General features: G+C 68.3%; 52 protein-coding genes and 2 pseudogenes (1 of these 54 running past the window's edge). 34 read left to right on the top strand and 20 right to left on the bottom strand.

Annotated features, from left to right (window positions below; genetic code table 11):
- The 3 genes from Q0066_RS09130 to Q0066_RS09120 form a co-directional block, all read left to right on the top strand.
- Positions 1–568 carry the final stretch of a transglutaminase family protein gene (locus Q0066_RS09130; RefSeq protein WP_298132198.1) on the top strand. It extends 2885 nt beyond the left edge of the window, so only the last 568 of its 3453 coding nucleotides appear in the window; its start codon lies off the left edge, out of view; the stop codon is at positions 566–568.
- A 105-nt stretch (positions 569–673) separates the two neighbouring features.
- Positions 674–3184, top strand: coding sequence for a circularly permuted type 2 ATP-grasp protein (locus Q0066_RS09125; protein WP_298132197.1), 2511 nt, complete (start codon positions 674–676; stop codon positions 3182–3184).
- Positions 3177–4118 (top strand): transglutaminase family protein, encoded by a 942-nt coding sequence (locus Q0066_RS09120; RefSeq protein ID WP_298132196.1) that lies wholly within the window; start codon positions 3177–3179, stop codon positions 4116–4118. The genes Q0066_RS09125 and Q0066_RS09120 overlap by 8 nt, the downstream gene beginning before the upstream one ends.
- 131 nt (positions 4119–4249) lie before the next feature.
- Here the strand turns inward: Q0066_RS09120 and Q0066_RS09115 are convergent, their stop codons facing one another.
- Complete coding sequence (locus Q0066_RS09115; protein ID WP_298132194.1) at positions 4250–5113, bottom strand: DUF559 domain-containing protein; 864 nt, start codon at positions 5111–5113, stop codon at positions 4250–4252.
- An 88-nt stretch (positions 5114–5201) separates the two neighbouring features.
- Here Q0066_RS09115 and ligD point away from each other — a divergent pair, with 88 nt between their 5' ends.
- Positions 5202–6164, top strand: coding sequence for a non-homologous end-joining DNA ligase (gene ligD / locus Q0066_RS09110; RefSeq protein ID WP_298132193.1), 963 nt, complete (start codon positions 5202–5204; stop codon positions 6162–6164).
- Between the two features lies 1 nt (position 6165).
- Here ligD and Q0066_RS09105 read toward each other — a convergent pair whose 3' ends face one another.
- Positions 6166–7620 (bottom strand): CCA tRNA nucleotidyltransferase, encoded by a 1455-nt coding sequence (locus tag Q0066_RS09105; RefSeq protein WP_298132204.1) that lies wholly within the window; start codon positions 7618–7620, stop codon positions 6166–6168.
- A gap of 107 nt (positions 7621–7727) precedes the next feature.
- Here Q0066_RS09105 and Q0066_RS09100 point away from each other — a divergent pair, with 107 nt between their 5' ends.
- Positions 7728–9683 (top strand): DUF6049 family protein, encoded by a 1956-nt coding sequence (locus Q0066_RS09100; RefSeq protein ID WP_298132191.1) that lies wholly within the window; start codon positions 7728–7730, stop codon positions 9681–9683.
- Entirely contained in the window at positions 9680–13222 is a 3543-nt protein-coding gene (gene murJ / locus Q0066_RS09095) for a murein biosynthesis integral membrane protein MurJ (protein ID WP_298132189.1), read from the top strand. Before Q0066_RS09100 ends, murJ begins: the two co-directional genes overlap by 4 nt.
- A 2-nt stretch (positions 13223–13224) precedes the next feature.
- Here murJ and Q0066_RS09090 read toward each other — a convergent pair whose 3' ends face one another.
- Both Q0066_RS09090 and Q0066_RS09085 read right to left on the bottom strand, forming a co-directional pair.
- Positions 13225–14496 (bottom strand): DUF6596 domain-containing protein, encoded by a 1272-nt coding sequence (locus Q0066_RS09090; protein ID WP_298132187.1) that lies wholly within the window; start codon positions 14494–14496, stop codon positions 13225–13227.
- A 5-nt stretch (positions 14497–14501) separates the two neighbouring features.
- Positions 14502–14846, bottom strand: a complete 345-nt coding sequence (locus tag Q0066_RS09085) for a YciI family protein (RefSeq protein WP_298132185.1) — start codon at positions 14844–14846, stop codon at positions 14502–14504.
- Between the two features lie 266 nt (positions 14847–15112).
- On the opposite strand from Q0066_RS09085, the pseudogene Q0066_RS17555 reads away from it, so the two are divergent.
- The 4 genes and pseudogenes from Q0066_RS17555 to Q0066_RS09070 all read left to right on the top strand — a co-directional run.
- Positions 15113–15856: pseudogene (locus Q0066_RS17555) on the top strand (DUF222 domain-containing protein); the annotation flags it as partial.
- Between the two features lie 46 nt (positions 15857–15902).
- Entirely contained in the window at positions 15903–16400 is a 498-nt protein-coding gene (locus Q0066_RS09080) for an HNH endonuclease signature motif containing protein (RefSeq protein ID WP_298132183.1), read from the top strand.
- 68 nt (positions 16401–16468) lie between these two features.
- Positions 16469–17038, top strand: a complete 570-nt coding sequence (gene sigM, locus Q0066_RS09075; RefSeq protein WP_298132181.1) for an RNA polymerase sigma factor SigM — start codon at positions 16469–16471, stop codon at positions 17036–17038.
- A gap of 61 nt (positions 17039–17099) precedes the next feature.
- On the top strand, positions 17100–17303 hold the full coding sequence (locus tag Q0066_RS09070; RefSeq protein ID WP_298132179.1) for a hypothetical protein: 204 nt from the start codon (positions 17100–17102) through the stop codon (positions 17301–17303).
- 1 nt (position 17304) lies between these two features.
- On the opposite strand, the gene dhaK is transcribed toward Q0066_RS09070, so the two are convergent.
- The 4 genes from dhaK to Q0066_RS09050 form a co-directional block, all read right to left on the bottom strand.
- Positions 17305–18300 carry a dihydroxyacetone kinase subunit DhaK gene (gene dhaK / locus Q0066_RS09065; protein WP_298132177.1) on the bottom strand — a complete coding sequence of 332 codons (996 nt, stop codon included), beginning with the start codon at positions 18298–18300 and terminating at the stop codon, positions 17305–17307.
- Positions 18301–18319: 19 nt separating this feature from the next.
- On the bottom strand, positions 18320–18955 hold the full coding sequence (gene dhaL / locus Q0066_RS09060) for a dihydroxyacetone kinase subunit DhaL (protein ID WP_298132175.1): 636 nt from the start codon (positions 18953–18955) through the stop codon (positions 18320–18322).
- Positions 18956–19062: 107 nt separating this feature from the next.
- A complete protein-coding gene (gene glpK, locus Q0066_RS09055; RefSeq protein WP_298132173.1) occupies positions 19063–20577 on the bottom strand; it encodes a glycerol kinase GlpK in 1515 nt (504 codons plus the stop codon).
- A 114-nt stretch (positions 20578–20691) separates the two neighbouring features.
- Complete coding sequence (locus Q0066_RS09050) at positions 20692–21456, bottom strand: MIP/aquaporin family protein (protein WP_298132171.1); 765 nt, start codon at positions 21454–21456, stop codon at positions 20692–20694.
- Positions 21457–21697: 241 nt separating this feature from the next.
- Here Q0066_RS09050 and Q0066_RS09045 point away from each other — a divergent pair, with 241 nt between their 5' ends.
- From Q0066_RS09045 to Q0066_RS09025, 5 genes are all read left to right on the top strand, one after another.
- The gene (locus tag Q0066_RS09045; protein ID WP_298132169.1) at positions 21698–22648 is read left to right on the top strand and encodes a sugar-binding domain-containing protein; all 951 of its coding nucleotides are present in this window, start codon (positions 21698–21700) and stop codon (positions 22646–22648) included.
- 6 nt (positions 22649–22654) lie between these two features.
- Positions 22655–24415, top strand: coding sequence for a DUF4185 domain-containing protein (locus Q0066_RS09040; protein ID WP_298132168.1), 1761 nt, complete (start codon positions 22655–22657; stop codon positions 24413–24415).
- A gap of 207 nt (positions 24416–24622) precedes the next feature.
- Positions 24623–26200 (top strand): anaerobic glycerol-3-phosphate dehydrogenase subunit GlpA, encoded by a 1578-nt coding sequence (gene glpA, locus Q0066_RS09035; protein ID WP_298132166.1) that lies wholly within the window; start codon positions 24623–24625, stop codon positions 26198–26200.
- On the top strand, positions 26200–27480 hold the full coding sequence (glpB, locus tag Q0066_RS09030) for a glycerol-3-phosphate dehydrogenase subunit GlpB (RefSeq protein ID WP_298132164.1): 1281 nt from the start codon (positions 26200–26202) through the stop codon (positions 27478–27480). The genes glpA and glpB overlap by 1 nt, the downstream gene beginning before the upstream one ends.
- On the top strand, positions 27477–28712 hold the full coding sequence (locus Q0066_RS09025) for an anaerobic glycerol-3-phosphate dehydrogenase subunit C (protein ID WP_298132162.1): 1236 nt from the start codon (positions 27477–27479) through the stop codon (positions 28710–28712). The genes glpB and Q0066_RS09025 overlap by 4 nt, the downstream gene beginning before the upstream one ends.
- A gap of 86 nt (positions 28713–28798) precedes the next feature.
- On the opposite strand, the gene Q0066_RS09020 is transcribed toward Q0066_RS09025, so the two are convergent.
- The gene (locus tag Q0066_RS09020) at positions 28799–29866 is read right to left on the bottom strand and encodes a glycerol-3-phosphate dehydrogenase (RefSeq protein ID WP_298132161.1); all 1068 of its coding nucleotides are present in this window, start codon (positions 29864–29866) and stop codon (positions 28799–28801) included.
- A 252-nt stretch (positions 29867–30118) separates the two neighbouring features.
- On the opposite strand from Q0066_RS09020, the gene Q0066_RS09015 reads away from it, so the two are divergent.
- From Q0066_RS09015 to Q0066_RS08985, 7 genes are all read left to right on the top strand, one after another.
- The gene (locus Q0066_RS09015; protein ID WP_298132159.1) at positions 30119–30913 is read left to right on the top strand and encodes a DeoR/GlpR family DNA-binding transcription regulator; all 795 of its coding nucleotides are present in this window, start codon (positions 30119–30121) and stop codon (positions 30911–30913) included.
- Between the two features lie 223 nt (positions 30914–31136).
- A complete protein-coding gene (locus Q0066_RS09010) occupies positions 31137–32159 on the top strand; it encodes a hypothetical protein (RefSeq protein WP_298132157.1) in 1023 nt (340 codons plus the stop codon).
- Positions 32160–32334: 175 nt separating this feature from the next.
- The gene (locus Q0066_RS09005; RefSeq protein WP_298132155.1) at positions 32335–32565 is read left to right on the top strand and encodes a hypothetical protein; all 231 of its coding nucleotides are present in this window, start codon (positions 32335–32337) and stop codon (positions 32563–32565) included.
- Positions 32566–32696: 131 nt separating this feature from the next.
- Complete coding sequence (locus tag Q0066_RS09000; RefSeq protein ID WP_298132202.1) at positions 32697–33554, top strand: HAD hydrolase-like protein; 858 nt, start codon at positions 32697–32699, stop codon at positions 33552–33554.
- 3 nt (positions 33555–33557) lie between these two features.
- Positions 33558–34907: a sn-glycerol-1-phosphate dehydrogenase gene (locus tag Q0066_RS08995; RefSeq protein ID WP_298132153.1), complete on the top strand. Its 1350-nt coding sequence runs from the start codon at positions 33558–33560 to the stop codon at positions 34905–34907.
- A 148-nt stretch (positions 34908–35055) separates the two neighbouring features.
- Positions 35056–36054 (top strand): thioredoxin-disulfide reductase, encoded by a 999-nt coding sequence (trxB, locus tag Q0066_RS08990; RefSeq protein ID WP_298132151.1) that lies wholly within the window; start codon positions 35056–35058, stop codon positions 36052–36054.
- A gap of 39 nt (positions 36055–36093) precedes the next feature.
- Positions 36094–36417 (top strand): thioredoxin domain-containing protein, encoded by a 324-nt coding sequence (locus Q0066_RS08985; RefSeq protein ID WP_298132150.1) that lies wholly within the window; start codon positions 36094–36096, stop codon positions 36415–36417.
- Here the strand turns inward: Q0066_RS08985 and Q0066_RS08980 are convergent.
- Entirely contained in the window at positions 36410–36973 is a 564-nt protein-coding gene (locus Q0066_RS08980; RefSeq protein WP_298132149.1) for a hypothetical protein, read from the bottom strand. The two genes, Q0066_RS08985 and Q0066_RS08980, sit on opposite strands and share 8 nt — an antisense overlap.
- A gap of 49 nt (positions 36974–37022) precedes the next feature.
- Between Q0066_RS08980 and Q0066_RS08975 the strand changes: the two genes are divergently transcribed.
- The 3 genes from Q0066_RS08975 to Q0066_RS08965 are packed head-to-tail and all read left to right on the top strand — an operon-like array spanning position 37023 to position 40031.
- A complete protein-coding gene (locus Q0066_RS08975; protein WP_298132147.1) occupies positions 37023–38342 on the top strand; it encodes a PLP-dependent aminotransferase family protein in 1320 nt (439 codons plus the stop codon).
- Positions 38343–38351: 9 nt separating this feature from the next.
- Entirely contained in the window at positions 38352–39311 is a 960-nt protein-coding gene (locus Q0066_RS08970) for a D-alanine--D-alanine ligase (protein WP_298132145.1), read from the top strand.
- A 3-nt stretch (positions 39312–39314) separates the two neighbouring features.
- On the top strand, positions 39315–40031 hold the full coding sequence (locus Q0066_RS08965; RefSeq protein WP_298132144.1) for an SURF1 family protein: 717 nt from the start codon (positions 39315–39317) through the stop codon (positions 40029–40031).
- On the opposite strand, the gene Q0066_RS08960 is transcribed toward Q0066_RS08965, so the two are convergent.
- The 9 genes and pseudogenes from Q0066_RS08960 to rpmH all read right to left on the bottom strand — a co-directional run bounded on the left by Q0066_RS08960 (position 40028) and on the right by rpmH (position 45978).
- Positions 40028–40417, bottom strand: a complete 390-nt coding sequence (locus Q0066_RS08960; RefSeq protein ID WP_298132142.1) for a DUF3817 domain-containing protein — start codon at positions 40415–40417, stop codon at positions 40028–40030. The genes Q0066_RS08965 and Q0066_RS08960 overlap by 4 nt on opposite strands.
- Positions 40418–40664: 247 nt before the next feature.
- Entirely contained in the window at positions 40665–41570 is a 906-nt protein-coding gene (locus Q0066_RS08955) for a ParB/RepB/Spo0J family partition protein (RefSeq protein ID WP_298132141.1), read from the bottom strand.
- Between the two features lie 37 nt (positions 41571–41607).
- On the bottom strand, positions 41608–42441 hold the full coding sequence (locus Q0066_RS08950; protein ID WP_366521508.1) for an AAA family ATPase: 834 nt from the start codon (positions 42439–42441) through the stop codon (positions 41608–41610).
- Positions 42442–42726: 285 nt separating this feature from the next.
- A complete protein-coding gene (gene rsmG, locus Q0066_RS08945; protein ID WP_298132139.1) occupies positions 42727–43323 on the bottom strand; it encodes a 16S rRNA (guanine(527)-N(7))-methyltransferase RsmG in 597 nt (198 codons plus the stop codon).
- Between the two features lie 191 nt (positions 43324–43514).
- Complete coding sequence (locus tag Q0066_RS08940) at positions 43515–44042, bottom strand: R3H domain-containing nucleic acid-binding protein (RefSeq protein WP_298132136.1); 528 nt, start codon at positions 44040–44042, stop codon at positions 43515–43517.
- Positions 44043–44070: 28 nt separating this feature from the next.
- Positions 44071–45162 (bottom strand): membrane protein insertase YidC, encoded by a 1092-nt coding sequence (gene yidC / locus Q0066_RS08935; protein ID WP_298132200.1) that lies wholly within the window; start codon positions 45160–45162, stop codon positions 44071–44073.
- Positions 45163–45257: 95 nt separating this feature from the next.
- Positions 45258–45521, bottom strand: a pseudogene (gene yidD, locus Q0066_RS08930) (membrane protein insertion efficiency factor YidD); the annotation flags it as partial.
- Positions 45485–45817 (bottom strand): ribonuclease P protein component, encoded by a 333-nt coding sequence (gene rnpA / locus Q0066_RS08925; protein ID WP_298132132.1) that lies wholly within the window; start codon positions 45815–45817, stop codon positions 45485–45487. The gene rnpA and the pseudogene yidD, both read right to left, overlap by 37 nt.
- Positions 45818–45840: 23 nt before the next feature.
- Positions 45841–45978 (bottom strand): 50S ribosomal protein L34, encoded by a 138-nt coding sequence (gene rpmH / locus Q0066_RS08920; protein WP_105186735.1) that lies wholly within the window; start codon positions 45976–45978, stop codon positions 45841–45843.
- A gap of 356 nt (positions 45979–46334) precedes the next feature.
- On the opposite strand from rpmH, the gene dnaA reads away from it, so the two are divergent.
- The 8 genes from dnaA to Q0066_RS08880 all read left to right on the top strand — a co-directional run bounded on the left by dnaA (position 46335) and on the right by Q0066_RS08880 (position 54602).
- On the top strand, positions 46335–47729 hold the full coding sequence (gene dnaA, locus Q0066_RS08915; RefSeq protein WP_298132128.1) for a chromosomal replication initiator protein DnaA: 1395 nt from the start codon (positions 46335–46337) through the stop codon (positions 47727–47729).
- A 538-nt stretch (positions 47730–48267) separates the two neighbouring features.
- Positions 48268–49428 (top strand): DNA polymerase III subunit beta, encoded by a 1161-nt coding sequence (dnaN, locus tag Q0066_RS08910; protein ID WP_298132126.1) that lies wholly within the window; start codon positions 48268–48270, stop codon positions 49426–49428.
- A gap of 91 nt (positions 49429–49519) precedes the next feature.
- Complete coding sequence (gene gnd / locus Q0066_RS08905; RefSeq protein ID WP_298132124.1) at positions 49520–50401, top strand: phosphogluconate dehydrogenase (NAD(+)-dependent, decarboxylating); 882 nt, start codon at positions 49520–49522, stop codon at positions 50399–50401.
- A gap of 32 nt (positions 50402–50433) precedes the next feature.
- The gene (recF, locus tag Q0066_RS08900; protein WP_298132122.1) at positions 50434–51597 is read left to right on the top strand and encodes a DNA replication/repair protein RecF; all 1164 of its coding nucleotides are present in this window, start codon (positions 50434–50436) and stop codon (positions 51595–51597) included.
- Positions 51584–52066, top strand: a complete 483-nt coding sequence (locus Q0066_RS08895) for a DciA family protein (RefSeq protein WP_298132120.1) — start codon at positions 51584–51586, stop codon at positions 52064–52066. The genes recF and Q0066_RS08895 overlap by 14 nt, the downstream gene beginning before the upstream one ends.
- 141 nt (positions 52067–52207) lie before the next feature.
- Positions 52208–53518 (top strand): hypothetical protein, encoded by a 1311-nt coding sequence (locus Q0066_RS08890; protein WP_298132119.1) that lies wholly within the window; start codon positions 52208–52210, stop codon positions 53516–53518.
- Positions 53515–54072 carry a hypothetical protein gene (locus tag Q0066_RS08885; protein ID WP_298132117.1) on the top strand — a complete coding sequence of 186 codons (558 nt, stop codon included), beginning with the start codon at positions 53515–53517 and terminating at the stop codon, positions 54070–54072. Before Q0066_RS08890 ends, Q0066_RS08885 begins: the two co-directional genes overlap by 4 nt.
- Positions 54069–54602, top strand: coding sequence for a hypothetical protein (locus Q0066_RS08880; RefSeq protein WP_298132115.1), 534 nt, complete (start codon positions 54069–54071; stop codon positions 54600–54602). The genes Q0066_RS08885 and Q0066_RS08880 overlap by 4 nt, the downstream gene beginning before the upstream one ends.
- Here Q0066_RS08880 and Q0066_RS08875 read toward each other — a convergent pair.
- Positions 54586–55191 (bottom strand): hypothetical protein, encoded by a 606-nt coding sequence (locus Q0066_RS08875; protein WP_298132113.1) that lies wholly within the window; start codon positions 55189–55191, stop codon positions 54586–54588. The two genes, Q0066_RS08880 and Q0066_RS08875, sit on opposite strands and share 17 nt — an antisense overlap.
- 349 nt (positions 55192–55540) lie before the next feature.
- On the opposite strand from Q0066_RS08875, the gene gyrB reads away from it, so the two are divergent.
- Positions 55541–57550, top strand: coding sequence for a DNA topoisomerase (ATP-hydrolyzing) subunit B (gyrB, locus tag Q0066_RS08870; protein ID WP_298132111.1), 2010 nt, complete (start codon positions 55541–55543; stop codon positions 57548–57550).
- The last annotated feature ends 121 nt before the right edge of the window (positions 57551–57671 follow it).

Here is a 57671-nt window from a genome sequence, read left to right as displayed (position 1 = left end):
GATCGAGCCCTGGCACGTGCTCGGTGAGGAGGCCACCGGCACCGGCACCGCCCGCTACGTGGATTCGTCGGTCGAGCGGGTGCAGCTGGCGGCGTCCGGCTTCATCGAGGGACGGCACGTGGTCACCTGCAACGGCGTCCCGGTGCCGCTGACGCCGATCGCCAACGGCGGTTGGGGCACCGCGCTGGGCGGCGACGACGAGCCGTCCACGGTCGGCATGTTCGCCGGCGGCGTCCGCTACCGGGCCTGGGCGCCGTGGTCGGCGCTGCACCCGACGATGGGAGTGCATTCGCCGCTGGTCTTCGACCTGGTCGACACCTGGAACGACCGATCGCTGGGCGGCTTCACCTATCACGTGGTGCACCCGGGTGGCCGCAACTACGACACCTACCCGGTCAACGCGGTCGAGGCGGAGTCACGCCGAGCCGCCCGGTTCCAGCCCCACGGGCACACCGCCGGTTCGGTCGACACGTCCTCCTGGCCGGCGGCCGAGGCGCTGTCGGGTCCGATGGGCACCGAATACCCCTGCACGCTCGACCTGCGCCGCTACTCCCCCGGCAACCACTGAGCCATCCGTCATCCCGGCGAACGCCGGGATCCCCGCACCGGTCCGACGTAGCCACGGATTGGCGCGACCGCACCGGCGGGTGGCCGTCCCCCTAAGGTGAGCCCCATGTCCGCAGCCGTTTCGGTCGAATCGGGCGTGCTCGACGACTACCGGGCACGCCTGCGTCCCGGCGTGATCGACGAACTGGTCACCTCGACCGGCCTGCGCGCCGACCAGGCCGCGCTCGGCGCCGCCGTCGACGCGATGGGCATGGCCGGGCTGCAGGCGGCCCGCGCCGAGGCCCGCACCTTCGCCGCCGACGAGGGCGTCACCTACGGCACCGGCTTGACCGGCAGCCGGAACTGGGCGATCGACCCGATCCCGGTGCTGCTCGGCGCCACCGAGTGGGCCGACCTGGAGGCAGGGCTGCGGCAGCGGGCCCGGCTGCTCGACCTGGTCCTGGGCGACCTGTACGGCGAACAGCAGCTGCTCCGGCGCCGGGTGCTCCCGCCCGAGGTGATCCTCGCCCACGACGGCTACATCCGGCAGACCGAGGGCATCAGCGCACCCGGACGCCGCCAGCTGGTGATCGCCGCCACCGATCTGGGCCGCGACCCCGAGGGCCGCTGGACGGTGATCTCGAACCGCACCCAGGCGCCGTCCGGCCCCGGCTATGCGATGGCGACCCGGCGGATCATCTCTCGGGTGATGGCCGGTGTGCACCGGTCGATGCCGCTGGCCCGGCTGCGCGGCTTCTTCCAGACCTTCACCGCCGCCCTGCAGGACGCCTCGCCGTCCGCCACCGAACCGCCGCGGGTGGTGCTGCTCACCCCCGGGCCGAACAGCGAGACCGCGTTCGAACAGGCCTACCTGGCGACCCTGCTCGGCTTTCCGCTGGTCGAGGCCGACGACCTGGTGATGCACCGGGGCAAGGTGTGGCTGCGGGCCGGCGACCGGCTGGAGCAGGTCGACGTGGTGCTGCGCCGGGTGGACGCCGCCTTCGCCGACCCGCTGGAACTGCGCGGTGACTCACAACTCGGCATTCCCGGCCTGATCGAGGCCACCCGGAACCGGACCGTCGCCGTGGTAAACCCGATCGGCGCCGGCGTCCTGGAGAACCCGGGGCTGTCCGCCCACCTCAACGCTGCCGCGGAGGCCCTGCTCGGCGAGGAACTGCGGCTGCCGATGCCGGCCACCTGGTGGTGCGGACGCGACGCCGACCGCTCCCACGTGCTGGCCAACCTGGAGAACCTGGTGATCAAGCCGATCTCGCGGGCGTCGGGTGCGCTGCGCTACGGCTGGCAGCTGACGGCGCAGGAACGCGACGAACTGGCGTCCCGGATCGCCGCCGAACCCTGGGCCTGGTGCGGCCAGGAACGGATGCACCTCTCCACCGCTCCGGTGGTGACCCGCGCCGGCCTGGAGCCGCGCCGGTTCGTGCTGCGTGCCTTCGGCGTCGCCCATGACGACGACTACCGCTTCCTGCCCGGCGGCCTGGGCCGGGTGGCCGCCCGGGTCGGCGAACACACGGTCTCCAACTACAGCGGCGCGCTGGCCAAGGACGTCTGGGTGATCTCCAGCGAGGCCGACCAGCTGACCCCGACCTCCCGCGACCGGGTGGTGGCGCCGGTGCTGCTCGCCCGGTCCGCCGGGCTGTCGCCCCGGGTGGTGGACAACCTGTACTGGCTGGGTCGCTACGCCGAACGCGCCGAGGGCACCGCGCGGCTACTGACGGTGGTCGACGACTTCGCCGAGGACAACTCCAGCCGCACCCGGACGCCGGGCGCCCGCGCCACCGAAGCGCTGCTGCAGACGCTGGCCCAGGTGAGCGGAACCGAGTCGCTGCGGCAGGACGGCTCGCCGCTGGGCTACCTGCGTCAGGTGGTGCTCGACGGTTCGCGCACCGGCACCGTCCGGCATTGCGCGACCCAGGTGATCAACGCCGCCCAGCACGTCCGGGATCTGCTCAGCGTCGACACCTGGTCGGTGCTCGGACGCCTGCAGCAGACCCTTGACGACACCCCGGACGACGACGACCAGCTGCAGCCGCTGCTGGCCGACGTACTGGAGTCGTTGCTGGCGTTCGCCGGCATCGTCGCCCACAGCATGGTGCGCGACGAGTCCTGGGCGTTCCTGGACGCCGGCTGCCGGATGGAGCGGGCTCAGCTGACCCTGTCGGTGCTGACCAGCGCTTTCGCTGAGGCGAAAGACCGGCAGGTCGAGGATCTGGTGGTCGAAGGCGTGTTGCGGGCCGGTGAGTCGATCATCACCCACCGCCGCCGGGCGGCCGCCGGAACCGGTCCGACGCTGGCGCTGGAGTCGGCGATCGAGCTGCTGCTGCTCGACCGGGCGAATCCGCGGTCGGTGCTGTACCAGGCCGAATCGCTGGCGGCCGACCTGGCCCTGCTCGGCGACGAGGCGTCCGCGGCCAAGGCGCTCGCGCTGGTCAAGGCACTGGACGCCGTCCGGCCCGAGGAGCTGCTGGAGACGGCAGCCCTGACCACCCGGTTGCGTGAACTGGAGCAGGATTTCCGCCGGCTGTCCGACGACCTGACCTCGCTGCACTTCTCCCGGCAGGCGCCGCGGCGTCCGCAGACCGCCGGTTGGGCGAGCCCTTGGCAGGTGGCCGATGACTGAGCCGATCACCGAGGCGGCACCGCCCGATCACTACGCGCCGCGGCGGTACCGCGTCCGGCACTCGACGATCTACCGCTACGACGACGACGTCGAGGCCTGCTACGAGCGCGGCTTCCTGCGTCCGCTCCAGACCTGGTCGCAGCAGGTGCTGTCCAACGAGGTGGCGGTCTCGCCCGACCCCGACGTGCTCACCGAACACGTCGATCACTTCGGCAATCACAGCTTCTACGTGGAGATCCGGACGCCGCACCGCGAGCTGGTGGTGGCCAAGACCGCGTTCGTGGACGTCGCCTGGCCGCGGCCCAGCATGGAGTCGCTCAACGCCTTCACGGTCGCGGACGCCACAGCGCGGGTCGCCGAAGAAGCCGACCCGATGGAGCGCGCCGAGTACCTGCTGCCGTCCGACCTGGTCGAGCTGGGCCCGGAGGTGCGGGCCTACGCCGACAGCATCCTGTGGGCCGATCGTCCGCTCGGCGACGCGCTGCAGTCGCTGTACGCGACCATCTATCGCGACTTCAAGTACGAGCTCGGAGCGACGTCGGTACGCACCACGCTGCCCGAGTTGCTGAAGCTGCGCAAAGGGGTCTGCCAGGACTTCGCCCACCTGGCGGCGGGCTGCCTGCGCAGCATCGGCCTGCCCGCCCGGTACGTCTCGGGCTATGTCGAGACCTCGCCGCCACCGGGGCAGCCGAAGTTGGAGGGGTCGGACGCCTCGCACGCCTGGACCTCGGTGCTGGTGCCCGGCGGCGAGTGGATCGACCTCGACCCGACCAACGACCATTTCGCCGACTCCCGCTACATCGTCACCGCCTGGGGGCGTGACTTCCGCGACGTCTCCCCGCTGAAGGGCGTGGTGTTCACCGAAGCGAAGAACTCCACCCTCGAGGTGAAGGTGGACGTATTCCGGGTGAATCCCGACGGCTCACTGAGTTGAACGAGGCTCCGAACGGAATTCGGCTATTGATGAATACAGATCCGCACACTCGATAAGATGCTCAACCGATTCATCATGCCTCGGGGATGGGACGAGTGTGCGAATCTGTATTCACCGGTTGATGAACTCTCTCAGAACCGCTCGAGTGCAGCCTGAATTTCGGCCACAATGCCGGCCGGATCATCTTGCAGGCGCCGCCAGGTGTACCGCAGCACCCGGTAACCGGCGAGCACCAGGTGATTCTGCCGGATCCGATCGGACTCGAAGGCCTGCCGGGTCCCGTGTACCGCGAAACCATCGAATTCGACGATCAGCATGGCCGTTTCGAACAACAGGTCGGGGTAGTAGGTGAAGCCACCCACGCGCAGCACAACATTGGCGACCCACCCGGTGAGGCCGGCTGCCCGCAGCACGTTTTGAAGTTCACGCTCGCCGCCCGACCACGGATTGTCGGCATAGCTCACCATGATCCGACGGCGGGTCTGCTGATCCCGCCCGTTGTCGAATTCCGGCAGGGCCTCCATCAGTTCGCCCGGAGTGACCAAGCCCTCACGCACGAATAGGTCGGCGGCACGGCCGTTGTCCCGCGGTGCCACTTCGACTGCCACCAGCGCCGCGGACGGACAGCGCAGTCCGTTGAATCGCCTGATCGTCGTGATCCGCCTGCGGTGGATGGAGACTCCCGAGGGCGGGCGACCAGCCTCGGCCTGGGCGATCCGGATCTTCTCACGCGGGCCGAACGGGCTCTGGTCGGCTGTGATCGCGGCCACCGCCGACTCTCCCCAGAGCACCGAGGCCGGGCGTGCCTCCAGTGCCGCGGCGTATCGGGTCAACCGACTGGTGAGCAACTCGGCATCGACGAACACGCCCGGGTGGACCCGCACGATCGACTCGGCGGCGAGGAGTGTGTTGATGGTTGCCCGGGCATGCCTCCGGAAGCTGAGCACTCCGTCGTTGACGCGCAGCACTTCTAGCGCGCGACGGTGCGGGTCCATCCTGCTATCCAGCCACAGTTCGCACCGACCTCTGCCGGCCGAACGACAATCTGTGGATAACTCATCGCTGCACCGCTACCGTCGAGGCATGCCCAGTCCCGCTGTCGAGATCGAGGTGGATGACCGGGTCGTCCGGGTCACCAATCCCGACCGGGTCTACTTCCCCGAGACGGGCTGGACCAAGCACGACCTGGTCGACTACTACCTCGCGGTCGGCGACGGCATCGTCCGGGCGCTGCGCGAGCGGCCCTGCATGCTGCACCGCTTCCCGGACGGCCTGGCCGGCCCGAAGGTGCACCAGAAGCGGCTGCCCGGCGGCGCACCGGAGTGGGTGCAGACCGTCGAGCTGTGGTTCCCCCGGTTCGGCCGCACCGCCGACGAGTTGTGCGTCACAGAGCTGGCCCAGGTGATCTGGGCGGTGCAGATGTCGACGGTCGAGTTCCACCCGTGGAACAGCCGGCGCGGCCACGTCGAGCAGCCGGACGAGTGGCGGATCGACCTCGATCCGATGCCGGACGCCGACTTCGCAGGCGTTCGCCGGGTGGCCCACGTCGCCCACCAGGTGCTGGACGAGCTGGGCATCACCGGCTACCCGAAAACCTCCGGTGGCAAGGGCTTTCACATCTACGTCCGGATCGAACCGGAGTGGGGGTTCGGCGAGGTGCGACGGGCCGCACTGGCCTTCGCCCGCGAGGTGGAGCGGCGCTGCGACGACGCCACCACCGTCTGGTGGCGCAAGGACCGCGATCCGAAGAAGATCTTCGTCGACTTCAACCAGAACGCCCGCGATCACACCATCGCGTGCGCCTACTCGGTCCGTGGCACCCCGACCGGAACGGTGTCCACCCCGGTGTTCTGGGACGAGATCGACGACCTCGACCCGCGCGACTTCACCCTGGCGTCCGTGCCGGCCCGGTTCGCCGACCTGGGCGACCTGCACGCCGGCATCGACGACGAATCGTTCCGGATCGACCAGCTGCTCCAGTGGGCCGATCGCGACGGCATCGAACCGGCCAAGGCCGACGTCAACCGCGACGGCGGGCACCCCTGAGTCAGTCGGACGCCTGCCGCTGCGCCCACCAGGCCAGCAGCGCCTCACGCGCCTTCTCCTCGCCGAGCGGGCCCTCGTCGATCCGCTTCTCCAGCAGGTACTTGTACGCCTGTCCGACGTCACGGCCGGGCGGAATGCCGAGGATCGCCATGATCTGGGTGCCGTCCAGATCGGGGCGCATCGAGTCCAGTTGCTCCTGCTTGGCCAGCTCGTCGATCCGCCACTCCAGCTGCTCGTAGGCGGTGCGCAGCCGGGCCGCCTTGCGGGCGTTGCGGGTGGTGCAGTCCGACCGGGTCAGCACGTGCAGCCGCTCCAGCTCGTCGCCGGCGTCCCGCACGTAGCGGCGCACCGCCGAGTCGGTCCAGTCGGCGTCGGCATAGCCGTGGAACCGCAGGTGCAGCTCGACCAGCTTGGCCACCGCCTTGATCTGGTCGGTGGGAAACCGCAGCGCCTGCATCCGCTTGGTGGCCATCTTGGCGCCCACCACGTCATGGTGGTGGAAGGACACCTTGCCGCCCGGCTCGAACCGGCGCGTCCGCGGCTTGCCGATGTCGTGCAGCAGCGCCGCCAGCCGGGCGATCAGGTCGGGGCCGCCGAGCCGCGGCTCCAAGTCGATGGTCTGCTCCAGCACGGTCAACGTGTGCTCGTAGACGTCCTTGTGCCGGTTGTGCTCGTCACGCTCCATCCGCAGCGCCGGCAACTCGGGCAGCACGTGGGCGGCCAGCCCGGTCACCACCAGCAGGTTCAGCCCCACCCGCGGATTCGGCGCCATGATCGTCTTGACCAGCTCGTCACGGACCCGTTCGGCCGACACGATCGCGATCCGGTCGGCCATCGCGGTCATCGCCGCCACCACGCCCGGCGCCGGACGGAACCCCAGCTGGGCCGCGAACCGGGCTGCCCGCATCATCCGCAACGGATCGTCGCTGAACGACAACTCCGGGGTCGACGGCGTCATCAGCACCCCCTGCTCGGCATCGGCCAAGCCACCGAACGGGTCCAGCAGCTCGCCGGTCACCATGTCCAACGCCATCGCGTTCACCGTGAAGTCGCGGCGCACCAGATCGCCGCCGAGATGATCGCCGAACACCACGGACGGCTTGCGCGAGTCGGCCTGGTAGGCGTCGGAGCGGAAGGTGGTCACCTCGAGCACCAGCCTGCGGGCTTCGGCAGCCTCGACCGGTGCGGACCCGCTCGACGGGGCTCGGTCGTCGGGCACCGCGCAGCCGATAGTGCCGAAATCCCGGCCCATGTCCCAGACCGCGTTGGTCAGCCGCCGCAGCAGCCGTTCGATCTCGTCCGGACGCGCCGAGGTGGTGAAGTCCAGGTCGTTGCCGGTCCGGCCGAGCAGTGCGTCACGTACCGGCCCGCCGACCAGGTAGAGCTCGTGGCCGGCGTCGGCGAACAGCGTCGCCAGCCTCGTCACCGTGGCCGACGAGGTACGCAATTGCTCCAGGGCGGCGCGCTGGGCAGAAGTCGGCTCGGACACGTCGCGACACTCTACCGGGAGGGCCCGCTCGCCTCCTGCCGGATCGGGCGCGACCCGCACCCTACGATGGGACGGTGACCCGCACCCTCCCGGCCAAGCTCGCGCTCGTGCTGGCCTGGATGATCACCGTCGCCGTGGTGCTGGTCGCTCCTGCTACCCCCGCCCGGGCAGCCGTGCCGCAGCTGAAGGTGGAACTCACCAGCCTGCGCACCACCGGTTCTGGCAAGAAGGCCACCGCCGTGCTGCGCGGGACGGTGACCAACATCGGCGCCCAGCCCGCGTTCGGCGTCCGGGCCATCCTGTGGCGTTCGCTCGATCCGATCACCGAACCGGCCGCGTTCGACTCGGTGCTCAGCGGCCAGACCCAGACCTGGGGCGTGCGGCTCTACCGCACCTCGGACCACTACTTCTCCGTCACCGCTCCCGACCAGGCCTTCGACCCCGGAGCGCGAGCCGAGTTCACCGTGCGCGGCAAGCTCAGCGACCTGGGCTTCATCAACCCGGGCAACGTCTACCTGTTGGGCGTGCAGGTCCGCGGCACAGCGGACGCCTCCAGCAACTTCCAGGTGCTCAGCCAGGCCCGCACCTTCTACGTGACCAAACCCAAGCAGCGGCTGCCGCTGGCGTCGGTGGTGCTGCTCTCGGCCGCCCCGTCCAAGGTGCGGCCCAACGTGTTCGCCGACGAACGACTGCTCGGTGAACTGAACGGCCGGCTCAATACCCTGCTCGGCGTCGCGGGCCGCTCGGGCATGTCCTGGCTGGTCGACCCGGCGCTGATCGACGAGGTCATCGACATGGCCGACGGCTACAGCGTCGTCGACGGCAAGGAGACCAAGCCCGGCACCGGGCAGGCGGTCGCCCAGGCCTGGCTGCAACGGTTCCGCGCGCTGCCGAAGGATCGCGGCGCCCGCACCCTGTTCGCCAACCCCGATGTGCTCGGCGCCGAGAAGAACCGGGCGACCGGCGTGCTGCAACGTTCCATGGCTGCGGCCGCCACGGTGCCCGAGCTGAGCAGCCTGCCCCTGGTCGCCCTGCCCTACAACGGAGTCGCCGGACCATCCACCCCGGCCTGGCTGCACGACGCGGACGCCGACGCGATCGCGGTCAGCACCGCCGGACGCGGCCCGGTGGTCGCGCCCGGGCCGTCCGGTTCCACCCTGCTGCGACTCGCCCCACCATCGACGGCGGGCGGCCCTGGCGCCGACGACGGGCCGGTGCAACGCGCCCAGCGGCAGTACGCCGAGGCCATTCTGGGTGGCGGGCTGGTCCGGTTGATCGACACCGCGGACGCCGCCGCCGCGGACGCCGCCAGCAGCCCGAACTGGCTGACCCGCACCGCACTGGGCAGCCTGCTCGACGACGCGGCCGACGTTCCGGCGGCGGCGCTGGTGCTGCCCGCCAAGCCGACCACCCTGCCCGCTTCGCGGTTCCGGCAGCTCAACACGCTCGCCGGCGATTTCGCCGACTACCGCGACCTGGTGCCGGACTCCGAACTTGCCGTTGACGAACCGTCCACCCTGAGCCGACTGGTGTCCACCGCGTGGATCGGCGGCAGCGGCGCCGGCCCCTGGCTGGCCGCGGTCAACAGCACCGTCGGATCGGACGCGCTCGCCGACAACGTCCGGCTCTCGGCCAGTCCGCGGGTGTTGATGTCGTCGCGCAGCAACGAGTTCCCGGTCACCGTGGTCAACGAACTCACCGAGCCGATCGTCGTCCGGGTCGTCTTCGCCTCGGACAACCCACAACGGATCAGCATCGCCGACACGGCTCCGATCACCGTCGGCCCCAGGCAGAGCCAAACCATCAACGTCCGTCCGGAAGCCAGTTCGAACGGCCTGGTCAACGTGACCGCGAGCCTGCGGACGACCTCGGGCAAACCGATCGGCGAAAGCACCCGGATCGCGGTCGAGGTCACCGACCTGGGCGTGATCGGGTGGATCATTGTCATCGTCTCCGGTGTCGTGCTGGTGGCGACGACTGCGCTGCGCATCCGTCAGGTGCGCCGCAAGCAACGCGAGGAGGAGCTTTGAGCGACGAGGGCCGGGAAGCCCCCGCCACGACCGGACGGCGGTTGCTGACCGCTACCGCCGTGATGGCCTCGGGCACCATGGTGTCGCGCATCCTCGGCTTCGGACGGGCGATCCTGCTCGCCTTCGCGTTGGGCAACAGCACCCGGCAGGTCGAGATGTTCGGCCTGGCCACACTGATCCCCAATACGCTGTACATGCTCTTCGCCGGCGGCGCGCTGAACACCGTGCTGGTACCGCAGATCGTCCGGGCCATCAAGAACGATTCCGACGGCGGGCAGACCTACGTCAACCGGGTGATGACCGCCTTCCTGGCGGGACTGGCCGTGGTCACCATGCTGATGGTGGCGGCGGTGCCGTGGCTGCTGACGCTGTGGACCGATCCGGCCTGGCAGAGCCTGCCGCACTGGCAGTCGCTGGTCTTCATCACCTACCTGACCATGCCGCAGCTGTTCTTCTACGGCGCGTTCTTCCTGATCGGCCAGGTGCTCAACGCCAGGGACTCGTTCGGCCCGATGATGTGGGCGCCGATCGCCAACAACGTGGTGCAGATCGGTGTGCTCGGTCTCTACGCGGTGCTCTGGGGCGGCCTCGACACGTCGGCTCCGTTCAGCACCCAGCAGGCGTTGCTGCTGGGTGGCGGTTCCACTCTCGGCATCGTCGCCCAGACGCTGATCCTGATCCCGTTCTACCGGCGCACCGGCTTCCGCTACCGGCCCCGCTGGGATCTCAAGGGAACCGGCCTGGGCCACACGTTCCACCTTGCCAAGTGGATGATGGGCTACGTCGCGCTGACTCTGGTCGCGCAGGCCGTGGTGACTCGGCTGGCCACCTCGGCGGTGGTCGGCGGCTCCGGTGCCGGCAGCAACGTCTACAACCAGGCCTATCTGATCTGGGTGCTGCCGCATTCGCTGTTGACGGTCTCGCTGGCCACCGCGATGCTGCCGCACGCGTCCCGGCTGGCGGCCGTGAAGGACATGATCGGTGTCGCCGCCGAGGTGCAACGGGCGAGCCGGTTGGCGGTCACCTTCCTGGTGCCGGCGGCGATCGGAATGATCGTTCTCGCCGAACCCATCGCCCGGGTCGCGTTCGGCCTCGGACAGGGCGCCACCGACTTCCACTACGTGGCCTGGACGCTGATGGCGTTCGGCATCGGCCTGGTGCCGTACACCATTCAGTACCTGTACCTGCGCGGCTTCTACGCACTCGAGGACACCCGGACGCCGTTCCTGCTGCAAGTGGTGATCTCGGGCGTCAACACCGCTTTGGCTGTCGGCTTCATGCTGGCCTGGCACGACGTGAATACGGTGGCGCCGCGGCTCGCGCTGGCCTACAGCCTGTCCTACATACTGGGCGCCTGGCTCTCGCATCTGGCGTTGCGCAAACGCCTGGTGGGCCTGGACGGCGGCGACCTGATCCGCCATCTCGCCAAGCTGGCCGTGGCGGCTGTGCCCAGCGGCGTGCTGGCCTGGGCGATCACCTGGTACTTCACCCGTTTCGAGTCGGCGCTGCTGACCCTGGTCGGCCTCGGCTTGGCCGCACTCGTGGCCGTGCTGGCCTTCTTCTTCGCCGCCAAGCGGCTACGGATCAGTGAAGCCACCCAGGTGCTGGGCGTGCTGCGGCGCCGCCGCAATCCGCATCCGGTGGTGACCGGGCAGCCGGACGAGGTCGCCGAGGAGGTCGAGCCGTTTCGTTCCGAGGCTTCGCCGTCCGACAAGGAGGACGACCCCGAGCCGGAACCTGAACCCGAGCAGATCAACACCGACCCGGACGGTGCCGGTCAGTTCATCGTCATCGAACCCGAGGGCGATCAGGCCGTGCTGCACTACCCCGATCCGGACGACCCCACTGCCCAAGCCGATGACGCCGCGGCCGCCGAACTGGTCGGCCAGGTGCTCGGCGAGCGGTACCGGTTGGACGAGTTGCTCGCCCGGCGTGGCCGTGCCCTTACCTGGCGCGCCTTCGATCAGCGGCTCTCGCGTGCCGTCCTGATGCATCTGCTGTCCGCGGAGGATCCGCGCGGCGAGGAGATGATCGGCGTTGCCAAGCGTGCCTCGGGCGCGCCCGATTCGGCCTTTCTGCGGGTTTTGGACGCCGGCGCCTTCGACAGCGGCGAGCACTACATCGTCTTCGAGTACGCCCCCGGCACCTCGCTCGAGCAGGTTCTCGCCGGTGGACCACTGTCCCCCGTCGAGGCGGCGTGGATCGTCAAGGAGCTGGCGCAGGCGCTCGCCGCGCTGCACACCCGCGGCCTCTACCACGAACGGATCAACCCCGACACGGTGGTGATCACCGCCGCCGGCAACGTCCGGATCGTCGGCCTGCTGGTCGAGGCTGCCCTCGACCCCGACGATCGGGCGCTGACCGGCGAGCCCGCCGACGTCCGAGCGCTCGGTTCAGTGCTCTACGCCTGCCTGGTCAACCGCTGGCCGGACGGCGACGGCTTCGGCCTGCGCGCCGCGCCGCGCGACGGCGTCCGTACCCTCACGCCGGCCCAGGTGAAGGCCGGCGTCCCGCGGATGCTGGACACGCTGTGCGACCGCATCCTCAATCCGAACCCGCGCAATCGGCAGACCAGCATCACCACCGCCCGGGCGGTCGCTCAGCAACTGAGTGCGGTGCTGGGGCAGGCCAGTGCCGCCCCCGATCTGGAGCGCCGGTTGCGGCTGCCGGTGGCGATGATCAAGACGTCCGGGACGTCGGTGTTCACCGTGCCCGTGCCCAGCCCGGAAGCGGAGCCCGCCGCACCTCCGGCGTCTCCAGCCTCGTTGGTCGATGATCCGGACGCCGGCGACGAGGGCGAGTCGACCGAGCCGTGGCAGTTCCCCGGACTCAAGGCGGACGATCCCAGCACCGAGCCGTTCACCCCGATCCCGCCGCCGGCGCGGACCGGAACGCAGCAGCTGATGCAGCCGTCCCCGCAGCGTGGCGGCATGGGACGTCCGCCGCGCCGGTTCCTGGCGCTGCTCATCGGTCTGCTCGGCCTGGTTCTGGCCGGCTCGCTGGTCTGGGTCGCGGTCAGCCAGCTGAGCGCTCGGCGCACCCCGGCGACGTCCAGCCCGAGCGTGGCGGCGGTGATCCCGATCGTGTCGGCCACCGACTTCGACCCGATCGCGGACCGGGGCAGCGGCAACGAGAACGCACGTCTCGCGCCCCGCGCCATCGACAACGATCCCGACAGCGCCTGGCTGTCCGAGCGGTACCGCGGGGACGCCCGGCTGGGCCGGCTCAAGCCCGGTGTCGGGCTGGTCCTCGACCTGGGCAGCACCAAGACCGTGAGCCAGGTCAGCGTGAGCGTGATCGGCAAGGGCACCGCGGTGGAGCTGCGCATTCCCGCCGACGCGACCGTCACCGCCGCACCGATGCGTTCGCAAGCCGACTGGGCCACGATCGCCACGGTTGGCAAAGCGAGCGGGACCGCGGTGATGAAACTGGACAAGCCGGTCAAGACCCGCTTCCTGCTGGTCTACCTGACCTCGCTGCCGCCCGAGTCCGGCAACTACTTCCAGGGTGGGATCACGAACATCGAGGTGCGCGGCTGAGCTCAGCCTCCGCGAGGGCGAAGCGAATTGCGCAGCCGGGTCAGATACGCCCGCTCCCCGGCGTTGTCGGCGGTCTCGATCGCTCGGTCGTATTCCTTCACCGCCGGTGCCGTCCGGCCGAGCCGGCGCAGCAGATCGGCTCGGGTCGCATGGAAGGCGTGGTAGCCATCCAACCGGTCGGCGAGGGCGTCCACCAGCTCCAATGCGGGGAGCGGACCGGCGATCTCAGCCACCGCCACGGCCCGGTTCAGCCGGACGACCGGCGTGTCCAGCCTTGTCAGCAGCTGGTCGTACAGCGTGACGATCTGCCGCCAGTCGGTGTCCGCGGCCGTCGCGGCATCGGTGTGCACGGCGTTGATCGCGGCGAGCAGTTGGTATCGTCCGGGCCGGTTCTGCTCCAGGCAGCGCCGGACCAGGGCATGCCCCTGCGCGATCAGCTCGGCGTTCCACCGCGTCCGGTCCTGCTCGTCGAGCCGGACAAGGGTGCCGTCGACGGCGAACCGGGCCGGACGCCGCGCCTCACTGAGCAGCAACAGGGCCAGCAGACCGCGCGGCTCCGGCTCGTCGGGCAGCAGTTCGACCAGTTGCCGGCTGAGCCGGATCACCTCGGCCGCCAGGTCGATCCGCAGCTCGGGACCGTGCGGCAGGTAGGCCTCGTTGTAGCCGAGGAACAGCACCGTCAGGACGCCGGCCAACCGCTCGCTCAGGTCGCTGGCTTGCGGTACCCGGAAAGGGATGCGGGCCTCGGCGATCTTGCGTTTCGCCCGGGTGATGCGCTGGGCCATCGTGCGCTCCGGCACCAGGAAGGCCGCCGCGATCTCGGGCACGGTCAGCCCGCCGAGCAGCCGGAGGGTGAGCGCCACCCGGGCCGGTTCGGCCAGCGCCGGGTGACAGCAGGTGAAGATCAGCCGCAACCGGTCGTCGGCGACGGGCCCGTCGTCGGCGGGTGCGTCGGGACGCTCGTCGACGACGCCCGCGGTGACTCGTGCGGTCGGCGACAACATCGCCTGCGCCGCCTGTTGTTTCGCACCTCGATGCTGTTCTCGGCGAAGCACGTCGATTGCCTTCCTGGTGGCGGTGGTGGTCAGCCAGGCGCCGGGGTTGGGGGGAATGCCGTCGGTCGGCCACCGTTCCATGGCGCTCACCAGCGCCTCCTGACCCGCCTCTTCGGCGACATCGAGGTCACCGAAGCGGCGGGCCAGCGCGGCGACGACGCGTCCGAACTCATCGCGGACGATCCGCTCGATCCGCTCGTCCAGCTGGGCCGTGCTCACCCGGCCTATGCCCCTTGGAAGGCGCGGACCTCGACCTTGCCCTCGCAGGCCTTGGCTGCCTCGCGGGCCAAGGCGAGCGCTTCGTCGAGATCGGACGCCCGGATCACCCAGAATCCGCCGATCTGCTCCTTGGATTCGGCGAACGGGCCGTCGGTGAGCTCGCCGCTGGGGCTGACCACGGTCGCCGAGGACGGCGCCGTGAGGCCGCCGGCGAAGACCCATCTGCCGTCGCTCTGAAGCTTGGTGTTGAAGGTGTCCACCTGGGCGTACATCCGCTGGGTGTCCTCGTCGCTGACGTTGATCGTGTCGACATCGCCGTCGTGCCAGACGGAGAGCAGGTATTCGGTCATCGTGATCCTCCTGGTTCGCGGACGGCCGGTTGCCGCCCATCTTGGCAACGAACGAGCGAACGTGGATGCGACAGCGTGACCGAAATCAGTTCTCCTCGATCGAGTTCCTCCACCGTTGGTCGAGCTTGTCGAGACCCAGCCGCGCGATAACTGTCAGTGCTACCTGAGACAAAGAACTACTGGACGCTCCCTGGTCTCGCCGACCACTTCGAGAGACATCCAACCGATCCCTTGTATTCAGACATTTGTACTATTACAATAGAGAGATGGAGGCACTTGGCAGGCATGACACCGCACTGACCGGCATGGTCACCGCGGTCGCCGATCTGTCCTGCGGAGACCCGGTCGAACTCATCGACCACATCACCGAACTGGAGCGCCTCAAGAACGCGGCTGCGGCTGCCCAGGCGCGATTGACTGTCGAACTGCGTCAGGTGCGCGAAGCCGAGGCCCGTGCCGAGGGCCGCAACGTGAAGCGAGTACCCGTCTCGGTCGCCGGTGAGATCGGGTTGGCCAGACACGAATCACCCCACCGTGCCAGCACCCTGGTCAGTTTGGCGGCCGTACTGACCTCCGAAATGCCCACGACGATGGCGGCCTTCACCGCCGGCGAGATCTCCGAATGGCACACCACCGTTCTCGCTCGCGAGACCGCGTGCCTGTCGAGAACCCACCGCGCTCTGATCGATGCCGAACTCGGCCCCAAGCTCGCCGAGTTGTCCATCCGGCAGGTCGCCGCCGAAGCCCGAAAGCTCGCCTACGAACTCGACCCGAACAGCGTGATCGCCCGCATCGGGCAAGCCGAAGCTGACCGGAATGTCACCATCCGGCCGGCGCCCGATTGCATGACCCGCGTCTCCGCCCTGCTACCGGTCGCCCAAGGCGTCGCCGCTTACGCCGCTCTCACCGCTGCCGCCGGCACCGCCCGTGCCGCCGGCGATGAGCGCTCCAAGAACCAGGTGATGGCCGACACCCTCGTCGCCCGCGTGACCGGCGAAGAAGAAGCGGGCGAGGTCGACATCGAGATCCAGTTGGTGATCACCGACGAAGCACTCCTTGGGTGGCAGCGAAACCCCGGCCCGGATCAGCGACCACGGGCCCATCCCTGCCGCCATCGCCCGCGGACTCGCCGCCGACGCCATCGGCAACAACCGAGCCTGGGTCCGTCGGCTCTACGTCCGGCCCGGCAGCGGTCAGCTGGTCACCATGGAATCGGGCCGGCGCCGCTTCCCCAAGGGAATGAAGGCCTTCATCAAGGCTCGCGACGAGGTCTGCCGGACGCCGTGGTGCGGGGCACCCATCCGGCACATCGACCACATCACCCCGGTACATGCCGGCGGAACCACCAGCCTCACCAACGGCCAGGGCCTGTGCGAACGGTGCAACCAGCTCAAGGAGCATCCCGGCTGGCGGCACAGCCTCCAACCGGACGGCACCAGCACGATCCGAACACCCACCGGCCACCGGTATCGCAGCCGGCCACCCGACCTGCCCCACGAACCGGCCTTCGTGCCGTTCCTGGTGGACCTCCGATTCTCTAGACCCGCAGCCTGACATCGGAGCATCTCCGCTAGCCTCAGGGACGTGTTCGCCCGACCTGCTTGCCCGCCCAGGGTGCCGGCATGACCAGCGAACCCACCGACGCCCAGCTGCTGGCAGCGCACGTCGCCGGCGACGATCGTGCCTTCAACACGCTGATGGAACGCCACGCCGACCGGCTGTGGAGCATCGCGATCCGGGTGATGAACCGCCCCGACGACGCTGCCGACGCCCTCCAGGACGCGATGATCTCGGCGTTCCGCCGGGCCGCCGACTTCCGCGGCGACGCCGCTGTCACCACCTGGCTGCACCGGATCGTCGTCAACGCCTGCTTCGACCGGCTGCGCCGGATCGCGGCCCGGCCGTCCGATCCGCTGCCCGAGGACGCCGATCGCTCACTCAGCTTCGCCTCCACCCGGGACGATCCGGAAACCGCCGCCGTCCGCTCCAGCCTCGCCGACGAGGTTACCGCGGCACTGCACCAGCTCGGCGCCGATCAACGAGCGGCCCTCGTCCTGGTTGATCTGGAGGGATACTCGATGGAGCAGGCCGCACGCATCCTGGGTTGCGCGCCCGGCACCGTGAAGAGCCGATGCTCCCGCGGCCGGGCCAAACTGGCCGTCCTGCTGCAGCACCTCAAGGAGGTGGACTGAAATGGGAACCGATGACGCGGTCGCTGCGTCCAACCCAGGGTCACCGACAGAGGGAGCGAGCATGATCTCCGAAGAGGACGTCAGCCGCTACCTTCAGGCTGCCCCGACAGTGGCATGCCCCGATGACGTGCTGTCCCGGTTGCGGGCCACCATCGCCGGCGAGGTCGAGTTCCGGCACGCCAGCCGGGTCGAACCCGACGTGGACACCCCGGAACTGAAGACCCGGTCGCCGCTGTGGGCGGACGACCGGGTCAACGACTGCTGAGTCAGAAGATCCGGTTCACGATGGACGCCGGCGCGGCCAGCAGTGCCTCGATCTCGTCGTCCAGTCGCACCAGGGTGAGCGACGCTCCCGCCATCTCCAGGCTGGTGCAGTACTCACCCACATAGCTGCGGGCCACCGTGATGCCCTGATCGGCCAGCTTCTGCGCGGCGATGCCGAACAGCAGGTAGAGCTCACTGATCGGCGTCCCACCGAGACCGTTGATCATCAGCGCCACCCGGTCACCCGAGCTGAACGGCAGATCGGGTACCACCGCACCCAACAGTTCGTCGACGATCTCGTCGGCGGTGACCAGCTTGGCGCGCCGCCGTCCGGGCTCGCCGTGAATGCCGACCCCGACCTCCATCTCGTCGTCGGCCAACTCGAACAGCGGCGAACCTTTCGCCGGCGGGGTGCAGGCGGTGAGCGCGATGCCCATGGTGCGGGCGACGCTGTTCACCTTCTCGCCGACCCGGATCACCTCGTCGAGTTCGGCGCCCTCCTCCGCTTTGGCCCCGACCGCCTTGATCACGAAGAAGTTCCCGGCCACGCCACGTCGTCCGACCGTCCAGGTGGAGTCCTGCACGGCGACATCGTCGTCGATGAACAAGGTGGCGCACTTGATGTCCTCGGCCTCGGCCAGTTCCTGCGCCATCTCGAAGGCCATCCGGTCACCGGTGTAGTTATTCACCAGCAGCAATACGCCCTTGTCGGACGCCACTCGTTTCGCCGTCTCGAAGACGTAGTCGGCCGGCGGCGCGGCGAACACGTCGCCCGGACAGGCGGCGTCCAGCATGCCCGGGCCAACTGCCATCACGTGCGCCGGCTCGTGACCCGAGCCCGAACCCTGGACGATACTCACCTTGTTGTTGTTGGGCGCGTCCGAGCGCATGATCAGGTTGTACTCGGGCACGTAGGTGATGGTGTCCGGGTTGGCCAGGGCGATGCCCTTGAGCATCTCGGGCACGAACTGCTTGGGGTCGTTGACGAACTTCTTCATGGTTTCTCCTCCATGCCTCTCATTGGGTCGGCCACTGCTCGGCCAGGCGTTCGAGGATGACGGCGACGGCCATGGCGCCGGCATCCACCGAACCGATGCTGCGTTCACCGGTGTAACTGGCGCGCCCGCGGCGCGCCTGCAGCTGGGCTGTGTCGTCCGCGGCTTTGCGGGCAGCGGCAGCCATCATGGCGACCGCCTCGGCGGAGCTGACCCCCGCGGCGATCTGTTGCTCGAGGGTGTCGATCGCCGGCACCAGTGCGTCGAGCAGCGTCTTCTCGCCGAGTTCGGCCTTGCCACGCGCCTGAATTCCGGCCACCGCGGCGCGCAGTCCCGCCACCACGTCGGTGGCGGTGAACTCCTCCTTGCCTTTCAGCGATGAGCCCATCCGGAGCATGGCCGTGCCCCAGATCGGCCCGGACGTGCCGCCCATCCGGCCCGAGATGGCCATCGCGATCTTGGTCAGGAACACACCCGCGTCGGTGCGGTCGTAGTCGTCCCAGTTCTCGGCGACCACCTCGAAACCGCGGGCGAGGGAATAGCCGAAGTCACCGTCGCCGACGACCGCGTCCAACTCGCCGAAATAGCTCTCGTTGTCGATGACGGTCTGGGTGAGCGAACGGACGACGAACTCGGCGTCGGTCAGCGAACCGGCCATCTGATCCTCCTTTGGTCAGGACGGAAATCGGGCAACGCCGACAAAGCCGGCGGAAATGCACACGGCCCGCCACCGGGAAACTCCGGGGGCGGGCCGTGTGAAAGGAACTACTCGGAAGCGAGGTCGTCGTCGACCCAGTCGAAGGTCCGGGTCACGGCCTTCTTCCACTGCCGGTACAGCCGGTTGCGCTCGCCCTCGTCCATCTTGGGCTCCCAGCGCTTGGCCTCGGCCCAGTTGTCGATGACGTCCTGCTCGCCGTCCCAGAAGCCGACCGCGATACCGGCCGCGTAGGCGGCGCCGAGCGCGGTGGTCTCGGCGACCACCGGACGGATCACCGGCACGCCGACCTGATCGGCCTGGAACTGCATCAGGGTCTCGTTCATCGTCATGCCGCCGTCAACCTTGAGCTCGGCCAGCTTGACGCCGGAATCGGCCTCCATCGCGTCCAGCACCTCACGGGTCTGGTAGGCGGTGGCCTCCAGTGCCGCACGGGCGAAGTGGCGCTTGTCGACGAACCGGGTCATGCCGACGATCGCGCCCCGGGCGTCCGAGCGCCAGTACGGGGCGAACAGGCCGGAGAACGCCGGCACGAAGTAGATGCCGCCGTTGTCGTCGGCCGCCAGCTCTTCGACCTCGGGGGCCGAGGAGATGATGCCCAGCTGATCGCGCAGCCACTGCACCAGCGAACCGGCCAGGGCGATCGAGCCCTCCAGCGCGTAGATCGGCTTGTTGTCGCCGATCTTGTAGCAGACCGTGGTCAGCAGGCCGTTCTTCGACGGAACGATCTCTTCGCCGGTGTTCATCAGCATGAAGCAGCCGGTGCCGTAGGTGTTCTTGGCCATGCCGACCTCGAACGCCGCCTGGCCGAAGGTCGCCGCCTGCTGGTCACCCAGGTCGCCGGCGATCGGCACGTCGTAGAGCAGGCCGGCCGGCCGGCCCCTGCCGTACACCTCGGAAGAAGACCTGATCTCGGGCAGCATCGACATCGGAATGCCCATATCGGCGGCGATGTCGGCGTCCCAGGACAGCGTCTTCAGGTCCATCAGCATGGTGCGCGAGGCGTTGGTCACGTCGGTGACGTGAACGCCGCCGTCGACACCGCCGGTGAGGTTCCAGATCACCCAGGTGTCCATGGTGCCCATGATCAGGTTGCCGGCGTCGGCCTGCTCCCTGGCACCGTCGACGTTGTCGAGGATCCACTTCACCTTCGGGCCACAGAAGTAGGTGGCCAGCGGCAGACCGACCCGCTCCTTGTACTTGTCCTGGTCGCCGCCACCGAGCTCCTCGACGATCTTGGCGGTACGGGTGTCCTGCCAGACGATCGCGTTGTAGACCGGCTTGCCGGTGTTCTTGTCCCAAACCAGGGTGGTCTCGCGCTGATTGGTCACGCCGACGGCCGCGAGGCTGTCCTTGTTCACCTGCGCATCGGCAAGTGCGATGCCGACGACCTCGCGGATGTTCTCCCAGATCTCGATCGCGTTGTGTTCGACCCAGCCCGCCTTCGGGAGGATCTGTTCGTGTTCCTTCTGACCCGAGCCAACGATCTGGCCCGCGTGATTGAAGACGATCGCACGGGAACTCGTGGTCCCCTGATCGATCGAGAGAACGTATTTCTCAGCCATTGTGTTCCTTCCCACATCTTTGTAGCGGCTTGAGGTACATGGTGCCCGGTGCCGGACGGCAAGGCCAGCGATTTATCGCCCGGCCGTCCGGAACCAGGTTTCGGATGCTCCGGTTCAGGCCGGCAGCAGGAATCCGGAGGTAACGCCGGCGATCACGCCGCCGATGATCGGGCCGACGACCGGTACCCACGAGTAGCCCCAATCGGAGGAGCCCTTGTTGGGGATCGGCAGGATGGCGTGCGCGATGCGCGGACCGAGGTCACGAGCCGGGTTGATCGCGTACCCGGTCGGGCCGCCGAGGCTGGTGCCGATCACGACCACCAGCAGCGCCACACCCAGAGCGCCCAGCCAGCCGAGGCCGGCGGGTGTGTGGGTGCTCGAATCGCCCCAATGCCCGGCCGCAATCACGACGAACACCAGCACGAAGGTACCGATGGCCTCAGTGATCACGTTCCACAGCGGGCTGCGGATCTCCGGACCGGTCGAGAAGACGCCCAGCTTGAAGCCGTCCGGGGCGTCCTCGTCGAATTGCTTCTTGTAAGCCAGCCAGGCCAGCACCGCACCCAGGAAGGCGCCGATCAGCTGGGCGCTCAGATAGGTGAAGATGGAGGCCGCGTTGACCGGGATGCCGGGAACGAACTCTTTGACTCCCGAGGCCGCCAGGCCCAGGGTGACGGCCGGGTTCAGGTGCCCGCCCGACTTGTACGAGACCAGGACGCCGGAGAAGACCGCGAGACCCCAGCCCCAGTTGACCATCAGGAAACCGCCGCCGTTGCCCTTGTTCTTCGGCAGGATGTTGTTGGCAACCACGCCGGCACCGAGCAGCAGCAGCATGGCCGTGCCGACGACTTCGGAGAGGAAGATGGTTGCGAGATTCACTGTGACTCCCTTCAGGCACCGCTAGCGATGCCAAATATGGAGGCCGGGATCCCCGGCCGCCTTTTTCCTTACGTCGCCGATCGGTTGGATCGGCGGGGAGGCGAGAGGGTGTCGGAGGGGGTCGCCACCTTTGCGACCGGCCCCCGGACGGCCGTCCGCTTCCGGCCGTCGTGCCAAGTCTTGCCAGGCTCGAACACATGCGCTAGGTCTGTGCACGAACGTGCAAGCAAAGGGAGAACAAATGAACGACCGCTACGACGACATGTACGAAGCGGCCTCCCGCTACTACATCCAGGGCGAAACGATGGAATCCATCGCCCGTCAACTCGGCTTGTCCCGCTCGACGATCAGCCGCCTGCTGAAGCAAGCCCGCGGTTCGGGGCTGGTGCGAATCAGCCTCGCCCATCACAATGGCTCGCGCTCACCGCTGGCCGCTGCGCTGACCCGCGCGTTCGGCGTCCGGGTGCATCTGGTCGGCGTCCGCGACGGTGCCTCCGACGGACGCCGGCTCGATCAGGTCGCACGGGTGGCCGGACGGCTGTTGTCCGAAGCCGTCGAGGACCACCAGGTGATCGGGGTGGCTTGGGGCGTCACCACCTCGCAGGTCGTGCGTCATCTGATGCCCCGGCCGCTGGCGGGCGCCACCGTGGTGCAGATGAACGGCGGCACCAATCAATGGTCCTCGGGCATCCCGTATGTGGGCGAGATCCTGACCACCGTCGGCGACGCCTTCAACTCGCGGGTCGTCTACTTCCCGGTGCCGGCCTTCTTCGACTACGCCAGCACGAAGCGGGCGATGTGGCGCGAACGCTCGGTGCAGAACGTCATCACGCTGCTGCACCGCATGGACGTCGCGGTGTTCGGGGTGGGTTGCATCAACGCACAAGTGCCCTCACACGTCTATTCCTCCGGCTACCTCGACGACGATGAGGTACGCCGGTTGGCCGCTGACGGCGTGGTCGGCGACGTGTCGACGGTGCTGCTGCGCGAGGACGGGTCGTGGACCGACATCGACTTCAACGCCCGGGCGACCGGCCTGACCCCGTCGGAGCTGGCCCAGGTGACCCGCCGGTTCTGCGTGGTCGCCGACCCCTCCCGGGCTGGTGCGGTCGTCGGTGCACTGCGGGCGGGCACCACCACCGACCTGGTGATCGACGAGGGCACCGCCCGCGCGGTGCTGGCCAGGCTGTAGCCCGCGATGATCTGGCCACCCCTGATCGGGCCCGGCTCGCTGCTGGAATCGGACGACCGCCCCGCCTGGTGGACGCCGCCGGGCGCGCCGCACCGGCTCGAGGCGGTGATCGGCGCCGACAACGGTGACGGCACGCTGACCATTCATCACTATTTCCACGGGCAGGGCCGTCCGGACACTCCGTGGTTGCGCGGCGACGCGATCAGCACGGCGGCTGTGGGCCCGGCGGCGCTGTGGCAGCGAGGGCGTCCCGGCACCGAGGCACACGAACTGGTTGCTTCGGTGCCTGAATCGGACGGGGTGATCAGCTACGCGTGGGCCGTGAATGCGGCGCGGCCGAATCGCTGGCGCCGGCTCGGGCCCGGTCTGGACGCCCCGGACGACTCCCGGCCGGTGTGGGACGGCCCCTGGGATGCCCGCGAGTGGGGGTCGGGTCGATTGGTCGCGGTCGCAACCGCACGCACCCGGCTGGCCGACGGCTGGGTGCAGGCCCTGGTGCAGGTGGACGGCTCCCTCTATCACCTGCATCGACAGGTGCGTGCCGGCGGCGTCCGATGGATGCGGCATGCCTGCCTGCGGCTGGCCGACCATCAGGGTGTCATCGACGCCGGGGAGCCGTCGACCAAGGTGGCCCAGGTCAGCGGCGAGCGGGACAGCCAGCCGGGCGGCCTGGTGCGCACGCTGTCCGCGTCCGAGTCCCGTTCGGGCGTGCGGGGCACCGATCTCGGCGTCCGGTTCGAGCATGCCGGGCGCAGCTTCCTGCTGTTCGGCGACACCCATTGGGCCGGACGCCCCTGGCTCGGCACCCGCGATGCCATCGCCGAGGTGCTCGAACCGGGGGCCGAACTGCCCACCGTCCGGTTCCACGGCTCGCCGCTGCGGCTGCGCGGCGGACGGACCACCATGCGCGAGTACGACGTGCCGCTGGACGCCTTCAGTCTCGACGGCGAGCTGTACGCCTTCTTCACCTCCAACCACTTCCGGCGGCACCAGACGATGGGCCGCAGCGTGCTGGCCCGGGCCACCGCGCCCGGGTTGGCGATCGAGCCCGCTCGGCGGCGGCGTCCGATCGGCTTCCGCTTCCTGGCCACCTTCTCCGACCACCGCTTCATCAATGTGTCGGTACAACGCCGAGGCCGCTACCTGCTGATCTGGGGCACCGGTGCCTACCGGACCGACGACGTCCGGCTGGCTCGGGTCGACCTGACCGCGCCCGGCGTGGCGTCCGGTTTGCGGCGCGGCGACGCCCGGCCGTTCCTGACCACCGTCGAGTACTGGGCCGGACCCGGGTCGTGGTCGCCACTCGAATCGGACGCGGTGCCACTGCTCACCCCTGGTGCGCTCGGCGAACTCTCGGTGCGCTGGATACCCGAGATCGGGCGGTATCTGATGCTCACCATGGCCGGGCCGGACGATCCGGCCGGCCCGGCCGTGCTGTTGCGCAGCGCGTCCGAACCGTGGGGACCCTGGTCGCAGCGGCTGCGGCTGCTGGACTGGATCGCCGGCGGGATGAGTCCCGGCGATCACACCCGGCGGTTCATCCGGTTCGCCGCCGACGGCAGCGATCCGGTCGGCGACGCCATCTTCCGGGGCCAGGACAGCTCCACCGGGGCGGCCTACGCACCCTACTTCTTCGACGCCCGCGCCGACGGTGACGGCATCGTCCTGCGCTACACGCTGTCGACCTGGAATCCCTACCAGGTGGTGCTGATCAGACACCGGCTGAGCAGCGACGACCTCACCTTCCTGCGTTCACAACCGATGTGAAAAAGGCAAGAAAAGAGTGTTGTTAATGTGAGGCCTGAGCTATATCAGATGCCCGTCCCGCTGGAGTAGCGTGCGCTTTGATCGGGCTGTGACTAGCGCGTCCGCACAGCATCGTGGCAGTGGGGAGCGTGGGAACGACCTGACCCGGCAAGGTCCATCGGGTGGACGTCGTGGCCCACGACTCCACCCATTCGATCGGAGGATGCAGTGAAGACCCTTACCGCAGACGTCGTGGTGGTGGGCGGAGGATCCACCGGCGCCGGCGTCGTCCGTGATGTCGCCATGCGCGGCTATTCCGCGATCCTGGTCGACCGGGCCGACCTCGGACAGGGCACCACCGGCCGCTATCACGGGCTGCTGCACTCCGGCGGTCGCTACGTGGTCAGTGACCCGCACTCAGCCACCGAGTGTGCCGAGGAGAACGCGATCGTCACCCGCATCCAGTCCCACGCCGTGGAGCGCACCGGCGGCTACTTCGTCGCCACCCACGTCGACGACCCGGCCTGGGGCGACGACTGGGCCAAGGGCGCCACCGACACCAAAGTGCCGTTCGAGGAGGTCTCGGTCGCCGAGGTGCTGAAGGCCGAACCGCGGGTCAACCCGAAGATCTCCCGCGCCTTCAAGGTCGAGGACGGCTCGGTCGACGGCTGGCAGCTCGTCTGGAGCGCCGCCAACTCGGCCAAGCAGTACGGCGCGAAGATCCTCACCTATCACCGGGTGACCAAGATCAACCGCGACGGCGACCGGGTCTCCCAGGTGGTCTGCACCGACGAGAAGACCGGCGAGGAAGTCCGGATCAACACCAACTTCGTGCTCAACTGCGCCGCCGCATGGGGTGGCCAGATCGCCCACATGGCCGACTGCCCCGACGTCCAGGTAGTGCCCGGCGCGGGCATCATGATCGCGATGAATCACCGGCTGACGAATTCGGTGATCAATCGGCTCACCTACCCCGCCGACGGCGACATCCTGGTGCCGGTGCACACCGTGTGCATCATCGGCACGACCGACCAGAAGGCCGACGACCCGGACAAGCTGCAGATCGCCTGGGACGAGGTGCAGCAGATGATGGACTGCGGCGAACTGCTGGTGCCCGGCTTCCGCAACGCGCGCGCCATCCACGCCTGGGCGGGTGCCCGCCCGCTGGTCAAGGATTCCCGGGTCGGCTCCGGAGACACGCGGCACATGAGCCGTGGCATGTCGATCATCGACCACTCCGAACGCGACGGCCTCAAGGGCCTGCTCACCATCGCCGGCGGCAAGCTGACCACCTACCGGCTGATGGCCGAGAACGTGGTGAATGCGATGTGCGCCCAGCTGGGCGAGACCCGTCCCTGCCGGACGGCCGACGAGCAGTGCCCCGGCTCGGAGGACAAGAAGAACTACGTCATCACCCACCGGCTCGAAGAGCGCGAGCACGACCGCACCGAGGACCAGATCCTGTGCGAGTGCGAGTTGATGAGCAAGGGCATGTTCACCCGGGCCCTGGCCGATCAGCCCAAGGGCAGCTTCGACGACCTGCGTCGCCAGCTGCGACTCGGTATGGGCCCTTGTCAGGGCGGCTTCTGCTCGATGCGCGCCACCGGGGTGGCGCTGCAGTCCGAGCACATCGACATCGAGCGGGCCACCGGCCTGGTGCGGCTGTTCCTGAAGAACCGCTGGATCGGCATCTGGCCGATCCTCTACGGCGACCAGGTCCGGCAGACCGCGCTGGACAACTGGATCTTCCAGGGCACGCTGGACGTCGAACACCTGCCTGGCCCGACTCATGAGGAGGTCGTGTGATGACGCGCGTCGTGGTGATCGGAGCCGGCGTCTCCGGACTGGTCGCAGCCATTCGGCTGGCCCGGGGCGGCGCGGCGGTGACCCTGCTGGCCAAGGGCACCGGCGGCCTGCAGCTCTCCCAGGGCACGATCGACATTCTCGGCTACGCCCCCGACCGCGTGGAGCGACCGCTGGACGCGCTGGGCGACTTCGCGCAGGCCAACCCTGACCATCCCTACGCGTTCCTGGACGCCGAACTGGTCGGCGCGTCCGCGAGCTACGTCGCCGAGTTGGTCGGTGCCGAGCTGCTGGTCGGTGATCCTGCGGTCAATCTGCAGTTGCCCACCGCGGTCGGCGCCGTCCGGCCCACCGCGCTGGCCTCGCCCAGCATGACCGCGGGCGCCTGCGTCGACGGTGCGAAGTTCGTGATCATCGGCCTCAAACAGCTCAAGGACTTCTATCCCGAACTGGTCGCCCACAACCTGAACCGCACCGACCTGCCGGGTGGCGGGCGACTCGAGGCGCGTCCGGTGATGCTGGGCTTCCCGGCCCGCGAGGGCGAGGTCGACTCCTCGGGCTTGACCTACGCCCGGGCGCTGGACGACCCGGCCACCCGCAAGCGGTTCGCCGAAGCGGTCAAACCGCTGGTGGCCGAGGGCGAGAGCGTCGGTCTGCCGGCCGTCCTCGGCTTGGACGACCACAACGCCTGGAGCGACATCGCCGACCTGATCGGCGCCCCGGTCTTCGAGATCCCGCTGCCCCCGCCGTCCGTGCCCGGCATGCGGTTGAACCGCACCCTCACCGCGGTGGCGAAGGCGTCCGGCGTCCGGGTGGTGCCGGGCAGCAAGGTGACCGGCTACCGCAGCCCGGGCGGATCGGTCGCCTGTGTGCAACTGGCCACCGCCGGCGGCATCCGCGAGTTCGCGGCTGACGCGTTCCTGCTCTCCACCGGTGGTTTCGAGTCGGGGGCACTGCATGCCGACTCGCGCCACAACCTGCGCGAGTCGATCTTCGACCTGCCGCTGCGACGTCCGGAGGGTGCCCTGGTGCATGCTGATTACTGGGGCGATCCGCAGCCGCTGTTCCTCGTCGGCGTCGAAACCGGTCCAGACCTGCTGGTTCGCCATCCCGGCGGCGACGCGGTCTACGACAACCTGTACGCCGCCGGCGGCATCCTGGCCGGCGCCACCCGCTGGCAGGAGAAATCCGGCGAGGGCATCGCCGTCGCCAGCGCCGTGAAAGCCGCCGATTCGATCCTTGCCGCAGCATCGTCCGCCACGACCGAAGGAGCAGCCTCATGAACCCCTCCGAGGGCATCGAGTTCGCCCAGACGCAGGTCGCCCGGGCGTCCCTCGACCACTGTGTGAAGTGCACGATCTGTGAGACGCACTGCCCGGTGGCCGCGGTCACCCCGAAGTTCACCGGGCCGAAGTTCGTCGGCCCGCAGGCGGAGCGGTTCCGGCACGGCGAATCGGTCGACCACTCGCTCGACTACTGCAGTTCGTGCGGCGCGTGCACGCTGGCCTGCCCGCAGGGGGTCAAGATCGCCGAGTTGAACGGTCAGGCCCGTGCGGTGATGAAGGCCGACGAGATGCCGTTGCGCGACCGGCTGATCACCCAGACCACGCTGATGGGCCGGGCGATGACGCCGCTGGCGCCGGTGGCCAACGCCGCGCTGTCCATCAAACCGCTGCGTACCGTGGTCGAGAAGGTGCTGGGCATCCACCGTGACGCCCCGATGCCGCACGCCAACACCCAGACCATCACCGGCTGGCTCAAGAAGCGCACCCGCACGGCACCCGCGCCGACCCGTGGCCCGATCGTCTTCTTCCACGGCTGCGCCGGCGGCTACTTCGAGGTCGAGACGTCGAAGAAGTCGATCGAGGTGCTGGAACATCTCGGCTATGAGGTGCTGGTGCCCAAGCAGGGCTGCTGCGGCCTGGCCGAACAGTCCAACGGCCTGTTCGACGGCGCCACCGCCAAGGTGCTCAAGCTGTGCGACGAGTTGCGGTCGTCCGGACGTGACCTGACGATCATCTCGTCGTCCGGCTCGTGCACCGGCATGCTCAAGCATGAGGCGCACGAGATCATGGGCGTCGACGACGACCGGCTGGCCGACGTCGGCACCCGGATCCGCGACATCATGGAGTTCCTGCTGGAGCTGCACGATGCCGGCGAGCTGCCCACCGACTTCGCCGAGATCCCGCTCACGGCGGTCTACCACGCCCCCTGCCAGCTCAAATCGCAGGGCATGGGCCAGCCGGCCATGGAGGTGCTGAAGCTGATCCCGGGCGTCGAGGCGATCGAGTCGGGCGCCACCTGCTGCGGCATCGCCGGCACCTACGGGTTGAAGAAAGAGAAGTACGAGATCGCCCAGGCGGTCGGCAAGCCGCTGTTCGACAAGGTGCGCGAGGTGAACCCTGAGTTCGCGATGTGCGACACCGAGACCTGCCGCTGGCAGATCCGGAAGGGCTCCGGCGCCGTGGTCGAGCACCCGATCTTCCTGGTGCACCAGGCCTACGGCCTCAGCTGAGACATCGCTGGTTGAGCTTGTCGACGCTTGCGGGTTGAGCTTGTCGAAACCCCCGAGGGTCTCGACAAGCTCGACCGGCGGTTGTCTCAGACTCCCGAGCCGTTGCTGCCGAAGAACGTCTTCCACGGCACGTCGACGGCGGCATCCTTGGCCACCACGGCGTGCAGGTGGCGCAGCAGCGGGAACTGCTCGGACGTCAGCACACCACGCTCGGTGAGCCGCTCGAAGGCGTCGCCGATCACCTTGATCGCCGCCGCACCCTCCAAGGTGACCCCCGGCATCTGATCGCGGGCCTGGGTGAACGTCATGCCCTCGCCGACCAGGGTGCCGACCTTGACGTTGCGTCCACCCATCGAGGTGACGAAGCAGTCGCCGATGCCGGGGAGTCCGAGCACCGTGGACTGCTGCCCGCCGAGCAGGTCCATGAACTGGGTCATCTCCACCGACGCCTGGCCGAACAGCGCGGCGCCGTAGTTGTAGTTGACGTACTGCGGGTCTGCCTCGCCGAAAGCCTTGAGCTGGCCGTGCATGAAGCCTGCGCCGAAGGCGTAGCAGTTCTTGGTCGCCGCGCACACCTCGACGCCGACGAAGTCGGTGCTCGTCCAGACGTGGTAGAAGTCGGTCTCGAACAGCTCCTTCCACATCGCCAGCACCTCAGGGTCCTCGCCGGTGAACACCACGCTGGTGTGCCGCCGGATCGCCACCTCGCCCGCGATCGAGGGCCCGGCGATCGCCGAGATCGACACCCGGCTGCGCAACTCGTCCGGAATGTGCGCCATCAGCGCCCGGGGCAGGATGGTCAGATTGCCGTCGGAGTCGGCCTGCATGCCCTTGGCCAGCGCGATCACGTGCTGGCCCGGACGGAGTAGCCCGGCCAGCTGCTCGCCCGCCCAATCGACGCCGAACGAGTTCACCCCGCTCATCACCAGATCGGCGCCGTCGAAGGCCTCGGCGGCGTCCTCCAACTGGTAGGCGGTGACGTTGTCGGGCACCGCCAAGTTGAGGTTCGGATGCACGCGGGTCGACTTGATCGAGTCGATGATCACGCGATCCAGATGGGTTCCAACCAGCCGCACTTCGTGTCCGTTGTCGGTGAACGGGGTCGCTAGGGCTGTCGCCATGATTCCCGAGCCGAGGACCACCAGTGTCGCCATGAGGGTTCTCCTTTCCGGACGATGCCGGGGTAGTGCCGGCAACGTTGCCGACAGACCTCCAACCTAGTGGCCGACCCACCCGACGTCATCCGAACCGAGCACCGGCCGGCAGACCCCGAGGGTGCCGCCGCCCACGCCCTGAGCAGGTCTGCCGAAGTCTCATCATCTCAGCCGGCTTTCGTGCGAATGATGGAGTTGATTGTCAACAAATAGGGCATCATGAGTGTGACAACGAACGAAGGATGAACTCGCATGGCGACCAAAGGGCGTGGCCGAGGTTCTGTCGGTGCGCTACGCGAACGCCGGATGGCGATCGCCGAACGGGTCGTCAAGAACGGATCGGCCTCAGTCGACGAACTCGTGGACCTGACCGGAGTCTCGGCGATGACGGTGTATCGCGACATCGAATCGCTCGAGGAGGCCGGCGTGCTGATCCGGCACCGCGGCCAGGTGACCGCCGTGGCCACCGGTTTGAACGAGATCGGTGCCAGCATCAGGGTGAACCAGAACGCCGACCTGAAGCAGGAAGTGGCCCGGGTGGTGGTCGAACAGATCCGCCCCGGCAGTTCCATCCTGGTCGATGACTCCACCACGGCGTTGTGGGTGCTGCGCATGCTGGAGCTCGTGCCGCTCACCGTGGTCACCAACTCGATGCTGGTCGCCCGCGAGTTGGAGCGTCGCTCCGGAATCCGGCTGTTCGTCACCGGCGGTGAGTACCAGGCCTGGTCCGAGGCCATGGTCGGGCAGACCACCACCCATGTGATCGCCGACATCCGGGCCGACTACTGCCTGGTGTCGGCGTCCGGCATCAGCGATCTGCTCTGCTACCACCCCTATGAGGACTGCGCCCAGGTGAAGCGGGCGATGATGGCGTCGGCGGACAAGTCGATCCTGCTGCTCGACCACACCAAGCTCGATCGCCGCGCCCTGCACACCTTCGCCTCGATGACTGACTTCGATCAGGTGATCATGGACTCTCAGACGCCCGACGAGGCCATCGAAGAGCTTCGCGGGAAGGGCGTGCGGGTCGTCCGCGCGGCCGGCTGAACCGATTGTCCCATCAGGCGTTCTCCTCTCACAAAAGCTGTTACTAACACCTCAGCCACTGGTAGGTTCACCCCAGCGGGCCCAGTCGGCGGGATCCGCCAACCTCGTGCAAAGGAGTACGAATGGCCTCTGCGGCCACCGATCAGTCCCGCGACTGACTCACACAGTTCCCAGCCCAGCCGGGGCTGGACCAAACCAGCACTCAATGGAAAGCGTGGCAACCATGGAATTTGTATTTCTGTTGCTCGTCGCCGCGGCCGGAGGATTCTTCGGTGCGTGTGTCGGCGGCAACTTCTCCTTCGTGATCACCGGCTTCGCCGGCCTCGCGGCGACGGCCGCGGGAGTGGCTGGGGGCGCCGACGTCTCCAGCTTCCTGTTCAGCTACGTGGCTTTCGGTCCGTTCACCGGCCCCCATGTCGCGTTCACCGGCGCCGTCGCCGGCTCCGCCTACGCGGCGATGAAGGGGTACACCGACAACGGCAAGGACATCGCTCAGCCACTCGCTCGGCTCGGCAAGCCCGACGTCCTGCTGGTGGGTGCCGCGACCGGTGTGGTCGGCTGGCTCCTGGTCAGCTACGTCTTCGGCAAGATTCCCTGGCTCGGCGGTCACACCGACGCGATCGCGCTGACCGTGGCCGTGCTGGGCATCGGAACCCGGCTGGCCTTCGCCGACCGCTCGCTGATCAACCCCGAGCACTTCAACCCCTCCGGCAGCAAGTTGGCTCCGCATGAGGGCTACGCGTGGGTGCGCTACCAGGAGAAGCCTTCGCAGCTGCTCGTGCTCGGCATCTTCCCCGGCCTGCTCGCCGGTGGCGTGTCCCTGCTGCTCGCGGTCAACTTCCCCGGTGTGGGCATGAGCGCGGCGGCGTTCCCTTGGGCCATCTCGGCGATCACGATCTTCTTCCTGAACATCGGCTACAACTCGCCGGTTACCCACCACATGACGATCATCGGTGGTCTCGGCGCGATGGTCTTCTACCCGATCCTGGCCGGTGAAAAGGTGATCAGCGCCGCGAGCCTGCACGCGTTGAAGGTCGACACCGCACTGGGCGTCGACTACGGCCTGGCCGTCGGAGCCCTGCTGATCGGTGCCGTGTTCGCCACGATCTCGGCATTCCTCGGCGAACTCTCCGCCCGGCTGTTCCAGGACCGCGGCAAGACCCACATCGACCCCCCGGCCGTCGCGATCTTCCTGGCCACCACGCTGATCTGGATCGTTGCCGCCATGGTCGGCGCCAGCAACTAGGCGAATCGAAGCAAACCACTGATGCCGGCCGGCGCAGCTCGGGATCCCGTCCCGCGCCGGCCGGCGTCTCTCACTCTCGTCTCGTTCACCGACCGGGAGTAGCCTGTTGACAAGACGTTTCACTGCCTCGGACGCTCTGAGGCAGCTGGCGGCAATACCCGAAAGGAGGCGCATCATGACCGAGGACAAGACATTCGACGTCGACCCGGCCTACGGCGGAGCGGACCATCCACATCCGCACTCCGATCCCGAGGTGGAGGAGGGCTACGGCGGCGAGAACGCCCCGCACCCGCACGATCCCCGCTACCCCGGAGTCGACCCGAGCTACGGCGGCGACAGCTCGCCGGGCTACGTCCACCGAACCGGCCTGGACGAAGACGAGGCCCAGGAAGAATCCCAGGACTGAGCCCGCAACGACCCCGACCCGGCCCGCCGGTGGCCTCACCGGCGGGCCGAGCCACCTCTTTTTCCCTCCATCTGTTCACGACCGATATCAGTTCACGGTGATTTCGCAGCCCAGGAAGGCAACTATCGATGGTGCACGACGTGCTTCGCGGTCCGGAAGAGTTCTATGACGCCTATGTCTTCGACATGGACGGCACTATCTATCTCGGCGACCACCTGCTGCCCGGTGCCGCTCGGATGATCAACGAGCTGCGCCGCCGCGAGATCCCGATCCGTTATCTGTCCAACAATCCCACCAAGGACCCCGAGATGTACGCCCGCAAGCTGACCAAGCTCGGGCTGCCCACCCCGGTGGAGGACATCTCCAACACCATCGTCACCACCACGAAGTGGCTGAAGGCGCACCATCCCGACGCCGTCCTCTTCCCGATCAGCGAAGAGCCGCTGAAGCGGGCCCTGACCAAGGCCGGCTTCACGTTGAGCGACGATCCCGAAGAGATCGACATCGTGATCGCCAGCTACGACCGCAGCTTCGAGTACCGCAAGCTGCAGATCGCCTTCGACGCGATCTGGTTCTACAAGCGGGCATTCCTGATCGAGACCAACCCGGACCGGTTCTGCCCCTTCCCCGGCGGACGCGGTGAGCCCGACTGCGCCTCGATCACCGCCGCCATCGAGGCCTGCACCCGGACCAAGTGCGTCAAGTCGCTGGGCAAACCCGACCCGATCATGCTCCAGGTCACCATGGAGGGCCTGGACGCCAAGGTCGAGCATTCCATGATGGTCGGCGACCGGCTGCAGACCGATATTCAGATGGCGTTGGACACCGGCATGGTGTCCGGCCTGGTGCTGACCGGCGAGGCGACGGCCGACGACGTCCGTGCGCTGACGCCGGAGCACCAGCCCTCGTACGTCATGGACCGCGTGGATCGGCTGATCCCGGCTGCGGTCTGGGACGAGCTGGGCTGGACCGACGACAACTGGGAGTGAGCGATGTCCGAGCTGATCGAACGTGCCCTGCAGACATCGACCGACACGAAGGCAGTGGTCGCCGGACCGGACGCGATCGCCCGGGTGGCGGAATTGTTCCGGTCCACCTTCGGCGACCGGCCTGCCCTGGTGGTGGGCGACGAACGGACCATGTCCGTGGCCGGGAACGCGGTCGTGGACGCGCTGGCCTCGGGCGGCGTCCGGGTGCTCGAGCCATACGTCTTCCCCGGTGATCCTGAGCTGTACGCCAAGTACGAGAACTGTGAACTGCTGCGCGACGCTCTGCGCGACGTCGACGCCGTTCCGGTTGCGGTCGGTGCCGGCACCCTCAACGACGTGGTCAAACGTGCCGCCGGTGAGTTGGGTCGGCCCTACCTGGTGGTCGCCACCGCCGCCTCCATGGACGGCTACACCGCCTTCGGCTCATCCATCGCCGTCGGCGGGTACAAGCAGACCCTGGACTGTCCGGCCCCGGCCGGCTGTGTCGCCGACTGGACGGTGCTCGCCGCCGCGCCCGCGGTGATGACGGCGTCCGGCTACGGCGATCTGCTCGGCAAGGTGCCCGCCGGCGCCGACTGGATCGTCGCCGACGCGGTCGGCACGGAGGCCCTCGACGACTACGTATGGGAGTTGGTGCAGGGACCGCTGCGGGCCTCGCTCTCCCGGCCGGAGGCTCTGGCCGCCGGCGACCCGGCCGCGATCGGCGAACTGGCCGAGGGCCTGGTGATGTCCGGATTGGCGATGCAGGCACATGCGTCGTCGCGGCCGGCGTCCGGTGCCGAACATCAGTTCGCCCACCTCTGGGAGATGGAGGGACACGGCACCACCATCAAGCCCCGCCGGCTGTCGCACGGCTTCAAGGTGGCGGTCGGCAGCGTCTCGATGGCGGCCCTGTACGAACGGCTGCTGCAGCGGGACCTGTCCCAGCTGGACGTGGACGCCGCGGTCGCCGCGTACCCCGACGCCGCCGAGTTGGAGGCACGGGTCCGTGCCGTTCACCAGCCACACCTGGTCGACGAGATCGTCGCTCAGGCGCTGGCCAAGCACCTCACGCCCGAACAGTTGCGGGAACGGCTCGAGTTGGTGAAGTCGCTGTGGGGCGATCTGAGCCGGAAGCTGGCGGCTCAGCTGATTCCGGCCGCCGAGCTGCAGCGGATGCTGCGCGCCGCCGGCACGCCCGCCCATCCCTACGACATCGCGCTGAGCTGGGAGCAGTTCAAGGACACCTACCGGCGTGCCCAGATGATCCGGAAGCGCTACACGGTGCTCGACCTGCTGCTCGAGGCGAACCTACTCGACGAGCTGGTCGACGAACTGTTCGCTCCGGGCGGCTTCTGGGCCGGGCAGGAGTAGCCCCCGTCGGCCGGGCTTGTCGAGACCTGACCGGGTTTTCGGCAAGCCCGGCCGGCGGTCGGAATATCGCGCTCGCGCCGACGGTTGCTCCAACACAGCGGCCGCCCGCATTAGGCTGGGCCCGTTCCATCCTCCGCAGAAGGACGCCATGTCAGAGATCCGCGAAGTCATCATCATCGGCTCCGGCCCCTCGGGCTACACCGCCGCCATCTACGCCGCCCGGGCCGACCTCAAGCCGCTGGTCTTCGAGGGTGCGCTGGAATCCGGCGGTGCCCTGATGAACACCACCGAGGTGGAGAACTTCCCCGGCTTCCCCGAGGGCATCATGGGCCCTGAGTTGATGGCGAACCTGCGGGCGCAGGCCGAGCGGTTCGGCGCCGAGATCGTCACCGACGACATCGTCGAGGCCGACCTGACCGGCCCGATCAAGTCCGTCACCGACTCCGAAGGTGGCACCCACCGCGCCAAGGCCGTCATCTTGGCCATGGGCTCCGGCTACCGGCGCCTCGGCCTGCCCGGTGAGGACCGGCTGTCCGGACGCGGCGTCAGCTGGTGCGCCACCTGCGACGGCTTCTTCTTCCGCGACAAGGACATCGCGGTGGTCGGCGGCGGCGATTCGGCGCTGGAGGAGGCGACCTTCTTGTCCCGGTTCGCGTCCTCGGTGACCGTGGTGCATCGCCGCGACGAGCTGCGGGCGTCCAAGATCATGGTGGCCCGCGCGGCGGCCGACCCGAAGATCTCGTTCGCCTGGAACTCGGCCGTGGCGTCCATCAACGGCGAGCAGTCGCTGACCTCGTTGACGCTGACCGACACCGTCACCGGCGAACAGCGCGAGCTGCCCGTGCAGGGCTGCTTCATAGCGATCGGCCACGACCCGCGCTCCGAGCTGGTGCGCGGTCAGGTCGACACCGACCCCGCGGGCTACGTGCTGGTTCAGCCGGGCTCCACCCAGACCAACCTGTCCGGCGTCTTCGCCGCCGGCGATCTGGTCGACCACACCTACCGGCAGGCGATCACCGCAGCCGGTACCGGCTGCTCCGCGGCCCTGGACGCCGAGCGGTACCTGGCCGAGCTGCACGATGCCGGCGACCCGGGCGACGAGACGCTGCAGGGCGCGGAATTGTCGGCGCTCGAAGCTATCGTCTGACCGACGCCACTCCCGCCGTCCGCAACGAGAGGAACCCCCGTGGCCCACGTGACCGCCGTCACCGACGACACCTTCGAGTCAAAGGTCGTCCGCGCCAGCAAGCCGGTGCTGGTCGACTACTGGGCTGACTGGTGCGCACCATGCCGCCAGATCGCCCCGATCATCGAGGAACTCGCCCGCGAACACGGTGACCGGATCGATTTCTACTCGCTCGACACCAACACCAACCCGCGCATCCCGACCGAACAGGGTGTGCTCGGGCTGCCGACCATCCAGATCTACTCGGGTGGCGAGCTGGTCAAGTCGTTCACCGGTGGCAAGACGAAGGCCGCGCTGCTCCGGGCCCTCGACGAGTTCATCTGATCTCTGTTCTCCGGGCCGGTTCCGGGGGCGCCACCGGGCGGACCGCCCGCACCAGGCGTCCGAGCCGGACGAGGACCGAGTGCTTCACCACGGGCACCGCACCGTTGAGGTCCAGCCGCCAGTGGTGGGCGGGGTTCATCGCGATGAAGCCGGTGCCGTCCAGGAACCCGGACGGCAGCGCGGCGCAGCCCCGATGCGGATCCGAGCTGGCGAAAAGCGTGCCCACCCGAGCGCGATGCAGGCCGCCGGCCAGCGCGTGCAGCATGGCCCGGCCGGTTCCCTGCCGGACATCGCCCGGGCGCACCCAGCCGGCACCGATCCTGGCCACCGTCACCCGAGGATCGCCGGACGTGGCGGCCGAGACCAGCAACAGTCCCACCGTCCGGCCGTCCTCGATTCCCAGCGCACCGCACCAGCCCCAGGCCGCCTGGGCGGCGATCATGCCCGCCTCGTCCAGCGGCATGGGGCGTCCGCAGTAGGGGCAGGCCAGGCCGCGCACGGCCCCCGGTCCGACCAGCTCGATGCTGACCACGGCGTCCTCCTGGGCTCCGACCACCTGGGCACGTAAGTCACGTTCATCTTAGGCAGCTGGATAAGCTGGCGCGGTGAGCCTGCCGGAACCCGTTCAACGTCGTGACACGGTGCTCGATCCGTGGATCGACACCTACGCCGAACGCACCCACGGGCTCACCGTGTCCGCCGTCCGGGCCCTGTTCGCGGTAGCCAACCGGCCCGAGGTGGTGTCGCTGGCCGGCGGCATGCCCAACATCGCCGACCTGCCCCGCGAGGCGATCGGCGAGGCGATCTCGTCCCTGATCCGCGAGCGCGGCACCCAGGCGATGCAGTACGGGTCGGGCCAGGGCGAGCCGTTCATGCGCGAGCAGATCACCCAGGTGATGGCCGAAGAGGCGATCACCGCCCATCCTGACGATGTCGTGGTCAGCTGCGGTTCGCAGCAGGCCCTCGACCTGGTTACCCGGGTGTTCTGCGACCCCGGCGACGTGATCCTGGCCGAGGCGCCGTCCTATGTCGGCGCGATCGGCACCTTCCGTGCCTACCAGGTGCAGGTCGTCCATGTCGCGATGGACGAGTTCGGCATCGTTCCGCAGGCCTTGCGTGAGGCGGTGGCCGCGTGTCGGTCCGCCGGCAAGCGGATCAAATTCCTCTACACCATCCCGAATTATCAGAATCCGACCGGCGTCACCCAGACCATCGAGCGGCGGCGCGAGCTGATCGCGATCGCCCATGAGCTCGACCTGCTGATCGTCGAGGACAACCCGTACGGGTTGCTGGCCATCGAGGGTGAGCCGCTGCCGGCGCTGCGTTCGATGGATGCCGAGCGGGTGGTGTACCTCGGGTCGTTCTCGAAGACCTTCGCGCCCGGCTTCCGGGTCGGCTGGGCGCTGGCGCCGCACGCCGTCCGCGAGAAGCTGACGCTGGCGCAGGAATCCGCGACGCTGGCACCGCCGGTGTTCAGCCAGTTCGCCATCTCGACCTATCTGCATCAGTTCGACTGGCGCGGGCAGATCCAGGTGTACCGGGACATGTACCGGGCACGCCGCGATGCCATGCTGCAAGGGCTGGCCGAGAACATGCCCGACGGCAGCACGTGGACGCACCCCACCGGCGGCTTCTTCGTCTGGGTCACCCTCCCGGAAGGGCTGGACTCGCAGGCGATGCTGCCCCGCGCTGTTTCGGCCCGGGTGGCCTACGTGCCCGGCCCCGCGTTCTACGCCGACGGGATGGGTAGCCGGAACATGCGGCTCTCCTACTGTTTCCCGACTCCGGAGCGGATCATCGAAGGCACCCGCCGGCTCGGCGAGGTGCTGCGCGACGAGATCGACACCCTGCACACCTTCGGGATCAGTGCCGGCGAACACCTGTACCGCGACGTCACCGCCGGTCCCGCACCGGACATCACCTGAGGATCAGCCATGAGCAGCCAACCGGGCACCGTCGTCGTCCTCGCCGGAGGACTCTCCCACGAACGTGACGTGTCGCTGCGATCCGGACGCCGGGTCGCTCAAGCGCTGCGTGACCAGGGCTTGAGCGTGATCGAGGCGGACGTCACCCGCGGGCTGGCCGAACTGCTCGCCGCCACCCCGGACGCCGTGGTGTTCCCGGTGCTGCACGGCGGCGACGGTGAGGACGGTTCGCTGCGCGAAGTGCTGGACCTGTTCGGCGTGCCCTATGTCGGATCGACCGGTCCGGCCTCACAGCGGGCCTTCGACAAGTCGATCTGCACACCGCTGCTGGAGGTCACCAAGCCGGCCCAGGTCGCTCTGCCGAACTCGGTCTTCCGCGAACTCGGCGCACAGGCGCTGGTCGCGGCGCTCGTCGAACGGCTTGGACTACCGCTGATCGTGAAGCCGAACCGCAGCGGATCGGCGCTGGGTTGTACCAAGGTGTCGAGTGCCGCAGCACTGCCCGGCGCGATGGTGGCGGCTTACGCCTACGGCGAGATGGCCGTGATCGAGCAGTTCATCGAGGGCACCGAGGTCGCCGTCACCGTGGTGGACACCGGCGACGGCCCGCGGGCACTGCCCGCCGTGGAGATCCGGCCGCGCTCGGGCGTCTACGACTACACCGCCCGCTACACCGCCGGCGAGACTCGGTTCATCTGTCCCGCCGAACTGGACGACGACGTGGCTCAGGCCTGCGCCGACCTGGCGCTGCGGGTGCACGGGAGCCTCGGGCTGCGTGATCTGTCCCGCACCGACATCATCGTCGGCCCCGACGGCCCGGTGTTCATCGAGACCAACGTCTCCCCCGGCATGACCGAGACGTCCTTGGTACCGCTGGCGGTCGAAGCAGCCGGCGAGGACTTCGGCCGGCTGTGCGCCGCGCTGGTCCGACAGGCGTACAGCCGGGGCCCGTCCGGCGTCCGGGGCTGAACGATGCCGCTGCGGGTGAAACAGGCGCTGGTGCTGCTCGCCGGTGTGGTGGCGGCGGTGGTGATGACCTGGCTCGGGCTGTGGCAGCTGCAGGTGTTCACCGACCAGGGCAACGCGTCCGCACAGGCACGTGCGCAACAGGCGCCGGTGCCGCTGCTCGATTTCGTCTCAACCGATGGCACCGTCGGCGACATCTACGGCAAGCCCACCAGTGTCGCCGGGCACTATCTGCCGGATCAGCAGGAGCGGGTGCTCGGTGCCGACGGGGTGGTCCGGGTGCTGTCGGCACTGCAGCTGGCCGACGGCCGGGTGCTCCCCGTCGTGCGGGGGACCATCCCTCAGGGTGCCGACGCGCCCCCTCCGCCGAATGGCGAGCATGTCCAGACCGGCATCTTCCTGCCCTCCGAACCCGGTGCCGATCATTCGTTGGTTAGGGGTTATAACCTCGGTTCCGTCCGGCTGCCGCAACTGGCGCAGCTCTGGGACGAACCGCTCATGCCCGGCTTCATCACCCTGGACTCGACCGAGTCCGGGCAGCAGGGGCTGGCGCCGGCGTCCGTCACCCTCCCGGACGGCGAGGGCTCGTGGCGCAACAGCGGCTACGCCCTGCAGTGGTGGGTGTTCGCACTGTTCGCGCTCGGAATGACCTGGAAGATCGCCCACAGCATGGGCAAACGCGGCGCCCGCACCAGCGGTATGGGGGCCGGCAGGGACGCCTAGCCCTCAGCTGCCCGCACCTCGGGCTGGTCGTCGCCGACCACTCCCCCGTTCTCTGCCTCGGCCAACCGCTGGTGGACGTCCTTGGTCGCGTAGCGTTCGGCCACGAAGGACAGGAACGGCACCGTGCCGGCCAGTGCGATCAGGATCAGCCGCAGCCACGGCCAGTTCACCCGGCGTCCGAGATCGTAGGCGGTGATCAAGAGCAGCAGGTAGAGCCAGCCGTGCGGCATACCCGTCCAGGTCACCACGGTGTCGTTGTGCCCGAAGTACTTCATCGGTACGCCGACGCAGACCAGCACCACCAGCAGCACGCCCACGATCCACGCCATCACCCGATAGCGCAGCAGGGCGGAGCGAACAGCAGGCACGTCTTCGGCGGTGATCACCCTGCCGAGGCTACCCGCGATCGCCGGTCTGGACGCCACCGTCCCGCCGAGCAGCCTCACTACAAGGCTATTTATCGACAAATATTCTTATTGACAAATGGCTGGGAACTGGGCAACCAGAAGAACCGTCCCCGTGGTCACCGGGGACGGTTCTCTCGGACACCGGACGGTTCTCTCTGTCTACCGCGGCGGCGCGCACGACGAGATCCCGGGGCGAGCCCGGGCTGAGGGCACTTTCGGCTTCTGCTCAGGCCAGCAGCTCGACGAGGCGTCCGAGGTCGTCGTCGTTCGCGAAGTCGATCACGATGCGACCGCGTCCCTTGGCGCCCATCACCACATTGACCCGCGTGTCCAGGCGTTCGACCAGGCGCTCCGCGAGACCGGACGCCCGCTCGCTCGGCTCACGGGTGATCCGTTGCCGGGGAGCCTTGGGCTCGCGTCCGTCACCAAGGGCGACGATCTCTTCGACCGCCCGCACCGAGAGATTCTCGGCCACCACGCGCTGCGCCAGCCGCTCCATTGCCAGCGGATCGCCCAAACCGAGGATCGCGCGAGCGTGACCGGCACTCAGCACACCTGCGGCAACCCGCCGCTGAACCGGCGCCGGCAACTGGAGCAACCGGATCGTGTTGCTGATGTGCGGACGGCTGCGCTTGATCCGGGTGGAGAGCTCTTCCTGCGTGCAGTCGAAGTCTGTCAGCAGCTGCTGGTAGGCGGCCGCCTCCTCCAACGGATTGAGCTGCGCGCGGTGCAGGTTCTCGAGCAGGGCGTCCCGCAACAGGTCGTGCTCGGACGTCGGCCGCACGATCGCGGGGATCGTGGCCAGCCCCGCCGCTTGGCTCGCCCGCAGGCGGCGCTCCCCCATCACCAGTTCGTAGTGATCGTTCCCCAGCGGGCGCGCCACGATCGGCTGCAATAGCCCGACTTCGCGGATCGACTCCACCAACTCATCCAAAGCGTCCTCTTCGAACACCTGGCGCGGCTGCTTGGGGTTGGGACGGATGCTGTCCACCGGAAGCTCGGCGTAGTACGAGCCCTCTGGTGGCTCGACCGCCAGCGGCTCGGGTCGCTGCGGTTCCAGTTCCGGGTCCGTGCGGTGAATCAGGTCACCGAGGCCCCTGCCCAATCCGGAACGTGATTTCGTGACGGTCATCGTCGTCCTTTCACTTCACTCACTGGAGGCCGCTCGCCTACTTCGCACCGCGTCGGGCGATCTCTTCCGCGGCGGCGAGATAGGCCTGCGCTCCAGCCGACGCCTGGTGATAGGTGATCACCGTCTGGCCATAGCTGGGTGCTTCGGAGACTCGCACAGAGCGGGGGATCGCCGTGGTCAGCGTCTCGGTGGGGAAGTGGGTGCGCACCTCGTTCGCCACCTGCGTCGAGAGCCGGGTACGTCCGTCGAACATAGTCAGGACGACGGTGGAGAGCCGCAGCCGCTCGTTCATGCTGCCTTTGACCAGGTCGATCGTGCGCAGCAACTGGGACACGCCCTCCAACGCGTAGTACTCGCACTGGATCGGAACCAGGAGTTCCTGGGCAGCCACCAGAGCGTTGAGGGTCAACAGGCCCAGCGACGGGGGACAGTCGATGAAGATGTAGTCGATGCGGTGACGGACGGTCAGCCGATCGATGGCCCGTAACAGCCGGCTCTCGCGTCCGGGCTTGTCGACCAGCGCGATCTCGGCACCGGCCAGGTCGATCGTGGCCGGGAGGACCCATAGTCCATCGACGTCCGGGCAGGGCTGGACGTGACGCTCGATCGCCTCGCCGTCGATCAGCACCTCATAGGTCCCGGACACGCCGGCCTCGTGTTCGACACCGAGTGCCGTGGATGCGTTGCCCTGCGGATCGAGGTCGATCACCAACACGTTGAGGCCGCCACGGGCGAGTCCGGCCGCGAGATTGACGGCGGTCGTGGTCTTTCCGACGCCACCCTTCTGGTTCGCGATCACGATCACGCGGGGGGTGTCAGGCGCTGGAAGCGCCGACGTTTCACGTGGAACGGAGGCGTCAGGCAACTCCACCGGCGGAGCGGTGAACTCGACAGTGTCGTAGGCCACGCGGCGCGGGGCTGTGGATTGCGTCACAGTAGTGCTCCCGTCAGAGGGGGAAGTGTTCCACGTGAAACGGACGCCATTGAGGGTTACCTGCCTGCTTTCGTCGGGCCGAATGCTCGGCTTCCGAGCCTACAGCCGCAGACCGGGGACGAGCGTCTACGCGCGGGCGTGGCTGGGCAATCGCACCCCACACGCCACTGATCGAGCTTCTCGAGATCCCTCCGAGTGTCTCGACAAGCCCGACCAACAGCTTCAGCGGATGCGAACCACCCAGGTGGTCTCGTCCGTGCCAGGCGTGGGGACCTTGACCACTTCGCCACTCAGCCGCCCTCGGCGGAGCAGCTTCTGCGCCTCGACCAGTTCCTGCTCGGCGCTTTCGCCCTTCAGCGCCAGCAGTTCACCCCGCGACGCCAGCAGGGGCAAGCACCAACCCAGCAGCTTGGGTAGTGCCGCCACAGCCCGTGCGGTGACCACGTCGTAGCGCGCGCGGTGCTCCTCGGCGCGCCCGCGCACCACCGTGACGCGATCGTCCAGGCCCAGTTCGGCGACGACCTCGGTGAGGAAGTTCGCCCGTCTGAGCAGCGGCTCGAGCAGCGTCACCGACAGATCCGGTCGCTGGATGGCCAGCGGGATACCAGGCAGGCCCGCGCCCGACCCGACATCGACCAGCGTGCGCCCATCGCCGATCATGGGCGCGATGGCCAATGAGTTCAGCACATGTCGCGGCCAGATCCGGTCCACCTCACGCGGCCCGATCAATCCCCAGTCGACACCTCGACTTGTCAATATGTCGACATATTTACGGGCGGTTTCATAGCTTTCGCCGAAGACCTCGCGTGCGATTTCCACGTACTCCTGTCTACAGGGATCGGCGCCCTACCGTCGATCCTCGTCCAGTCCCAAGCCCAGCTCTTCGGCGCGGCTCGTGCCGAGACACGTTCCCCGTGACCTGGAGAACCGTGCCCACGATCACTCCGAAGGACGCGGAAATATACAGAACGGCCGGGGGAGTGATCCCCCGGCCGTTCCCGTGTCTTGCGTCAGTTCTTGGGCAGCACCACGACGCGGCGGCGCGGCTCTTCGTCCTCGGACTCGCTGACCAAACCGGCGCCGGCGACGACGTCGTGCACGATCTTGCGCTCGAACGGGTTCATCGGCGAGAGCCGGACGGGCTCACCGGTCTCGACGACCTCGGCGATGGCGTCCTTGGCCAGGATCTCCAGTTCCTTGCGGCGCTTGTCGCGGTGACCGGCCACGTCGAGCATCAGCCGGGAGCGGTGTCCGGTCTCGGTCATCACGGCGAGGCGGGCCAGTTCCTGCAGTGCCTCGAGTACCTCGCCGTCCCGGCCGACCAGCAGATCGGTGTCGGTGACGATCGACACATGCGCCCGACCGCCCTCGGTGAAGGTGTCGATGTCGCCGTCCAGGTCGGCGATGTCGAGCAGCTCCTCCAGGTAGTCGGCGGCGATCTCGCCCTCGTTCACCAGAGCCTGCTCGCGCTTGGACCGGTTCGACTCCTCACCGGCGGGCGCCTCGGCGACCTCTGTTTCGGTTTCCACGTCGCTCATCGTTTCGTTTCTCTCCTGTCGGGCCTGATCAGGCCTGGCCGGGGTTGGTCTTCGGCTTGGGCGGCCCCTGCTTACGGGAGGCACGGTTGCTCCGTTGCGGCTGCTGCCGCTGCACCTGCTGACGCTGCACACCACCACCGGTCGAGCCGGTGCCCTCGTCCGACGTCGTCGAACCGGACGGCTTGCCGCCCTGGCGGGCGACCTTGCTGGTGTCGGCCGCCGGCGGCGTGGGGGCCTGGCGCCGGTTCTTGCCGGCCCGCTTGCGCGCCAGCTCGTCGGGATCCTTGCCCTTGGCGCGCATCCGCTCTTCCCAGTCGAGGTAGGCGGGAGTGTTCGGGGCCGGGTTGTTGTGGATCAGGATGTACTGCTGCACCATCGTCCAGACGTTCGAGACCAGCCAGTAGAGCAGCACGCCCACCGGAATGTTCACACCCATGAACAGGTACATGAACGGGAAGACGTACAGCATGATCTTCTGCTGCTGCGCGAACTGCCCGGTCAGCGCCTCGGGCGGCATGTTCTTCCGCATCAGCTGCAGCTGCGTGACGAAGAGCACCGCGGTCATGCTGATCACCAGCACGGCACAAAGAATCTGGGTGGCGCCGAAACCGTTCGTCAGCGGCCAGAAGATGCCGGACAGCTTGGCGCCGAAGATGGTGGCGTTCCGCAGCGACTCGGACTGCTCAACGCTCAGCACGCCGATTGCGTGACCCTGGGACGCGTTCCACAACACCTGGTACAACGCGATGAAGATCGGCATCTGCAGTACCAGCGGAAGACACGACGCCATCGGATTGACGCCTTCCTCCTTGTACAGCTTCATCGTCTCCTGGCCGAGACGTTCACGGTCGTGGCCGTACTTCTCCTGAAGCGCCTTCAGCTGCGGCTGCAGGATCTGCATATTGCGCGACGAACGGATCTGCCGGACGAACAGGGGAATCAGCAGGGTACGGATCACCACGGTCAGCGAGATGATCGCGAGCGCCCAGGACCAGCCGCTCTCGGGGCCGAGGAACGAGGCGTACAGGGTGTGGAAACTGGACATGATCCACGACACCGCCAGGTACAGCGGCTGCATCATGGTGTTCAGCGCACCGAGGAAATCACCCCACAGGTCCATCGGCACGATCTGCGGAATCGGTGGGATCACGTTGCTCCTCGATGTTCGGTTGAAGAGTGGAACTCATGGGGGACGGCGCCAGCCTGCTCAGCGGCCCAGGCCTGGGCTGCGGCGGTACCCGGAACCGGGTCGTAACCGCCCAGTGACCAGGGATGACAGCGTCCGAGGCGACGCAGAGCCAGACCGGTGCCACGCCAGGCGCCGTGCACGGTCACGGCCTCCAGGGCGTAGGCCGAGCAGGACGGGTAGTACTTGCACACCTGGCCGTAGATCGGGCTGATCACCGCGCGATACCCCTTGAGCAGGGCGATCAGGACGGACTTCACGACGCATCCAGGCGGCGGGTGGCCGACGTCCAGGCCGAGTCGAGGTCGGCGGCCACTCCACCGGCGTGGGGGAGCGCCCGCACCACGACATCGACGTCGAACGGAACTCCAGCCAGCCGCTCGGCGACCAGATGCCGGAGTTGTCGCTTCACGCGGTTACGCCGGACGGCGTTGCCGACCGCTTTCGACACCACGAAGCCCGCTCGGGACGGCGGCTGATCGGTACGCACCATGTGCAGCACCAGACCGGGACGTCCGCAACGGACGCCCCGGCGCATGGTGGAGCGGAAGTCCTCGGCGGTGCGAAGCCGCGCGGCCTTGGCCAGCACCTGACGGCTCGTCGGGCTTTTGGTCAGCCGGCGAGGCGGGCGCGGCCCCGGCTGCGGCGGGCCGAGATGATGGCGCGCCCGGCACGGGTGCGCATGCGGAGGCGGAAGCCATGGGTGCGGCTGCGGCGCCGGTTGCTCGGCTGGAAAGTGCGCTTGCTCACGGAAGTGCTCCCCGTTCAGTTTCGCTGTCTTGCTTGGTTTGCATATTGTGCTCGAACCGATGCGCCCACTGTGGGCACACGCGAGGGGTCGCTGGTGGCGACCTGCCAAGGTTACGCGTCCGGTCCGACTCTGGGCAAACCGAGCGCTCCCGAACGTCGTCGAGCCGACACGCCGAGAGGGTCTGTTTTTTCTGGGAATCAGTTTGCGGATGGCCCCCGGGCCGACTAGCGTTTCGCTCCGTTGACCTGTCACGCGGCATCGTTCCCGTGGGGCCGTGCTCCCATTCACAGCCTGTGGATAACTCGTGTGGATGACTGGTCGACCGAGCAGTACCTCGCAGGGAAGGGAGCGCAAGGTGCCCGACCATCAGGCCACGACTCCCGGTCCCGTTGATCTCGAGGATGCCTGGCGGTTCGTCTGGTCGGAAGCCGATCCCCCTTCCCGCGCCTGGCTGCGCAGCACGCATGCCGCCACCATGCAGGACAACACGGTGATCGTCAGCGTGCCCAACGAATTCACCCGCGGCCGGGTGGAATCCCGCCTTCGCGGCTGGGTGGAGGATCAGCTGACCACCTACTTCGGACGCCCGATCGGCATCGCCACCGTGGTGCTGCCCGGTGCCGGCGAGCTCAGCGAGGACGATTTCCCGGCCGGGCAGGCCGAGACGAACTCCGAACAGCCGACCGAGCGCGTCCTGGTCGACGACCAGTCCGGCGGCCGGCTGAACCCGAAGTACACCTTCGAGTCCTTCGTCATCGGCAGCTCCAACCGGTTCGCGCACGCGGCCGCGGTGGCTGTGGCCGAGGCGCCCGGCAAGGCGTACAACCCGTTGATGATCTACGGCGAGTCGGGACTGGGCAAGACCCACCTGCTGCATGCGCTGGGTCACTACGTGCGCAGCTATCACGCCAACCGCCGGGTCAAGTACGTCTCTACCGAAGAGCTGACCAACGACTTCATCAACGCCATCAGCGACAACCGGACGGCGGACTTCCGCCGCACCTACCGCGACGTGGACGTGCTGCTGATCGACGACATCCAGTTCCTGGAGTCGAAGATCCAGACCCAGGAGGAGTTCTTCCACACCTTCAACACGTTGCACACGGCGCAGAAGCAGATCGTGATCACCTCCGATCGGCCGCCGAAATCGTTGGAGGCGCTGGAACCCCGGCTGCGCAGCCGGTTCGAGTGGGGGCTGATGACCGACATCCAGCCACCCGACCTGGAGACCCGGATCGCGATCCTGCGCAAGAAGGCGGCCGCCGAGCGGCTGACCGCCGGTCCCGACGTCCTAGAGTTCATCGCCAGCAAGATCCCCACCAACATCCGCGAGCTCGAGGGTGCGCTGATCCGGGTGACGGCCTTTGCCAGCCTGAACCGCCAGGAGGTCGATCTGCCGCTCGCCGAAGTGGTGCTGCGCGATCTGATCCAGCACGGCGACGACACCCCGATCACCGCGAACCTGATCCAGTCCGAGACGGCCGCGTACTTCTCGATCAGCACCGACGATCTGTGTGGCGCCAGCCGCGTCCAGGGTGTGGTGATCGCCCGGCAAATGGCGATGTACCTGTGCCGGGAGTTGACCGATCTGTCGTTGCCGAAGATCGGCCAGTCGTTCGGCGGACGCGATCACACCACCGTGATGCACGCCAACAAGAAGATCCGCCACCTGATGGGTGAGGACCGCAAGGTCTTCAACCAGGTCGCCGAGCTCACCAACCGGATCAAGCAGCGCGCCGTCCAGCGCTGAAGCAGGAGCTTCCGGCACAACCCGGCTCCGTCGTCGTCCGAGCCCCTCTTCGTCGTCCCGGCGAACTCTTCGTCATCCCGGCGGACGCCGGGATCTCCGTGCGGTCGCCGAGGTGCTGTTGCGAGATCGCGGGTCAAGCTCGGGACGACCTCGCTCGTCATCGGTCGTAGCTCCCCTCGCCGTCTCAGGACTCTGCTGGATCGGTCTCAGGACTCTGCTGAATCGCAACCGATTCGTGTGATTCCCGTCGTGGAGAAGTCCTGTGGATAACGCGATGGGCTGTGGACGGCGTTCGCGGGCCCGGAGTCATCCGCAAGTACTACCCGTGTGATTTCGAGTTACCCACAGCCACCGACCACTGCGAAACGCCGTCCGACAAGGGTTGTCAAGCGTTATCCACAGTGTCCACAGCAGTGATGACTACCACTGACGGTTACACGTCGAATGACACTAAAAGTAGGCCGGTCCGCAATGTGTGGAAGAGCTGTCGTACGGCACCGTTATGATCGTCGTCCGGAGTACTGAGCAAGGGAGCCCCGTGAAGATCCGCCTCGATCGTGATGTTCTCGCCGAAGCCGTCGCCTGGACGGCTCGCAGCCTGCCGACCAGGCCCAGCGTCCCGATCCTCGCGGGCCTGTTGGTGAAGGCCTCCGGCGGACAGGTCGTGATGTCGAGTTTCGACTATGAGACGTCCGCCCAGATCGGTGTGCCGGCGCAAGTGACCGACGACGGTGTCGCGCTGGTCTCGGGCAAGCTGCTCGCCGACATCGCCCGCTCGTTGCCCAACAAGCCGGTCGACATCACCGCCGACACGTCGCGGATGGAGTTGGTCTGCGGCAGCGCCCGGTTCACCCTGCAGACGCTGCCGGTCGACGACTACCCGGCACTCCCGACGATGCCCGAAGCGACCGGCACGGTGAAGAGCGAGGACTTCTCCCGCGCGGTGGCGCAAGTGGTGGTGGCTGCTGGTCGCGACGAGTTGCTGCCGGTGTTCACCGGCGTCCGGATGGAGATCGAGGGCGACACGCTCTCGCTGCTGGCCACCGACCGCTACCGGATGGCGTTGAAGGAGATCACCTGGACGCCCAGCGGTTCCGGCGGCGACGGTGCGGCGCTGGTGCCGGCCCGGGTGCTCGGCGAGACCGCCAAATCAATGACCTCGGGTGAAGTGGTGACGCTGAGCCTGGCCAGCGGCGGCACCGGCGACGGCCTGATCGGCTTCGAGGGCGCCGGCGCGGCAGGCACCCGCGAGATCACCACCCGGTTGCTGGACGGCGAGTTCCCGAAGGTCCGTCACCTGATGAACGTGCAGGCCACCGTCACGGTCCGGGCCAACACCGCCGAGGTGATCGCCGCGGTGAAGCGCGTCGCACTGGTGGCCGAGCGGAACACCTCGCTGCGCATGCTGATCGGTGACCAGACGATCACCCTGGAGGCGGCGACCGGTGACCAGGCGCAGGCCGTCGAAGCGCTCGAAGCGGTGGTGACCGATGAAACCGGCCAGGGCCTGGCGATGACCGCGGCCGGCTTCAACCCGCACTATCTCGCCGACGCGCTGACTGCGCTGGACGCGCCGTATGTGCATTTCTCCTTCACCGCGCCCGGCAAGCCCTGCCTGCTCACCGCACTCAGCGAACTCGACGGCGAGCAGCAGACCGACTACCGGCACGTGATCATGCTGATGCGGCTCCCCGCCTGACCCTGCAGGGTCTCGACAAGACCGTTCGTCCGCGACATCCTGACGACGGATCGCGACAACGCGCGACCGCACGCCCCGCGGAAGGAACGTTATGGAACTCGGTCTGGTCGGTCTCGGCAAAATGGGCAACAACATGCGCGAGCGGTTGCGGCGCGGCGGCCACACCGTGGTGGGCTACGACCGCAATCCCGACGTGAGCGATGCCAGTTCGCTCGCCGACATGGTCAATCAGCTCACCGGTCCCCGGGTGGTGTGGGTGATGCTGCCGATCCAGGTGGTGGACGCCACCGTCGAGGAGCTCAAGGGCCTGCTGCAGCCCGGTGACCTGGTGATCGACGGCGGAAACTCCAAGTGGACCGCGGATGCCCGGCACGCCGCGAACCTGGGCGAGAAGGGCATCCGGTTTCTCGACTGTGGCGTCTCCGGCGGCGTGTGGGGGCTGCAGAACGGCTATGCGCTGATGGTCGGCGGCGCCGACGAGGACGTGGCGCTGGCCCAACCGATCTTCGACACGCTCAAGCCGGACGGCGATGTCGGTTTCGTGCACGCCGGCAAGGTCGGTGCCGGACACTTCGCCAAGATGGTGCACAACGGCATCGAGTACGGCCTGATGCAGGCCTACGCCGAGGGCTGGGAGCTGCTTGAGGCGTCCGGTGAGGTGACGAACGTGCCTGAGGTGTTCAAGTCGTGGCGGGAAGGCACCGTGATCCGCTCCTGGCTGCTCGACCTGATGGTGCGGGCACTGGACGCCGACCCGCACCTGGACGGCATCGAGGGCTATGCCGCCGACTCCGGTGAAGGCCGCTGGACGGTGAACGCCGCCGTCGAGCTGGGCGTCCCGGTGCCGACGATGGCGGCCGCGCTGTTCGCGCGGTTCACCTCGCAGCAGGAGGATTCGCCGTCGATGAAGATGGTCGCCGCGATGCGCAACCAGTTCGGTGGGCACGCGGTGAAGGCCGAGGGCGAGCACTGAGGCCGGCCGGCGACCTGCCGTAAGGTGACGGCGTGTTCGTCACCCACCTTTCGCTTGCGGATTTTCGCTCGTACGCGAGTGTCGAGTTGCGGCTGGAGCCGGGTGTCACCACGTTCACCGGCGCCAACGGGCAGGGCAAGACCAACCTGGTCGAGGCGGTCGACTACCTGGCCACGCTGGGGTCGCACCGGGTGGCGTCCGAGGCGCCGCTGGTGCGGCACACCGCCGAGCGGGCGATCGTCCGCGGCCGGGTGCAGGCCGGGCTGGACGATCCGCGGCAACTGCTGCTCGAGATCGAGATGCTGCCCGGACGGCAGAACCGGGCCAGCCTGAACCGGGCGCCGCTGCGCCGGCCGCGGGAACTGCTGGGGGCGCTGCGCACCGTGCTGTTCTCGCCCGAGGACCTGGCGCTGATCAAGGGTGACCCGAGCGAGCGCCGGCGCTTCATCGACGAGCTGATCACCACCCGCTGGCCGCGGCTGGCCGGCGTCCGATCCGACTACGACAGGGTGCTTCGGCAGCGCTCGACTCTGCTGAAGTCCTTGTCGGGACGGGGTCGGTCGATCCCGGACGGCGCGGCCGCCACCTTGGAGGTGTGGGACGAGTCGCTGGCCGGTTTCGGTGCCGAGCTGATCCAGGCCAGGGTGCGCACCCTGGCCGACCTCACCCCGCACCTGCAGCGGGCCTACCTGGCGATCGCGCCCACCAACAACGACGCCCAGCTCGCCTACCGCAGCCCGATCGAGCCCGAGCCGGACACCTCGGTCGAGGAGCTGCGGGCCCGGCTGATCCTGGCCATGGCGGAACGCCGCTCGGACGAGATCGCCCGCGGCGTCTGCCTGGTCGGCCCGCACCGTGACGACATCGTGCTGAGTCTCGGCGAGCTGCCGGCCAAGGGTTATGCCTCGCACGGCGAATCGTGGTCGTTCGCGCTGGCCCTGAAGCTGGCGTCCTTCGACCTGCTGCGCGCCGACGGGGTGGAACCGGTGCTGATCCTGGACGACGTGTTCGCCGAACTTGACCAGATGCGCCGCGAGCGGCTCGCCGGCATGGTCGCCGAAGCCGAACAGGTGCTGATCACCGCGGCGGTGGCGGCCGATGTGCCGGCGGCGTTGGGCGGACGCCGGTTCCAGGTCGGCGGCGGTGAGGTGAAGGAGATCGACGAGGCGAGCGAGGGGGAGTATGACCGAGCATGACCCGTCCGGCATCGACCTGGCCCGGATGATCGCCCGCAACGCCCAGGGCATGCCGTCCGCGCCGCAGCCGCGCAAGAAGAAGCCGAAGTCGAAACCGACCGCCCGCAGTGCCGGCGACCCGCAGCCGCTGGGCGAGGCCCTCGACGAGCTGATCGCGAGCCGCGGCTGGTCGAGGGAGGTCAACCTGCAGCACCTGCTGGGCCGCTGGGCCGACCTGGTCGGACCGACCAATGCCGAACACTCGCGTCCGGAGGGCTTCGACAAGAAGGTGCTGCGGGTGCGCACGGATTCGACCGCCTGGGCCACCAACCTGCGGCTGCTCGCTCCGTCCATCGTGGCCCGGCTCAACGAACAGCTCGGCGACGGCACCGTGACCCGGATCGTGGTCAAGGGTCCGGACGCGCCGAGCTGGAAACATGGCCCGCGCAGCGTCCGGGACGGCCGCGGCCCGCGCGACACCTACGGCTGAGTGACCAGGAGAACCGTCCCCAGTGACCGTGGGGACGGTTCTCCCCGTCATCAGATGGGACGAAAAGAACCGTCCCCGCGTACCGGTACGACCGCCCCTGCGTACCGGTGCGACCCCGTCCGGCGGTTAGGATCGCTCGCGATGGAGGCCGTCCGTTCCCTCGCGGGATCCCTGAATCACCTTGTCACCACCACTGCTGTGGTGTGGTGGCGGACGCTGCCGCGGCTGCTCGTGGTGGTGCTGCTGGGCTGGCTGGGGTACCGGGTCTTCGCGCAGCTAGCGGCTTTGGTGGTGGACGTCAGCGCCTGGCTGTCGCTGCTGATGCTGTCGCTGGGCTTCGTCGTCCGGCTCTCCACGATCATCGTCGGACTGCGGATCACCGGGCAGGAACTGCAGATCAGGCAGGCGCTGCCGCTGCCTGAGGAGGATCCCCGGGACACCTCGATCTCGCATCTGCTGTCCCTCACCCTGCTGCCGTTCCTGGGCATCTACGCGGTGTTCGACGTGGTCACCGACGCCGCCAACGACATTCAGATCAACTACTACGTGTTCGGCGGGCTCACCTTCGAGCGTCCGGTGCTGGCCCAGCTCAACCCGCAGGGAACGGTCGGCGCCTGGGTGCTGGTGGGTGTGATCGTCGGACTGTACGTCGTCAGACGGCTGATCGACCGGTGGTTCGAACGCACCGGGTTCCGGCCGCTCGGGCTGCTGGCCGCACTGGTCGAGGGCTTCTTCATGCTGATCGTGCTGATGAGCGGACGCCAGCTGCTGGTCCGGCTGGGCAACTGGGTGGACGAAAGGGCCTTTCGGGTCTGGCTGGACTATCCGTCCTGGGGGTTGCAGCAGCTGTTCGCCGGCCTCGGCATCGACATCTCGGACGTGCTGGCGCAGCTCGGCGCGTTGTGGTGGGACGTGATCTGGCCCGGGGTGACCGCGATGGTGGTGGAACCGATGCTCTGGCTGGCCCTGGCCGCGCTGGTGTTCGGCAGTCAGGTGGTCTCCATCGCCGACCTGTGGCGCCAGGGCGAACCGGTCGGGGTCGGGGTGCGCCGCGGCCGGGTCGAAGTCGGCGACCGGGAACGCGGCCTGGCCCTCGGCGTCCAGGAGGCCTTCTTCGGTGACCTGAACGACAAATACCTGCCGACCTGGCAGTCGTTGCGACTGGTGCTCGGGGTGGGCCCGGCCTTCTTCGCCGCCTTCATCGTCTGTTACGGGGTGCTGAGCACCGGGGAGGAACTGCTGCGCCGCGGCCTGGACAGCCTGCTCGGCGGGCACCCGGCACCGTTCTGGGCGGTGGCCGGTCCGCCGATCGACCTGGTCGTCACAGCGCTCGCCGAACCGCTGCGGTGGGCTCTGCTGGCCACCGCCTTCCATGCCTGCCTGGGCCATTTCGCCGCGCATGCCGGAGCCGAGGCCGAAGCGCCGACGACCCTCGCCGAGGAGGCCCGGTGAACCGGCGGTGGGCGGGCGGCCTGATCGCGGTGCTCGCCTGCCTGGCGATGATCGGCTTGCACACCTGGCTGGGTGAGACGCCCCGGGAACACACCACCCGGGTGGCGCTGGGCAAGCCCGGACGGCTCTACGACTCGACCATCACCGTCAACTCGTCCACCATCGGGCAGGCGCTCTACTCCGACAACCTCTTCGTCGGCCGCTCCGGGGTGATCTTCCTGGCGGTGAACGTCACGATCGCCACCGACGGCACGCGACGCAGCCTCGACTGGACGGTGGGCGGCGAATCCAACGGCCGCAGCTTCGCCGCCCGCGACCCGATCACCGTGCCCGAGCCCGGCTTCCGGATCACCCAGGACGTGGTCTTCGAGATCAGCCCGGACGACCTGGCCGGATTCACCCTCACGGTGCTGGACCGAGCGCCGATCTACGCCTACGACCCGCAGCTCGAGATCGACCTCGGAGTCACCCCGGATGCCGCCGCACAGTCGCTGGAGAAGGACCGCTACGCCGTCGTCCGAACCACCCGGGGTCGTGTCGAGGTGGATCGGTGAACGCGCGCACCCGGCAGTGGATGGTGGCCGGCGCGGTGTTTCTCGCCGTGCTGGCGGTCACCGTGGGCTGGGTGGGCTACCTGCACGCGCGGAGCACGCCGCACTGGCAACAGACCGCGCCCGGAGCATGGGCCGACCCGCTGCCCGAGGGCGGCATGCCGATGCGGGTGGCTTCGCTCACGACCACCCCGATGCTGATCACCGATCGCGGCGACCAGCCGGCACCGGCCGGCGCGCTCTGGGCGATCGCGGTGATCGACTACCGGCCGCCGGCAGAGGGTAGCTACTGCGCGCTGATCCTGCTGGCCGCCGACGGCCGCCGCTGGAGCGGGGTGAGTCCGCTGGACTACTCGGGCAAGCGGGCACTCGACAGCGGCTGTGGGTCACCGGCCGGTGCGGACGGGACGGCACGCGGCGAGCTGATCTACCTGATCCCCGAGGACGGCGCCGGCTCGCTGGCGGGGCTGGCCGGGGTGGTGAGCGCCTATCGGGGGACGGCGCCGCACCCGGTGCTCACGCCGGCTCGATGACCACCGGCACCTCGAAGCGGTACGCCATTCGGGACGCCGACCAGACCATCTGGCCCTCGCCGGTGGGACTGGCGTCGATCCACTCCAGCTCCGAGGCACCGACCGAGATGTAGTCGGTGGCCGGGAATTCGTCCGGGTCGAAGACCAGGGTGCAGGGCACCATCGGAGTGCCGGGGTTGAGCACGTCGGACTTGCCGAGGGTCTCGCCGGGGCCGAAGAACAAGCTCGCCTCGGCAGTCACCTGGCGGTTGACCGGATGCTGCATCGAGAACGCGTTGCGAACCAGCCGGTCCTTCGTCGACGCCAGCGGTGCATCGGTGTTGTTGCGGCAGCGTCCGAATACGTACACCGTCCACGAATTCGTGCGCTGGCGGGCTTGTGCCCGATCGGCCGCGAACGACATCGGTCCCAGATCGACCTCGGTGCCGACCGGTAGCCGGGTCAGCCGGTCGGTGGCCTTCTCGAAGCCGCCTGCCAGCCAGGTGCCGGCCAGGGCCAGGACGACGATTCCGACCAGTAGCCAGCGGGCGGGGAGAGACGCCGGGGTGCGCCGGGATGAGGCAGGGGTGCGCCGGGGGGACGGAGGCACGTCCGGGGGTGACGGAGGTGTTCGTCGGGGTGACGAGGTGGGCGGCACGGCTCGCAGTCTAGGACGGCACCGGGGCCGTCCGGGTTCGACGCGGCTCAGAACCACGCAGGTCGAGGGACCGTATGGGGGGCTACGAACGGGGGGAAATCGGCTCAGAGGGCCGCTCAGTGGCCTCCTATCCACAGATCGACCCAGAAATGGACGTCGATATTAGGGTCGGGGCGCTCCACAGGGTAGACTGGGCGAGTTCCGACGCCGCCACCACCCTCGGTTCCCGCTGGGCTGAACCCAGACCGGGGTTGTGGGCGGTGTTCGTGTGAGTGAGACCCGAACAGCGAGGGGTACCTGAGTGAGCGAACCGACGACCGGTGGCCACACGGTCGGCGCGGCGGCGCATGCCGTCGAAGCCGGCAACTACGACGCCAGCGCGATCACCGTCCTGGAAGGCCTGGAGGCGGTCCGCAAGCGCCCCGGCATGTACATCGGGTCGACCGGTGAGCGCGGCCTGCACCATCTCGTGCAAGAGATCGTCGACAACTCCGTCGACGAGGCGCTGGCCGGCTACTGCGACACGATCATCGTCCGGCTGCTCGACAACGGCGGCGTCCAGGTCATCGACAACGGACGCGGCTTCCCGGTCGACCTGCACCCCAAGGAGAAGATCCCGGCGGTGACGGTGGCGCTCACTGTGCTGCACGCCGGCGGCAAGTTCGGCACCGGCGGCTACAAGGTGTCCGGCGGCCTGCACGGCGTGGGTGCCTCGGTGGTGAACGCGCTCTCCAGTTCGCTGACGGTCGACGTCCGCCGCGATGGCTACCACTGGCAGCAGAGCTTCACCCTGGGTGACCCCGACGGCCCGCTGGAGCAGCTGGAGCCGTCCGACGAGACCGGCACCACGGTCACCTTCTACGCCAGCTCGGACATCTTCGAGACCACCACCTACAGCTACGAGACGCTGGCCACCCGGTTCCGCGAGATGGCGTTCCTGAACAAGGGCCTGTCCATCACGCTGATCGACGAACGCACCGACCGCCGCACCGATGAGGAGGATGAGCCGCAGCGCGACGTCTTCCACTACGACGACGGCCTGATCGACTTCGTGAAGTTCCTCACCGGCAGCAAAGAGACGATCCACCCGTCGGTGATCGCGATCGACGCCAACAACGACGAGCAGCAACTCAGCCTCGAAGTGGCGATGCAGTGGAACTCGTCGTTCAACGAGAGCGTGCACACCTTCGCCAACACCATCAACACCCACGAGGGCGGCACCCACGAAGAGGGCTTCCGGGCCGCGCTGACCAACACCGTCAACCGCTGGGGCGAGACCTGGGGGCTGATCAAGAAGCGCGAGGACCGGGTCTCCGGCGACGACATCCGCGAGGGCCTCACCGCGATCATCAGCATCAAGCTCGGCGAGCCGCAGTTCGAGGGGCAGACCAAGACCAAGCTCGGCAACACCGAGGCCCGGTCGTTCGTCCAGCGGGTCACCAACGACCTGCTCGGCGACTGGTTCGAGAAGAACCCGGCCGAGGGTCGCGACATCGTCCGCAAGGCGCAGGCGGCGGCGTCGGCCCGGATCGCGGCCCGCAAGGCCCGCGACATCGCCCGTAGCCGCAAGGGCCTGCTGAAGACCGGCCAGTACGGCAAGCTGTCCGACTGCCAGTCGACAGAGCCGTCCGAGTGCGAGGTGTTCATCGTCGAGGGCGACTCCGCCGGCGGCTCGGCCAAGGGCGGACGCGACCCGCGGATCCAGGCGATCCTGCCGATCCGCGGCAAGATCCTGAACGTCGAGAAGGCCCGGATCGACAAGATCCTGCAGAACCGCGAGGTCGAGGCGATCATCAACGTGCTCGGCACCGGGGTGCAGGACGACTTCGACGTCAACAAGCTGCGCTACCACAAGATCGTGCTGATGGCCGACGCCGACGTCGACGGGGCGCACATCCGCACCCTGCTGCTCACCCTGCTGTTCCGGTTCATGAAGCCGCTGATCGACCACGGCTACGTGTACTTGGCGCAACCGCCGCTGTACCGGCTGCGCTGGACCAACGCTCCGCACGAGCTGGCCTATTCGGACGCCGAACGCGACACCCTGCGCGACGCCGGCTTCGCGGCGGGCAAGAAGCTGCCGGCGCCGAACAACAACCCGATCCAGCGCTACAAGGGCCTGGGCGAAATGAACGCCGACGACCTGTGGGACACCACGATGGACCCGGACAAGCGTTCGCTGCTGCAGGTGACCCTCGAAGACGCCGCCACCGCCGACAACATGTTCTCGATCCTGATGGGCGAGGAGGTCGAGCCGCGACGTCACTTCATCCAGCGCAACGCCAAGGACGTCCGCTTCCTCGACATCTGAGCCCTCGTTGGTCGAGCTTGTCGAGACCTGGCGCACGCGGTTTCGACAAGCACAACCAGCGGTAGACCCCAACGAATGGAGACTGACCGATGACTGACGGTCCCATCGACAACGATCCCAC

The organism is Micropruina sp., from assembly GCF_027492755.1.
Taxonomy (GTDB): Bacteria; Actinomycetota; Actinomycetes; order Propionibacteriales; family Propionibacteriaceae; genus Micropruina.
This window is presented reverse-complemented; position numbering and strand designations above follow the sequence as displayed.

What these genes read in the sequence shown, in the direction of transcription:
- Q0066_RS09010 (WP_298132157.1), top strand. Translation starts at nt 31,137, where the DNA reads ATGGAATTTGTATTTCTGTTGCTCGTCGCCGCGGCCGGAGGATTCTTC.
- ligD (WP_298132193.1), top strand. Translation starts at nt 5,202, where the DNA reads ATGCCCAGTCCCGCTGTCGAGATCGAGGTGGATGACCGGGTCGTCCGG.
- Q0066_RS09005 (WP_298132155.1), top strand. Translation starts at nt 32,335, where the DNA reads ATGACCGAGGACAAGACATTCGACGTCGACCCGGCCTACGGCGGAGCG.
- dhaL (WP_298132175.1), bottom strand. Translation starts at nt 18,955, where the DNA reads ATGGCCGGTTCGCTGACCGACGCCGAGTTCGTCGTCCGTTCGCTCACC.
- Q0066_RS09045 (WP_298132169.1), top strand. Translation starts at nt 21,698, where the DNA reads ATGAACGACCGCTACGACGACATGTACGAAGCGGCCTCCCGCTACTAC.
- Q0066_RS08965 (WP_298132144.1), top strand. Translation starts at nt 39,315, where the DNA reads ATGCCGCTGCGGGTGAAACAGGCGCTGGTGCTGCTCGCCGGTGTGGTG.
- Q0066_RS08940 (WP_298132136.1), bottom strand. Translation starts at nt 44,042, where the DNA reads ATGAGCGACGTGGAAACCGAAACAGAGGTCGCCGAGGCGCCCGCCGGT.
- Q0066_RS08890 (WP_298132119.1), top strand. Translation starts at nt 52,208, where the DNA reads ATGGAGGCCGTCCGTTCCCTCGCGGGATCCCTGAATCACCTTGTCACC.
- Q0066_RS08970 (WP_298132145.1), top strand. Translation starts at nt 38,352, where the DNA reads ATGAGCAGCCAACCGGGCACCGTCGTCGTCCTCGCCGGAGGACTCTCC.
- Q0066_RS09070 (WP_298132179.1), top strand. Translation starts at nt 17,100, where the DNA reads ATGATCTCCGAAGAGGACGTCAGCCGCTACCTTCAGGCTGCCCCGACA.
- Q0066_RS08995 (WP_298132153.1), top strand. Translation starts at nt 33,558, where the DNA reads ATGTCCGAGCTGATCGAACGTGCCCTGCAGACATCGACCGACACGAAG.
- Q0066_RS08955 (WP_298132141.1), bottom strand. Translation starts at nt 41,570, where the DNA reads ATGACCGTCACGAAATCACGTTCCGGATTGGGCAGGGGCCTCGGTGAC.
- Q0066_RS09115 (WP_298132194.1), bottom strand. Translation starts at nt 5,113, where the DNA reads ATGGACCCGCACCGTCGCGCGCTAGAAGTGCTGCGCGTCAACGACGGA.
- Q0066_RS09020 (WP_298132161.1), bottom strand. Translation starts at nt 29,866, where the DNA reads ATGGCGACACTGGTGGTCCTCGGCTCGGGAATCATGGCGACAGCCCTA.
- Q0066_RS09125 (WP_298132197.1), top strand. Translation starts at nt 674, where the DNA reads ATGTCCGCAGCCGTTTCGGTCGAATCGGGCGTGCTCGACGACTACCGG.
- dhaK (WP_298132177.1), bottom strand. Translation starts at nt 18,300, where the DNA reads ATGAAGAAGTTCGTCAACGACCCCAAGCAGTTCGTGCCCGAGATGCTC.
- Q0066_RS09085 (WP_298132185.1), bottom strand. Translation starts at nt 14,846, where the DNA reads ATGACCGAATACCTGCTCTCCGTCTGGCACGACGGCGATGTCGACACG.
- yidC (WP_298132200.1), bottom strand. Translation starts at nt 45,162, where the DNA reads ATGGACCTGTGGGGTGATTTCCTCGGTGCGCTGAACACCATGATGCAG.
- Q0066_RS09120 (WP_298132196.1), top strand. Translation starts at nt 3,177, where the DNA reads ATGACTGAGCCGATCACCGAGGCGGCACCGCCCGATCACTACGCGCCG.
- glpK (WP_298132173.1), bottom strand. Translation starts at nt 20,577, where the DNA reads ATGGCTGAGAAATACGTTCTCTCGATCGATCAGGGGACCACGAGTTCC.
- Q0066_RS09025 (WP_298132162.1), top strand. Translation starts at nt 27,477, where the DNA reads ATGAACCCCTCCGAGGGCATCGAGTTCGCCCAGACGCAGGTCGCCCGG.
- Q0066_RS09015 (WP_298132159.1), top strand. Translation starts at nt 30,119, where the DNA reads ATGGCGACCAAAGGGCGTGGCCGAGGTTCTGTCGGTGCGCTACGCGAA.
- glpB (WP_298132164.1), top strand. Translation starts at nt 26,200, where the DNA reads ATGACGCGCGTCGTGGTGATCGGAGCCGGCGTCTCCGGACTGGTCGCA.
- Q0066_RS09040 (WP_298132168.1), top strand. Translation starts at nt 22,655, where the DNA reads ATGATCTGGCCACCCCTGATCGGGCCCGGCTCGCTGCTGGAATCGGAC.
- Q0066_RS08895 (WP_298132120.1), top strand. Translation starts at nt 51,584, where the DNA reads ATGACCGAGCATGACCCGTCCGGCATCGACCTGGCCCGGATGATCGCC.
- trxB (WP_298132151.1), top strand. Translation starts at nt 35,056, where the DNA reads ATGTCAGAGATCCGCGAAGTCATCATCATCGGCTCCGGCCCCTCGGGC.
- gnd (WP_298132124.1), top strand. Translation starts at nt 49,520, where the DNA reads ATGGAACTCGGTCTGGTCGGTCTCGGCAAAATGGGCAACAACATGCGC.
- sigM (WP_298132181.1), top strand. Translation starts at nt 16,469, where the DNA reads ATGACCAGCGAACCCACCGACGCCCAGCTGCTGGCAGCGCACGTCGCC.